This window comes from Burkholderia sp. MSMB1072, assembly GCF_001524725.1.
Taxonomy (GTDB): domain Bacteria; phylum Pseudomonadota; class Gammaproteobacteria; order Burkholderiales; family Burkholderiaceae; genus Burkholderia.
The window spans coordinates 1-56663 of record NZ_LOYC01000022.1; the positions used below are offsets into that span (position 1 = coordinate 1).

At 68.0% G+C, this 56663-nt stretch carries 54 protein-coding genes (1 of these 54 running past the window's edge); 18 read left to right on the forward strand and 36 right to left on the reverse strand.

The genetic code is table 11. The features are described 5' to 3' along the window. The 8 genes from WS89_RS11145 to WS89_RS11180 form a co-directional block, all read left to right on the forward strand. Positions 1-411: aminotransferase class III-fold pyridoxal phosphate-dependent enzyme (locus WS89_RS11145; RefSeq protein ID WP_155634563.1), on the forward strand; the 411-nt coding region annotated here is incomplete at its 5' end. 61 nt (positions 412-472) lie between these two features. Further along, positions 473-1588 carry a polyamine ABC transporter substrate-binding protein gene (locus WS89_RS11150; protein WP_059790974.1) on the forward strand — a complete coding sequence of 372 codons (1116 nt, stop codon included), beginning with the start codon at positions 473-475 and terminating at the stop codon, positions 1586-1588. A gap of 186 nt (positions 1589-1774) precedes the next feature. Next, on the forward strand, positions 1775-2929 hold the full coding sequence (locus WS89_RS11155; protein ID WP_059790976.1) for an ABC transporter ATP-binding protein: 1155 nt from the start codon (positions 1775-1777) through the stop codon (positions 2927-2929). 10 nt (positions 2930-2939) lie between these two features. After that, positions 2940-3926: an ABC transporter permease subunit gene (locus WS89_RS11160; RefSeq protein ID WP_059790979.1), complete on the forward strand. Its 987-nt coding sequence runs from the start codon at positions 2940-2942 to the stop codon at positions 3924-3926. After that, complete coding sequence (locus WS89_RS11165; protein WP_034208583.1) at positions 3923-4762, forward strand: ABC transporter permease subunit; 840 nt, start codon at positions 3923-3925, stop codon at positions 4760-4762. Before WS89_RS11160 ends, WS89_RS11165 begins: the two co-directional genes overlap by 4 nt. A gap of 113 nt (positions 4763-4875) precedes the next feature. Further along, positions 4876-6459 carry a DUF3138 family protein gene (locus WS89_RS11170; protein ID WP_059790981.1) on the forward strand — a complete coding sequence of 528 codons (1584 nt, stop codon included), beginning with the start codon at positions 4876-4878 and terminating at the stop codon, positions 6457-6459. A gap of 97 nt (positions 6460-6556) precedes the next feature. Then, positions 6557-7861, forward strand: coding sequence for an NAD(P)/FAD-dependent oxidoreductase (locus WS89_RS11175; RefSeq protein ID WP_059790983.1), 1305 nt, complete (start codon positions 6557-6559; stop codon positions 7859-7861). A gap of 22 nt (positions 7862-7883) precedes the next feature. Next, positions 7884-9185 carry an NAD(P)/FAD-dependent oxidoreductase gene (locus WS89_RS11180; protein ID WP_059790985.1) on the forward strand — a complete coding sequence of 434 codons (1302 nt, stop codon included), beginning with the start codon at positions 7884-7886 and terminating at the stop codon, positions 9183-9185. 90 nt (positions 9186-9275) lie between these two features. Here WS89_RS11180 and WS89_RS11185 read toward each other — a convergent pair whose 3' ends face one another. From WS89_RS11185 to WS89_RS11215, 7 genes are all read right to left on the reverse strand, one after another. Further along, positions 9276-9950, reverse strand: coding sequence for a DUF799 domain-containing protein (locus WS89_RS11185; protein ID WP_059500654.1), 675 nt, complete (start codon positions 9948-9950; stop codon positions 9276-9278). A 10-nt stretch (positions 9951-9960) separates the two neighbouring features. Then, positions 9961-10392, reverse strand: a complete 432-nt coding sequence (locus WS89_RS11190) for a DUF4810 domain-containing protein (protein WP_059500653.1) — start codon at positions 10390-10392, stop codon at positions 9961-9963. Positions 10393-10449: 57 nt separating this feature from the next. Beyond that, entirely contained in the window at positions 10450-11121 is a 672-nt protein-coding gene (locus tag WS89_RS11195) for a CsgG/HfaB family protein (RefSeq protein WP_218921295.1), read from the reverse strand. 511 nt (positions 11122-11632) lie between these two features. Further along, the gene (gor, locus tag WS89_RS11200; RefSeq protein WP_059790988.1) at positions 11633-12988 is read right to left on the reverse strand and encodes a glutathione-disulfide reductase; all 1356 of its coding nucleotides are present in this window, start codon (positions 12986-12988) and stop codon (positions 11633-11635) included. Positions 12989-13229: 241 nt separating this feature from the next. After that, positions 13230-13457, reverse strand: a complete 228-nt coding sequence (locus tag WS89_RS11205; protein ID WP_034208778.1) for a hypothetical protein — start codon at positions 13455-13457, stop codon at positions 13230-13232. 374 nt (positions 13458-13831) lie between these two features. Continuing rightward, a complete protein-coding gene (locus WS89_RS11210; RefSeq protein WP_059790990.1) occupies positions 13832-14953 on the reverse strand; it encodes a porin in 1122 nt (373 codons plus the stop codon). 412 nt (positions 14954-15365) lie between these two features. Further along, on the reverse strand, positions 15366-16112 hold the full coding sequence (locus tag WS89_RS11215; protein ID WP_059500648.1) for a YoaK family protein: 747 nt from the start codon (positions 16110-16112) through the stop codon (positions 15366-15368). A 279-nt stretch (positions 16113-16391) separates the two neighbouring features. On the opposite strand from WS89_RS11215, the gene WS89_RS11220 reads away from it, so the two are divergent. Further along, positions 16392-16730, forward strand: coding sequence for a hypothetical protein (locus WS89_RS11220; RefSeq protein ID WP_059790991.1), 339 nt, complete (start codon positions 16392-16394; stop codon positions 16728-16730). Between the two features lie 106 nt (positions 16731-16836). Here the strand turns inward: WS89_RS11220 and WS89_RS11225 are convergent, their stop codons facing one another. Both WS89_RS11225 and WS89_RS11230 read right to left on the reverse strand, forming a co-directional pair. Continuing rightward, positions 16837-17364 carry a chromate transporter gene (locus tag WS89_RS11225; protein WP_053524657.1) on the reverse strand — a complete coding sequence of 176 codons (528 nt, stop codon included), beginning with the start codon at positions 17362-17364 and terminating at the stop codon, positions 16837-16839. Further along, on the reverse strand, positions 17361-18008 hold the full coding sequence (locus WS89_RS11230) for a chromate transporter (protein WP_373558386.1): 648 nt from the start codon (positions 18006-18008) through the stop codon (positions 17361-17363). The genes WS89_RS11225 and WS89_RS11230 overlap by 4 nt, the downstream gene beginning before the upstream one ends. 108 nt (positions 18009-18116) lie before the next feature. Here WS89_RS11230 and WS89_RS11235 point away from each other — a divergent pair, with 108 nt between their 5' ends. After that, entirely contained in the window at positions 18117-19001 is an 885-nt protein-coding gene (locus WS89_RS11235; RefSeq protein ID WP_059790997.1) for a transcriptional regulator GcvA, read from the forward strand. Between the two features lie 40 nt (positions 19002-19041). On the opposite strand, the gene WS89_RS11240 is transcribed toward WS89_RS11235, so the two are convergent. The 13 genes from WS89_RS11240 to flgB all read right to left on the reverse strand — a co-directional run bounded on the left by WS89_RS11240 (position 19042) and on the right by flgB (position 32499). Continuing rightward, the gene (locus WS89_RS11240; RefSeq protein WP_059500644.1) at positions 19042-20349 is read right to left on the reverse strand and encodes a solute carrier family 23 protein; all 1308 of its coding nucleotides are present in this window, start codon (positions 20347-20349) and stop codon (positions 19042-19044) included. A gap of 279 nt (positions 20350-20628) precedes the next feature. After that, positions 20629-21864, reverse strand: coding sequence for a flagellar hook-associated protein FlgL (gene flgL / locus WS89_RS11245; protein WP_059500643.1), 1236 nt, complete (start codon positions 21862-21864; stop codon positions 20629-20631). Between the two features lie 16 nt (positions 21865-21880). Next, positions 21881-23812 (reverse strand): flagellar hook-associated protein FlgK, encoded by a 1932-nt coding sequence (gene flgK / locus WS89_RS11250; protein WP_059790999.1) that lies wholly within the window; start codon positions 23810-23812, stop codon positions 21881-21883. 193 nt (positions 23813-24005) lie between these two features. After that, positions 24006-24761 (reverse strand): flagellar brake protein, encoded by a 756-nt coding sequence (locus WS89_RS11255; RefSeq protein ID WP_034208598.1) that lies wholly within the window; start codon positions 24759-24761, stop codon positions 24006-24008. A 217-nt stretch (positions 24762-24978) separates the two neighbouring features. Continuing rightward, entirely contained in the window at positions 24979-25962 is a 984-nt protein-coding gene (gene flgJ, locus WS89_RS11260) for a flagellar assembly peptidoglycan hydrolase FlgJ (protein ID WP_059791001.1), read from the reverse strand. Further along, positions 25963-27144, reverse strand: coding sequence for a flagellar basal body P-ring protein FlgI (locus WS89_RS11265; RefSeq protein ID WP_059500665.1), 1182 nt, complete (start codon positions 27142-27144; stop codon positions 25963-25965). Positions 27145-27149: 5 nt separating this feature from the next. Next, positions 27150-27839 carry a flagellar basal body L-ring protein FlgH gene (gene flgH / locus WS89_RS11270; protein ID WP_034208600.1) on the reverse strand — a complete coding sequence of 230 codons (690 nt, stop codon included), beginning with the start codon at positions 27837-27839 and terminating at the stop codon, positions 27150-27152. 21 nt (positions 27840-27860) lie between these two features. Then, positions 27861-28649, reverse strand: a complete 789-nt coding sequence (flgG, locus tag WS89_RS11275) for a flagellar basal-body rod protein FlgG (RefSeq protein ID WP_034208601.1) — start codon at positions 28647-28649, stop codon at positions 27861-27863. A gap of 35 nt (positions 28650-28684) precedes the next feature. Beyond that, positions 28685-29443: a flagellar basal-body rod protein FlgF gene (gene flgF / locus WS89_RS11280; protein WP_059500639.1), complete on the reverse strand. Its 759-nt coding sequence runs from the start codon at positions 29441-29443 to the stop codon at positions 28685-28687. Between the two features lie 19 nt (positions 29444-29462). Beyond that, complete coding sequence (gene flgE / locus WS89_RS11285) at positions 29463-30704, reverse strand: flagellar hook protein FlgE (RefSeq protein ID WP_059500638.1); 1242 nt, start codon at positions 30702-30704, stop codon at positions 29463-29465. A 27-nt stretch (positions 30705-30731) separates the two neighbouring features. Then, the gene (locus tag WS89_RS11290) at positions 30732-31478 is read right to left on the reverse strand and encodes a flagellar hook assembly protein FlgD (RefSeq protein ID WP_059500637.1); all 747 of its coding nucleotides are present in this window, start codon (positions 31476-31478) and stop codon (positions 30732-30734) included. A gap of 66 nt (positions 31479-31544) precedes the next feature. Then, entirely contained in the window at positions 31545-31970 is a 426-nt protein-coding gene (flgC, locus tag WS89_RS11295; RefSeq protein WP_006477560.1) for a flagellar basal body rod protein FlgC, read from the reverse strand. Between the two features lie 40 nt (positions 31971-32010). Continuing rightward, positions 32011-32499: a flagellar basal body rod protein FlgB gene (flgB, locus tag WS89_RS11300; protein WP_059791002.1), complete on the reverse strand. Its 489-nt coding sequence runs from the start codon at positions 32497-32499 to the stop codon at positions 32011-32013. Between the two features lie 205 nt (positions 32500-32704). Here flgB and flgA point away from each other — a divergent pair, with 205 nt between their 5' ends. From flgA to WS89_RS11315, 3 genes are all read left to right on the forward strand, one after another. Next, positions 32705-33985 carry a flagellar basal body P-ring formation chaperone FlgA gene (gene flgA, locus WS89_RS11305; protein WP_059791004.1) on the forward strand — a complete coding sequence of 427 codons (1281 nt, stop codon included), beginning with the start codon at positions 32705-32707 and terminating at the stop codon, positions 33983-33985. Positions 33986-34102: 117 nt separating this feature from the next. Beyond that, positions 34103-34432, forward strand: coding sequence for a flagellar biosynthesis anti-sigma factor FlgM (gene flgM, locus WS89_RS11310; protein WP_059791006.1), 330 nt, complete (start codon positions 34103-34105; stop codon positions 34430-34432). A 77-nt stretch (positions 34433-34509) separates the two neighbouring features. Continuing rightward, positions 34510-34950: a flagella synthesis protein FlgN gene (locus WS89_RS11315; RefSeq protein WP_006477557.1), complete on the forward strand. Its 441-nt coding sequence runs from the start codon at positions 34510-34512 to the stop codon at positions 34948-34950. 49 nt (positions 34951-34999) lie between these two features. Here the strand turns inward: WS89_RS11315 and WS89_RS11320 are convergent, their stop codons facing one another. Then, positions 35000-36850: a M24 family metallopeptidase gene (locus WS89_RS11320; protein WP_059791008.1), complete on the reverse strand. Its 1851-nt coding sequence runs from the start codon at positions 36848-36850 to the stop codon at positions 35000-35002. Positions 36851-37218: 368 nt separating this feature from the next. On the opposite strand from WS89_RS11320, the gene WS89_RS11325 reads away from it, so the two are divergent. Further along, positions 37219-37998: a helix-turn-helix domain-containing protein gene (locus WS89_RS11325; protein WP_059791010.1), complete on the forward strand. Its 780-nt coding sequence runs from the start codon at positions 37219-37221 to the stop codon at positions 37996-37998. A gap of 38 nt (positions 37999-38036) precedes the next feature. Here WS89_RS11325 and WS89_RS11330 read toward each other — a convergent pair whose 3' ends face one another. From WS89_RS11330 to WS89_RS11345, 4 genes are all read right to left on the reverse strand, one after another. Continuing rightward, positions 38037-39281, reverse strand: a complete 1245-nt coding sequence (locus tag WS89_RS11330; protein ID WP_059500630.1) for a multifunctional CCA addition/repair protein — start codon at positions 39279-39281, stop codon at positions 38037-38039. Next, the gene (locus tag WS89_RS11335) at positions 39278-39925 is read right to left on the reverse strand and encodes a glutathione S-transferase family protein (RefSeq protein ID WP_059791012.1); all 648 of its coding nucleotides are present in this window, start codon (positions 39923-39925) and stop codon (positions 39278-39280) included. Before WS89_RS11335 ends, WS89_RS11330 begins: the two co-directional genes overlap by 4 nt. A 61-nt stretch (positions 39926-39986) precedes the next feature. After that, positions 39987-40946: a complex I NDUFA9 subunit family protein gene (locus WS89_RS11340; RefSeq protein WP_059791014.1), complete on the reverse strand. Its 960-nt coding sequence runs from the start codon at positions 40944-40946 to the stop codon at positions 39987-39989. Positions 40947-41284: 338 nt separating this feature from the next. Next, complete coding sequence (locus WS89_RS11345) at positions 41285-43237, reverse strand: lytic transglycosylase domain-containing protein (RefSeq protein WP_059791016.1); 1953 nt, start codon at positions 43235-43237, stop codon at positions 41285-41287. 8 nt (positions 43238-43245) lie between these two features. On the opposite strand from WS89_RS11345, the gene WS89_RS11350 reads away from it, so the two are divergent. Continuing rightward, entirely contained in the window at positions 43246-43854 is a 609-nt protein-coding gene (locus WS89_RS11350) for a 5-formyltetrahydrofolate cyclo-ligase (RefSeq protein ID WP_059500626.1), read from the forward strand. Between the two features lie 74 nt (positions 43855-43928). On the opposite strand, the gene WS89_RS11355 is transcribed toward WS89_RS11350, so the two are convergent. Continuing rightward, the gene (locus tag WS89_RS11355; protein WP_011546427.1) at positions 43929-44441 is read right to left on the reverse strand and encodes a winged helix DNA-binding protein; all 513 of its coding nucleotides are present in this window, start codon (positions 44439-44441) and stop codon (positions 43929-43931) included. Between the two features lie 149 nt (positions 44442-44590). Here WS89_RS11355 and pxpB point away from each other — a divergent pair, with 149 nt between their 5' ends. Genes pxpB through pxpA form a run of 3 tightly spaced genes read left to right on the forward strand, consistent with a single transcriptional unit; the run spans position 44591 to position 47131 of the window. Beyond that, on the forward strand, positions 44591-45247 hold the full coding sequence (gene pxpB / locus WS89_RS11360; protein ID WP_059791018.1) for a 5-oxoprolinase subunit PxpB: 657 nt from the start codon (positions 44591-44593) through the stop codon (positions 45245-45247). Beyond that, positions 45244-46311, forward strand: coding sequence for a biotin-dependent carboxyltransferase family protein (locus tag WS89_RS11365; RefSeq protein WP_059500624.1), 1068 nt, complete (start codon positions 45244-45246; stop codon positions 46309-46311). The genes pxpB and WS89_RS11365 overlap by 4 nt, the downstream gene beginning before the upstream one ends. A gap of 55 nt (positions 46312-46366) precedes the next feature. Further along, entirely contained in the window at positions 46367-47131 is a 765-nt protein-coding gene (pxpA, locus tag WS89_RS11370; protein WP_059791022.1) for a 5-oxoprolinase subunit PxpA, read from the forward strand. A 557-nt stretch (positions 47132-47688) separates the two neighbouring features. On the opposite strand, the gene WS89_RS11375 is transcribed toward pxpA, so the two are convergent. From WS89_RS11375 to WS89_RS11410, 8 genes are all read right to left on the reverse strand, one after another. Next, positions 47689-48834, reverse strand: a complete 1146-nt coding sequence (locus WS89_RS11375; protein WP_059500622.1) for a TraB/GumN family protein — start codon at positions 48832-48834, stop codon at positions 47689-47691. Then, the gene (locus WS89_RS11380; RefSeq protein ID WP_059500621.1) at positions 48827-49840 is read right to left on the reverse strand and encodes a peptide ABC transporter ATP-binding protein; all 1014 of its coding nucleotides are present in this window, start codon (positions 49838-49840) and stop codon (positions 48827-48829) included. The genes WS89_RS11375 and WS89_RS11380 overlap by 8 nt, the downstream gene beginning before the upstream one ends. Next, positions 49837-50835, reverse strand: coding sequence for an ABC transporter ATP-binding protein (locus WS89_RS11385; RefSeq protein WP_059500620.1), 999 nt, complete (start codon positions 50833-50835; stop codon positions 49837-49839). The genes WS89_RS11380 and WS89_RS11385 overlap by 4 nt, the downstream gene beginning before the upstream one ends. 84 nt (positions 50836-50919) lie before the next feature. Continuing rightward, on the reverse strand, positions 50920-51837 hold the full coding sequence (locus WS89_RS11390; RefSeq protein WP_059500619.1) for an ABC transporter permease subunit: 918 nt from the start codon (positions 51835-51837) through the stop codon (positions 50920-50922). 4 nt (positions 51838-51841) lie between these two features. Continuing rightward, complete coding sequence (locus tag WS89_RS11395) at positions 51842-52852, reverse strand: ABC transporter permease subunit (RefSeq protein ID WP_059500618.1); 1011 nt, start codon at positions 52850-52852, stop codon at positions 51842-51844. A gap of 110 nt (positions 52853-52962) precedes the next feature. Next, a complete protein-coding gene (locus tag WS89_RS11400) occupies positions 52963-54591 on the reverse strand; it encodes an ABC transporter substrate-binding protein (protein ID WP_059500617.1) in 1629 nt (542 codons plus the stop codon). A 322-nt stretch (positions 54592-54913) separates the two neighbouring features. After that, entirely contained in the window at positions 54914-56221 is a 1308-nt protein-coding gene (locus tag WS89_RS11405; RefSeq protein WP_059791024.1) for an MFS transporter, read from the reverse strand. A 190-nt stretch (positions 56222-56411) separates the two neighbouring features. Beyond that, positions 56412-56663, reverse strand: partial view of a high-potential iron-sulfur protein gene (locus WS89_RS11410; RefSeq protein WP_059500616.1) — the 3' portion only. Its footprint extends 60 nt past the window's final position; 252 of the gene's 312 nt are visible here — the last part of the coding sequence; its start codon lies off the right edge, out of view — the gene reads right to left on this strand; its stop codon occupies positions 56412-56414.

The following is a 56663-nucleotide window of genomic DNA, read 5'->3' on the forward strand; positions in this document are numbered from 1 at the left end:
ACGTACTCGGGCCATCCGGTGGCGGCGGCCGTCGCGGTCGCGAACCTGAAGCTGCTGCGCGACGAAGGCATCGTCGAGCGCGTGAAGACCGACACCGGCCCGTACTTCCAGGCGCTGATGCGCGAAACCTTCGCGCGTCATCCGATCGTCGGCGAAGTGCACGGCCACGGGATGGTCGCGAGCCTGCAACTGGCCGAAGCGCCGGCCGAACGCCGCCGCTTCGCGAACGGCGGCGACGTCGGCACGATCTGCCGCGACTTCTGCTTCAACGGCAACCTGATCATGCGCGCGACCGGCGACCGGATGCTGCTGTCGCCGCCGCTCGTGATCTCGCGCCAGGAAATCGATGAACTCGTGTCGAAGGCGAAGAAGGCCGTCGATGCAACCGCCCAGCAACTGGGTATTTCGTAACGGCCTTGCCTACGGGCGTGCGGCGGGCGCCGCACGCCGCCACAACCAGGGGAACTCCACCATGCGTGCCTGTATTCTTCGCCAAGCCTGCTCCGTCGCCGCCCTCGCCGCCGCGGCCGCGCTCACGTCGGTCGCCAGCCCGTCGGCGCGTGCCGACGAGCTGAACGTCTACAACTGGTCCGACTACATCGCGCCGGACACGATCCCGAACTTCCAGAAGCAGACGGGCATTCACGTCAAGTACGACAACTACGACAGCGACGACACGCTTCAGGCGAAGCTGCTGGCCGGCAGCTCCGGCTACGACATCGTCGTGCCGACGTCGAACTACATGGCCAAGCAGATCCAGGCCGGCGTGTACCAGAAGCTCGACAAGTCGAAGATTCCGAACCTCGCGAACCTCGACCCGCTGCTGATGAAGATGATCGCCGACGCCGATCCGGGCAACCAGTACGGCGTACCCTGGGCGTACGGCACGGACGGCATCGGCTACAACGCCCAGGCGGTGAAGAAGGTGCTCGGCGACAAGGCGCCCGTCGACAGCTGGGCGCTGGTGTTCGATCCGGCCAACATGGAGAAGCTGAAGAGCTGCGGCGTGTCGTTCCTCGACCAGGCCGTCGACGTGTTCGCCGCCACGCTGCAATACATGGGCAAGGATCCGAACAGCAAGAACCCGGGCGATTACCAGGCTGCATTCGAAGTCCTGAAGAAAGTCCGCCCGTACATCACGCAGTTCAACTCGTCCGGCTACATCAACGACCTCGCGAACAACGACGTGTGCGTCGTGCTCGGCTGGTCCGGCGACGTCGGCATCGCACACCGTCGTTCGGCCGAAGCGAAGCGCTCGTACGACATCAAGTTCGCGAACCCGAAGGAAGGCGGGCTGCTGTGGTTCGATGTGATGGTGATCCCGAAGGATGCGCCGCACCCGGAAGCCGCGATGAAGTGGATCAACTACGTGTCCGATCCGAAGGTCAACGCGGCGATCACCAACACGGTGTTCTACCCGACCGCGAACAAGGCCGCGCATCAATTCGTCACGCCGGCCGTCGCGCAGGACCCGACCGTCTACCCGCCCGAAGACGTGCTGAAGAAGATGGTGCTGATGAAGCCGATGCCGGCCGACATCCTGCGCCTCGAGAACCGTCTGTGGGCTCAGTTGAAGACGGGCCACTGATCGCCGTGCATCGCGGCGGCGCAGGCATCGCGGTACGCCTGCCCGCCTGACATTCGCGGACCTCCGTCCGCCCGCGCGCCGCGCGCGCTGTTCCATCCGGCACGAGCCGTCGTCCGCGAGTCGCGTTGCGCGTCTCGCGTGGGGACGCTCACGCCTGCAATCCGTGAAGAACGAATGGTGACTCCCATGCAATCGATACCCTCTTCCGCTGCCGCACGACAGATCCAACCGGCCACGGCGCCCCGTACGCAAAACGACGCGTTCGTGCGCATCGAAAACGTCGTGAAGAAATTCGGCGACAGCACGGCCGTCGACAACGTGAACCTGACGATCGCGAAGAACGAGCTGTTCGCGCTGCTCGGCAGCTCGGGCTGCGGCAAGTCCACGCTGCTGCGCATGCTTGCCGGGCTGGAAACGGCCACCTCCGGCAAGATCTTCGTCGACGGCGAGGATCTCGCGTCGCTGCCGCCGTACCGCCGCCCCGTCAACATGATGTTCCAGTCGTACGCGCTGTTCCCGCACATGACGGTCGAATCGAACGTCGCATTCGGGCTGAAGCAGGAAGGCACGCCGAAGCACGAGATCAGGGAGCGCGTGGCCGACGCGCTCGCGCTCGTGCAGATGAGCAAGTACGCGAAGCGCAAGCCGCATCAGCTCTCGGGCGGCCAGCAGCAGCGCGTCGCGCTGGCCCGCTCGCTCGTGAAGCGCCCGAAGCTACTGCTGCTCGACGAGCCGATGTCCGCGCTCGACAAGAAGATTCGCCAGAGGACCCAGCTCGAACTCGTGAACATCATCGAGAAGGTCGACGTGACCTGCGTGATGGTCACGCACGACCAGGAAGAGGCGATGACGATGGCGAGCCGCCTCGCGGTGATGAGCGAAGGCAAGATCGTGCAGATCGGCTCGCCCAGCGAAGTCTACGAATACCCAAACAGCCGCTTCTCGGCCGAATTCATCGGCTCGACCAACCTGTTCGAGGGCCGCGTCGTCGAGGACGAGCCCGATCACATCTTCGTCGAAAGCGACGACCTCGAAGCCCGCATGTACGTGAGCCACGGCGTGACCGGCCCGCTCGGGATGCCGGTCGGCATCTCGGTGCGCCCGGAGCGCGTGCACGTGTCGCGCGAGAAGCCGGGCTCGAAGCACAACTGGGCGCGCGGCGTCGTCACCGACATCGCGTACATGGGCAGCTATTCGCTGTACCACGTGCGTCTGCCGAGCGGCAAGACGGTGGTGTCGAACCTGTCGAGCTCGCACCTGATGAACGACGGCGCGCCGGCATGGAACGACGACGTGTTCGTGTCGTGGTCGCCGGCCAGCGGCGTCGTGCTGACGCAGTGAGGACGCCGCGATGAGAACCTCCGCTTCCACGCCTTCCGCGCCGGTGTCGACCGGCGCGCCCGCCGCCACGCCGGCCACCCGGCGCGGCAACCGCTTCGCCGCGCTGTCGCGCTTCCTGCCGTCGGGCCGCAGCGTCGCGATCGGCGTGCCGTTCCTGTGGCTCGCCGTATTCTTCGCGCTGCCGTTCGTGCTGGTGCTGAAGATCAGCTTCGCCGACCAGGTGATGGGCATCCCGCCGTACACGTCGCTCGTCGAGATCAAGGACGGCGTCGTGCACTTCGCGCTGCAACTGTCGCACTACGCGTTCCTGCTGCAGGACGACCTGTACATCGCGACCTATCTCAGCTCGCTGAAGATGGCCGCCGTGTCGACGGTGCTGTGCCTGCTGATCGGCTATCCGATGGCGTACTACATCGCGCGTTCGGAGCCGAACCGCCGCAACGTGCTGATGATGGCCGTGATGCTGCCGTTCTGGACGTCGTTCCTGATCCGCGTGTACGCATGGATCGGCATCCTGAAGGACGACGGCCTCCTGAATCACACGCTGATCGCGCTCGGCATCATCCACACGCCGCTGCGGCTCTATCACAGCGATGCGGGCGTCTACATCGGGATGGTCTATTCGTACCTGCCGTTCATGGTGATGCCGCTCTATGCGCATCTCGTGAAGATGGACCTGACGCTGCTCGAAGCCGCGTACGACCTCGGCGCGAAACCGTGGGCCGTGTTCACTCGCATCACGCTGCCGCTGTCGAAGAACGGGATCATCGCCGGCAGCCTGCTGGTGTTCATCCCGGCGGTGGGCGAGTACGTGATCCCGGAACTGCTCGGCGGCGCCGACACGCTGATGATCGGCCGCGTGATGTGGGATGAATTCTTCAACAACATGGACTGGCCGATGGCGTCCGCGGTGACGGTCGCAATGGTGCTGTTGCTGCTGGTGCCGATGGCGCTGTTCCAGTACTACCAGGTCAAGGAACTGGAGGACGCGAAATGATCAAGCCGAGCAAACCGCTGTCGACGGGCGTTCTCGCCTTCGGCTTCCTGTTTCTGTACATCCCGATCGTCAGCCTCGTCGTGTACTCGTTCAACGAGTCGAAGCTGGTGACTGTGTGGTCGGGCTTCTCGCTGAAGTGGTACGCGGCGCTGCTGGACGACGACGAGCTGCTGACCGCCGCCTGGCTGTCGCTGAAGATCGGCCTGTTGACGGCCACCGCGTCGGTCGTGATCGGCACGTGGGCGGGCTTCGTGCTCGCACGCTTCGGCCGCTTCAAGGGCTTCACGCTGTACACGGGGATGATCAACGCGCCACTGGTGATTCCGGAGGTGATCCAGGGGATCTCGCTGCTCTTGCTGTTCGTCGCGCTGGAACAGATGTTCGGCTGGCCGAAGGGGCGCGGGATGGCGACGATCTGGATCGGCCACGTGATGCTGTGCGTGTCGTACGTGGCGATCATCGTGCAGTCGCGCGTGAAGGAGATGAACAAGTCGCTCGAGGAGGCCGCGCTCGACCTGGGCGCGACGCCGCTGAAGGTGTTCTTCGTGGTGACGCTGCCGCTGATCTCGCAGGCGCTGCTGTCGGGGTGGCTGCTGTCGTTCACGCTGTCGATCGACGATCTGGTGCTGTCGGCGTTCCTGTCCGGGCCGGGGTCGACGACGCTGCCGCTAGTGGTGTTCTCGCGCGTGCGGCTGGGGCTGAACCCGGAGATGAATGCGCTGGCGACGCTGTTCATCACCGCCGTGACGATCGGCGTGATCGTCGTGAACCGGACGATGATCGCGCGCGAGCGGCGCCGGATGGCCGACTTGAAGGCGGCGTTTGCGGCGGCGTGACGGGCCGCCTCCGCTTCGAAGACAACAAGCACTGCAGACAAGCATGACGCGCGGCCTCAGGGGGCGCGCGATTCGATCCCGATTTGACAGGCGCACGACTAGGAGAATCCGCAATGAAGAAGAAACTGATCTGCCTGCTGGTGGCCGGCGCGTTGCCGGGCATCGCGCTGGCCGGTTCCACCTCCGCCGAAATCAAGGCGCTGCAGGCGCAGGTCGCGGCACTGCAGAAACAGATGAAGGCCATGCAGGCGCAACTCGCCGCGAAGCCGGGCGGCACGGCGGTCGCGACGCCCGGCGCGAGCGGCGGCATGGCCGGCGGCGGCGCCGTCGCGGTCGCCGCCGACCCGGGTTCGCCGGATTACGGCAAGGCACGCGCGACGCTGACCAACGACGAGGTCAGCGAAATGAAGCAGCAGATCGCGAACCAGCAACTGAAGGTCGACTCACTGACCGACGCGGCCACCACGGGCCCGCTCGCCGGCCTGTCGGTCACCGGCTACATCGATCCGACCTACATCTACAACCGCGCGGCCGGCACGTCGTCGTTCCTGTTCGCGAACCACGAGAACGCGTACAACTATTTCAACAGCACGTTCGGCGATCTCTACCTCGACATCAAGAAGACGTTCGGCGTCGGCCCGATGGCGCCGTCGGCCGAAATCACGTTGATGCCGAACCGCGGCAACGGCATCACGCTGCTACAGAACTCGCGCGGCTCGATCACCGACAACCTGCTGAACACGGCGGTCGTCAACGTGCCGATCACCGCGGAAACGACGCTGGTCGCCGGCCTGATCCCGAGCTTCGGCGGCTACGAAGTGCAGCAGTCGAACCAGATGCTCACGCTCACGCACAACCTGCTGTACGATTTCTCCGATCCGGGCAGCTACGTCGGTGTCGGCGCGAACTACACGAAGGGCAACTGGGCGTGGAAGTTCTTCCTCGGCAACGAGCAGTACCGCACGTACGGTTCGGTCACGCAGACGGGCACCAATGCGCTCGGCGACCCGATCACCACCAGCAACAAGGTGCCGACCTTCACCGCGCGTGCGGACTACACGTGGTCGAGCGCGCTCGATCTCGGCGGCTCGTTCAACATCGGCCGCCAGACGCTGTCGAGCGCGATCGACGAGAACGGCGTCGTCCACTACGGCCCGGGCGGCGCGGCGCCGAGCGGCTACGGCTCGTTCTTCTTCGGCGAACTCGATGCGACCTACACGCTCGCCGACGTGCAGTACAACGCCGAAGTCGACTACGGCCGGCAGCAGCATGCGGCGTTCAACGGCGGGCTCGCGCAGTGGTACGGGCTGTCGCTGCTCGCGCACCGCAAGTTCAACGCGCCGGTGGTCGGCCGCATGGGCGTGACGCTGCGCTACGACCTGCTCGCGAACTCGAAGAACGGCGGCGGCGGCGGCGGCATCGCGCTGAACGGCAACGGGATGGACCCGAGCAACGGCTTCGGCGTCGATGCGGACTGCCTCGCGATGTCGAAGGCCGGCGGCGGCCTGGGCTTCGAGTGCAAGGGCGCGGTGCGCCAGGACGTCGCGCTCGACCTGCTGTTCTATCCGACCCAGCAGATCACCGTGAAGGTCGAATACCGGCACGACTGGGCGAACAACAAGGTGTTCCTGCGCAACGACGGCTCGTACGGCAAGTCCAACGATCTGCTCGCGACGCAGTTCATCTATTCGTTCTGATGCAGGACGCGCGGGGCGCCGTGCCGCACGCACGGCGTCCCGCGCCGTATTGCGAATGGCTGCGCGCCGTTGCAGCCTTGTCGAGGGAGTCGGTTTCATGACGCAGTCTTTCACCCGCCGCGCCGATGCGCTCGCGCGCGACTCGTACTACGAAGCCACGGCCACGCGGCCCGTCGCCGACGATCCGATGCTCGACGCGGCGATCGACGTCGACGTCTGCGTGATCGGCGCCGGCTTCGCGGGCCTGTCGACGGCGCTCGACTGTCGCGCGCACGGGCTGTCCGTCGCCGTGCTCGATGCACACCGGCCCGGCTGGGGCGCATCGGGCCGCAACGGCGGCCAGGCGATCACCGGCTTCGCGAAAGACGAGGTGATCGAGAAACAGCTCGGCGCCGACGGCGCGCGCGCCGCGTGGTCGCTGTCGCTCGACGGCGTCGCGCTGATCGCCGAGCGCATCGCGCGCTACGGGATCGATTGCGACTTCACGCGCGGCTACCTGACGGTGGCGACGAAGCCGCGCCGCATCGACGATCTGCGCGCATGGATGAACGCCGCGACGTCGCGCTGGGGCCATCCGTCGCTCGCGTGGCTCGATACCGGCGAGATCCAGGCGCGCATTGCATCGACGCGGTACCTGGCCGGCGTGCACGATCCGCTGTCGAGCCATCTGCATCCGCTCAAGTACTGCCTCGGCCTCGCGGATGCCGCGCGCCGCGAAGGCGTCGCGCTGTACGCGCACACGCCGGCACTCGACGTCGTGCGCGGCGCGCGGCCCGTCGTGCGCACGCCGTCGGGCGAAGTGCGCTGCCGTTTCGTCGTGTCGTGCTGCAACGCCGGGCCCGGCGGCGTGCTGCCCGCCGCGACCGCCGCACGCATCGCGCCGATCGCGTCGTACATCATCGCAACCGAGCCGCTCGGCCGCGCGCGCGCCGACGCGCTGATCGCGCGGCGCGAGGCCGTGTGCGACAACAACTTCTTTCTCGACTACTTCCGGCTGTCGGCCGACCACCGGATGCTGTTCGGCGGCCGCGCGAATTCGGCCGGCGCGTCGCCCGCCGCGCTCGCCGAAGCGATCCGGCAGCGCATGGTCGGCGTGTTCCCGCAGCTCGGCGACGTGCGCGTCGAGCACGCGTGGGGCGGCTTCGTCGACGTCACACGCAACCGCGCGCCGGACTTCGGCGCGATCGATCCGAACTTCTTCTACGTCCAGGGTTTCAGCGGACACGGCGTCGCGCTCACGGGAATCGCCGGGCGCGCGGTCGCCGGCGCGATCGTGGGCGACACGCGCGCGTTCGACCTGTTCGCCCGCTTGCGCCATCGGCGCTTTCCCGGCAGCGACGCATGGCGGCAACCCGCGCTCGAACTCGGGATGCTGTACCACCGCGTGCGCGAGCTGTTCTGAACCCTCTTGATACGTGTTCCCCATGCAGACATTCGCCAACCAGCCGCACGTCGCGTCGTACTACGCGGCGACCGCCAACGACACGACCCGCCACGCACCGCTCGCCGGCACGACCGACGCCGACGTGTGTGTGATCGGTGCGGGCCTCACGGGCCTGTCCGCCGCGCTCAATCTCGCCGAGCGCGGCCATTCGGTGGTCGTGCTCGAAGCGTCGCGCGTCGGCTGGGCGGCGAGCGGCCGCAACGGCGGCCAGTTGATCGGCGGCTTCGCGTGCGACATCGACACGTTTGCGCAGTTCATGCCGGAAGCCGACGTGAAGCGGATCTGGGACATGGGGCTCGAAACGCTGTCGCTCGTGAAGTCGCGCATCGCGCAACACCACATCGACTGCGCGCTGGTGCCCGGCTACCTGACCGCGGCCAACACCGAACGCGACGCCGATGCGCTGAAACGGTGGCGCGACGAAGCCGCGAAGCGCTTCGGCTACGACCGCTTCCACTTCGTCGAAGCCGACGAACTCGGCGACTACGTGCAGTCGGCCCGCTATTGCGGCGGCCTGTACGACCCCGACAGCGGCCACCTCCATCCGCTCAACTACACGCTCGGCCTCGCGCGGGCGGCCACCGCTGCCGGCGTGCGCATCCACGAGGACAGTTGCGTGACGCGCGTGCGCGACGTGTCCGGCGGCCACGTCGTCGAGACGAGCGGCGGCAACGTGCGGGCGCGCTTCGTGGTGCTCGCCTGCAACACCTACGTCGGCACGCTCGCGCCCGCGCTGGCGAGGAAGATCATGCCGGTCGGCACCTACGTGATCGCCACCGAGCCGCTCGGCGAAGCGCGCGCCGCCGCGCTGATGCCCGCGCGCGCGGCGATCTGCGACAGCCGCTTCGTGCTCGACTATTTCCGGCCGGCGCCCGACACGCGGCTCGTCTGGGGCGGCAAGGTCAGCTATTCGACGCGCGAGCCGCGCGACCTCGCGGCGGCGATGCGCGCCGACATGCTGAAGACGTTCCCGCAACTCGCGGACGTGAAGGTCGACTATGCGTGGGGCGGCTTCGTCGACATCACGATGAACCGCGCGCCGCATTTCGGCCGCATCGCGCCGACGACGTACTTCGCGCAGGGGTTTTCGGGGCACGGCGTGAACACGACCGCGCTCGCGGGCAAGCTCATCGCCGAGGCGATCGACGGCCAGGCGAGCCGCTTCGACCTGTTCGACAAGATCCGGCATCGCGACTTCCCCGGCGGCGAGGCGCTGCGCACGCCGGCGCTGGTGCTCGCGATGAGCTGGTACCGGCTGCTGGACGCGTTCGGCGTGCATTGAGCGGCGCGCGGCATTGCCGCGCAGAAGCAAAACGGCCGCTCGTTTCGAGCGGCCGTCCGGACGACAGGCGTGGCGTGACGCCGCCGCGCGTCAGTCGGTACCGTACTTCGGCGAGCGCGGCCCGTACAGCAGCCCGTTCGGCGGCCCGGCCGACAGCAGCCGCGTGCTCGTCAGCCCGGCGACGTCATGCGCTTCGTCGGTCAGCGAATGCGCGACCTGCTTGACGGCCGCCTGCACGAGCGCCCCGACGATCCCGAACGTATTGACGCTCATGTTGTTGCCGACTTCCTTGCCGGTCGCCCGACCCTCGCCCTGCCACAGCACGTCGCCGCTCTTCAGGTCGACGAGCTTTGCCGACGCGGAAACGATCGTCGTGCTGTCGATCAGTTGATAGACGGAGCCGTACTGCGTGACCTTCGAATACAGCGCGGCGTCCGCGCCGAAGATCTCGCGCAGTTTCGCCGGCGACGTAGCCTGGATATCGGTCGCGTTCGTCAGGCCGTTCTGCTTGAACGTCTCGTCCATCACCGCAACGGGCACCACGTAGTAGCCGGACTCGGCGAGCGGCAGCGTCATCTGCGACAGCACGCCGTAGGTTGCGCCGACGTCGGTGGTTTCGTTGACCGGCGGCAGCACGAGGATAGAACGCGGCTGGCTCTTCTTGAACGCCGTGTAGTCGGGACGTTGTACCGGCTGTGCACACGCGCTCAGCAGCGCGGCGATCGACAGCACGGACAGCAGCTTGAATGAAAGTGTCTTGAACATGGCAGGCGTGTCACTGTTTGGCGGAATTCGAATCGGCATTCTTCTGACCGGCAACGGTCTGGCCGGCGGCGGCCGGATTCGCGGTTTTCGATGCACCGGCCTTCTTCTTCATCAGGAAATCCATAAACGCCGTGGATTCCGGGAACAGTTGCTTCTCGGCCTGCAGCTCCTGCTCGGCCTGCTGCTCGTTGCCGACGCTCGCATACAGCATCCCGAGATGCGCATGGAAACCCGGCGGCGGCGTATGGCCCTTCGCGCGGATCTCCTGCAGCGCTTTTTCGAGCGCATCGATCTGCTGCTGCGGCGCTTGCTGCCCCTTGAAGTATTCGTACACCTGCGGCTGATAGCCGGTCCACTGATACAGCGGCGGCGTGGTCGGCGCCGCGCAGCCCGCGAGCAGCAATGCAGCCGCCGTCGCCGGCAGCCAGATTCCCCGTTTCATGGTCTTGTCTCTTCTGGTGAGTGAAATGATTCGTGCGTGTCGTATCGCGCGCGGCATTTACTGCGCCGCCTTCAGCGCGCCGGCGTCGACCTGGTCGACGAGATGGTTCACGGCCTCCTGGATCGCGAGGTCCAGCACCTTGCCGTTGAGCGTCGAGTCGTAGCCGGCCGTGCCGCCGAAGCCGATCACCTCGCGGTTCGACAGGCTGAACTCGCCTGCGCCCTGGCTCGATGCGACGACTTCCGACGTGGTCGTGTCGACGATGTTCAGGTTGACCTTCGCGTACGCGACCTGTGTCTTGCCGCGGCCGAGAATGCCGAACAATTGATGATCGCCGACGTCCTTGCGACCGAACTCGGTCACGTCGCCCGTCACCACGTAGTTCGCGCCCTTCACGGCCTGCGCCTTCTTCATGAAGCCGGCTTCCTGCTTGATCTCGTCGAGGTTCTCGCGATCGAGCACGTTGAAGCGGCGGCTCTGCTGCAGGCGCGTGACGAGGATCGTCTTCGCCTGTCCGCCGAGGCGGTCGATGCCGTCGGAGAAGATGCCGCGCATGTAGCTCGAACGGTTGTCGAACTTGCCGACGGCGATCGCGACGGGCTTGCCCGCGTACGGCTTCTGCGCGCTGCTGACGGCCGGCACGTCGAGCGTGCGCGACGATTCGGTCGCGCAGCCGGACAGCGCCGCGACGACCGCTGCCGCCACGAGGACGGTGCGTCGTGTCTGAATGTTCACTGCTGGTCTCCTTGCTGGAAAAGATGCCGCTGCGCGAGGCTCATGCACGCGCTCATCGCCGGTTCGGCGATCGCGGCAAGTCAGGGAAGGGGGCGCGCAACGGGTGCGTTACGGCAAAAGACGGTGGGGAATGCGATGCGCGCCTGGATCGCGCACACGAATGATTTCGTTATTCTGGTTACTGCACTGTTGATCGCGCATGGTCGGCCCCGTATATGATTTTTCGCGATCATATCAAGCCTGTTTATCAAGACGGAGTATCTTGATAATAATTGACGATTTTCGCACTTATATTAAATACGCCGCTTATTCGTGCGCGAAGCGTTGCACGCGTGGGCTCGCGCGGCACGCGACCGGTCTGCGCCGGTCTTCCGTGTCGATATCGCCGGATTGACGATCGATCCGGCGATATCGACACACGTCATTCGCGCCGTCGATCCGAACGGCCGATATCCCGACAATAAGCCGTCCGGCATTCCAGCCGCACACGCGCATACGGTTTCCGCTAATCGGCCACTTTCTGTCGCATCGTCACGAATTCCTCGGCCGCGGTCGGATGAATGCCGATCGTGTCGTCGAACTGCGCCTTCGTCGCGCCCGCGCGGATCGCGATCGCGATGCCCTGGATGATCTCGCCCGCATCGCGGCCGACCATGTGCGCACCGACCACGCGCTGACTGTCGCGCGCGACGACGAGCTTCATCAGCGTGCGCTCGTCGCGGCCCGACAGCGTGTGGCGCAGCGCCTTGAACGACGTGCGGTAGATATCGACGTCGCCGTGCGCGTGCCGCGCATCGGCTTCGCTCAGGCCGACCGTCGCGACCTCCGGCTGGCTGAACACGGCCGACGGCACGTACGCGTGATCGACCGCGACGCGCGACCCGCCGAACAGCGTGCGCGCGAGCAGCCCGGCGTCGCGCGTCGCGACCGGCGTGAGCTGCGGCCGCGACGTGACGTCGCCGATCGCGTGGATCGACGGCACCGACGTCGCCGAATACGCATCGACGGCAATCGCGCCGCGCGCATCGAGCAGGATGCCCGCCTGCTCGAGCCCGAGCCCGTCGACGTTCGGCACGCGGCCCGTCGCATAGAGCACCTGATCGTACGGCCCGTGCCGCACGTCGCCGACGTGCACGAAAAGCGCGCCGTCGCTCGCGCGCTCGATCGATCCGATCACCGCGCGCGCATGAATCGCGACGCCCTGCTTGGTCATCTCGTCGGTCAGGAACCGGCGCACGTCGTCGTCGAAACCGCGCAGGATTTGGTCGCCGCGATAGAACACGTCGACGTGGCTGCCGAAGCCGTTGAAGATGCCCGCGAACTCGACCGCGATATAGCCGCCGCCGACCACCGCGATACGCCTGGGCAGCGCCGCGAGCGACAACGCCTCGCGCGACGTGATCGCATGCTCGATGCCGGGCCGCGGCGGCAGCGACGGCCGCGAGCCGGTCGCGATCGCGATGTGGCGCGCGCGGAACGTGCGTGCGCCGATCGCGACCGTGTGCGCATCGACGAGCGTCGCGCGGCCGGCGTGCATCTCAACGCCCGATTGCAGCAGCAGGTTGATGTAGATGTCGCTCAGCCGGTTGATCTCGCGATCCTTCGCGGCGATCAGCGCCGGCCAGTCGAGCGTGCCGGCGCCGAAGGTCCAGCCGAAGCCCTTCGCGTCGTCGACTTCGTGCGGGTAGTGCGATGCGTAGACCAGCAGTTTCTTCGGGATGCAGCCGCGCAGCACGCAGGTGCCGCCGATCTGCTCTTCTTCCGCGATGCCGACGCGTGCGCCGTACGACGCGGACATGCGCGCGAGCCTCACGCCGCCCGAGCCGGCGCCGATGACGAACAGGTCGTAGTCGAAATCCATCGCATCCCCTCATCGCAGTTCGAATGGAGGCACGATAGCAAGATTCGGGAATTCGTGCGGCGCATGGCGCGTGTCGCGCGCCCAATAAAAAACGGCGAGAGACGACGCCTCTCGCCGGTCAAACCGGCCGGCGGTTGTGCCATGCGTCACCGATCGACCGCATGCCCGACCTGCCGATCGCGCGGCACCGGTCGACCCGAGCGCGCGAAGGGCGCACCCGCGGCCGGACCGGCCGCCATGCTCATGCCTGCGACGTGTCGCTGCCGTCCGTCGCCTGCGTATCGTCCGCCGCCTGTTCGGGCTTCTCTTCCTTCTTCTCGAGCATGCCTTCGATCGCCTCGGCGCCCTTGAAACCCGCGACGGCCGCGGCCGCCTTGGTCAGCAGGCCCGCGTCCGGATCCAGCTTTTCCGCGCCTTCGACGGCGGCGATCGCGCCGGCGATTTCACCCACGGTGTTCAGGATACCCATCGTCATCCCCTTTCAAGAAAATCGTGAGCGCATCGTCCCACGAAAGAAACCGGCGGACCGCGTTTGTCATCGCCGGATACACAAGTTACGCACCAGGCCGGCAGCGCGCGCCGAGCGCCATCGGAACGACGCACGCGCACGCCAGACGGCATGCCACGAGCGATGCACGCAGCGTAGCGGAAAGCATGCGCGCGCACTGTAAAAGTATGTTCTGGATTGCCGACGGATCGCTTACGGTGCGGGACTTCCGCAATGGAGCGCCTGCCGAATAGTCGGGTGCGCGTATGAAGGTCGCGCGACGAAAAAAAAGAGGCTCCTCGCGGAGCCTCTTCGATGCGCGCCGGACGAAGCCGGCGCATGCGTTCCGGCGTTCGTCAGAAGATATTGCGCAGGCCGATCGCGATGCCCGTCTGGTTGCTGCGGCCGGGCAGCTCCACGTTCGCCGCGCCGTTCGTCTTGTTGAAGTCGACGGTGCCGTAGATCTCGGTGCGCTTGCTCAGCGCGTACTCGGCGATGCCGACGATCGCATAGCGGTTGCCGCTCGCGAGCGTGCCGTTCGTGGTCATCGCGTTGCGCATGTGGTCGTAGTAGAACGCGCCCGTCAGCGTCAGCGGCGCGCTGACCTGCCAGCTCACGCCCGCGAACGGGCCGTCGTCGATGCGGCCCGTGCCCTTCGCGACCGGAATCGTCTGCTGCGCGAGCAGGCTGTCGACGAAGCCCGTATCGTCCTTCGAGCGCAGGTAGCCCGCGTAGATCTTCGCCTTGCTGAACGCGTACACGACGTTCGCGTGGTAGATCGTCTGCTTGCGCGCCGAGTTGTCGCTGTTCTGCTGCGCGCCGGCCGCGATGCTGAGCGGGCCCATCACGTACGACAGCGACACGCCCCACGCATTGCCCTTGCCGAGCGAGCCCGGGATCTGGCCCGAGAAGCCGCCCGCGCCGGTCGATTCGTAGTTGGTGCCGGTCGAGTACATCGCCTTCGCCGTCAGGCCCTCGAACTTGCCCGTGTACTTGATCTGGTTGTCCGCATACAGGCCGGCGCCGAGTGCGACCGGCAGCCACGCGTTTTCGAGGTAGTTGCCGACGGTGAGCGGATCGTAGGTATCCGACAGCAGGTCGAACAGCGGCGTCTTCTGGCGGCCGAGGGTCACCGTGCCGTACGGGCTCTGCAGGCCGACGTACGCCGCGCGGTTGAACAGGCGGCCGCTGTCGGCGAATGCGCCGTTCTGCAGGTTCACGCCGCTCTCGAGGTTGAACACGGCCTTCAGGCCGCCGCCGAGGTCTTCCGTGCCGTAGATGCCGAAGCGGCTGTTCGTGATCGCGCCGTTGGTCATCGACAGCAGGCCGTCGTTCTTAGCGTTGGCGTTGGTCAGGTAACGGATGCTGGCGTCGGCGACGCCCCAGAGCGTGACCGAGCTTTGTGCCGATGCGTACTGGCTGGCGAAGGCCAGCGCCGCGCCCCCTGCGATGACTGCGAGTCGGGTGGTCTGCTTCATGAGCTTTCCTTTTTTAGGTGTCTCCATTCATGACCGGCCGCGTGCGCAGCCGGGTGGCGATCGCGAACGTTCATGGCGGGCGCGATGTGGGCTGAATCATAAGACGAGTGCGAACGCTGAAAGAAATTGAAATACGCGGCAATCGCACGATTGTCGTCCGGGAACAACGTTTCCCGCGCCAGGTCTCGTTCGCCCGGCGGCGGGACGGGGCGCGGCGGCGCCGGCGGGCACGCGCGGCGCTGTAAGGTTCGATGGTGCGGCGCGCTCACGCGGATCGTGGCGAAATGGTCGGTGTGGTCGGTGTGGTCGGTGTCGTCGGTGCGCTCGGTGCGCTCGGTGCGCTCGGTGCGCTCGGTGCGCTCGGTGCGGCGGCCTGCGGCCAGCCGCTTGCCACGCCTGCCCTGCCCTGCCGTCAGACCGTTTGCGTCGCCCCGTCGCTGCCGTTGCCCGCGCCGCCGTTGCCGCCCGCGTCGCCTGCACCGCCGTTCCCCGCGCGACGCCATGCACGTCGCACGATCTCCGCGAATGCACCGACGAGCAGCAGCACGGCGCCCCACAGCGCGATGTCCGGCGCGAGCCGCGTCACGAGCCCGCCGACCACGGCGCCGGCCAGGAAACAGAAGCTGATCGTCGCGAGCAGCGCCGAATCGTGCAGCGCCCCCGCGTCGTAACGCGGAATCAGCCCGACGAACAGCTTCTGCGCGGCACGCCGCAGGTTGCCGGTCGTCATCACCGACGTGTACGACAGTTCCTCGAGATGGGTAAACGACAGCGTCTGCAGCGTCGCGACGAACGAGATGCCCGGAATCAGCCATGCGCTCGACACGCCGACGAGGCCGCTCGCGGCGACCCCGAGAAACGCGATTTCGACGATCAGGCTCGCGAACGCCGTATGCCGCATCCAGCCGCGCTGCGCGGCGAGGCCGAGCAGGTGCGCGACAAACACCGCGATCACGAAGCCGACGAGCGGCGGCACGTGATGCAGCGCGGCGGCCCATTCGCCGGCCGACAGGTTGATGCCGAGCAGCGCGACGTTGCCGGTCATCGTGTTCGCGAACACGTGGCCGTGGCCGACGTACGTATACGCGTCGAGATAGCCGCCGGACAGCGTCAGCAATGCGGCGACAGTGAGATTGCGGCTGGCGCCGTCGAGATCCATCGATCCTCCGTGGTGGGCGCCGCCCGGCCGCGCGCGGCGGGCGGTGCGAATGTCGGCCGTGCCGGCAGGTGCGCCACCGGCACTGCGCGGCCCGGCTTCGCCGCATGCCGCGCGTCAATATAATGTTTGCCGTCGGGGGACGGGCGAGCGCCGCGCATCGCAGCCGGCCGAAGCGTGCCGACCGCGCGATTTCCGCCGCCGCAAGACCGGCCGAGTATACCGGGCCGACCGGCGCCGGCTGCGCCACGCGCGCCGCGCCGCCTTTCTTCGGGCCTTCGAATGACACCCGCGAAGTTCTTCCTGCGCTACACGGTCATCCCGTTCGCCGCGATCGTGCTGGTGGCCGTCTGGACGTTCAACCGCGAATCGGGCGAGATCGATGCGCGCCAGTATGCGGCGCTGGTGGCCGCGTATCCGTCGTTCACGCCGAAGCTGAAGCACGAGGTGGCCGACGCGTTGCGCGGCGGCAGGCTTGCGAAGGCCGATTACGGCACGATCATGCGCGACGCGCTCGACGCGGGGTTCGTGGTCGACTGGCCGGCCCCGACGGACGACGTCGGCAGCGAACGCGGCCGACTGCTCGGCCTCGTGAATCGTGACCTGCCCGCATCGCGGTAGCCTGCGGCCACAGCGGGTTGCGGGTTGCGGGCTGCGGGTTGCGGGCTGCGGGCTGCGGGCTGCGGGCTACGGGCTACGGGCTACGGGCTGCGACACGATAAGCCGCTCACTGCCCGATGCCCGTGAGCCCGATCAGCGCGCCGCCCGCGAGCAGCCACAGCGGATGGATGCGCGTGCGCCATGCCAGCACCGCGCACGCGGCCGTGATGCCCCACTGGATCGCGGTGCGGTTCGACGCCTCGGAAATCAGCACCGCGCTCGCCGCGACGAGCCCGGCCGTCACCGGCATCATCCCCTGCTGCACGTAGCGGCGCCACGGCCGGTCGCGAAAGCGCTCCCACGCATGCAGCACGAGCACGGTGACGATCGACGACGGCCCGAACTTCGCGAGCGACGCGACGAGCAGCCCGGCCCAGCCGGCCACGTGCCAGCCGACCAGCGACACAATCATCATGTTCGGCCCCGGCGCCGCCTGGGCCAGCGCGAACAGCGCGGTGAACTCGTGCGCGCTCATCCAGTGATGCACGTCGACGACCTGCCGCTGCATCTCCGGCAGGATCGTGTTGCCGCCGCCGAACGCGAGCAGCGACAACTGGCTGAAGATCGTCGCGATGGCGATCAGCGTGTCGCTCATGGCCGGCCCTTCCGTTGCGAGTCGGGCGAGTCGGACGTGCCGGGCGCGGCGGCCGGCGCCGGCCGCGGCGTGCCCGCGTCGCGGCGGCGCGACGCGAGCCAGATGCTGACGGGCGTCAACACGAGCATCGTGGTCAGCAGCGGCATGCGCAGCACCGCGATCGCGACGAACGCAACGACCGCAATCGCAGCGGCCGTGCGCGGCTCCCGGAGCAGCGGCTTCGCCACCTTCACGGCCATCGCGACGAGCAGGCCGGCCGCCGCGGCGGCGAGCCCCGCGAACAGGTGCTGCACGCGCGGATCGCTCTGGGTCTTCGCGTACAGCACGCCGAGCGCGACGACGACGAGCGTCGGGCCCGCGATCAGCCCGAGAATGCCGGCGAACGCGCCGGCGACGCCGCGAAAGCGCATGCCGACGGCGACCGACAGATTGATCACGTTGCCGCCGGGGAGGAACTGGCACAGGCCGAGCAGATCGGTGAATTCGTCGGCGGAGAGCCACTTGCGCTCGTCGACGATCGTGCGCCGCGCGAACGGCAACGCGCCGCCGAACGACATTAGGCCGAGCGACAGGAAACCTGTGAACAGCTCGGCGAGGCCGACGCCGCGCGAAGATGCGGCAGGCGGCGGGGAGGCAGGCGGCAAAGCGGATTGCATGGGGCTCCTCATCAAACGATGAATCGAGGTTACCGCCGTTCGGGATTCCGGCAAAACGATTTTATCGGCGCGCCCTTGTGATCTAGAATCACAAGCATGGCACGCGATCTCCCGCCCTTTTCCGCGCTTCGGGCCTTTGAAGCCGCGGCACGACATGAAAGCTTCAGCGCCGCCGGCGACGAGCTGCATGTGACTCACGGTGCCATCAGCCGGCAGATTGCCGGGTTCGAGGCGTGGCTCGGCAAGCCGGTGTTCCACCGCTACGGCAAGCGCGTGAAGCTCACCGACGAAGGCCGCCGCTACCTGGACACCGTGCGCGCGGCGTTCGACAGCATCGCGCACGCGACCGAGCAATTGCGCAACACCGGCGCGGCGCGCGTGCTGCGCATCAACGCGCTGCCGACCTTCGCGATGAAATGGCTGCTGCCGCGGCTGTCGCGGTTCCAGCGCGACGTGCCGAACGTCGAGCTGAAGCTGTCGACGTCGAACGCGCCGCTCGACACGCTGAACGGCTTCGACGTCGCGATCCGCCGCGGCCCCGGCCACTGGCCGAACTGCACGAGCGGCCACTTCCTCGACGAAAGCGTGATTCCGGTGTGCAGCCCGGCACTGCTCAAGCGCGCGCCGATCAGCCGCGCGGACGATCTCGCGCGGCACGTGCTGCTGCATTCGGATACGCGGCCGGAAGGCTGGCGCGACTGGTTCGCGGCGGCCGGCGTCGCGATGAAGGGGCGCAAGCGGCAGTCGTTCGACCACTTCTACCTGGCGCTGCAGGCGGCCGTCGACGGGCTCGGCGTCGCGCTCGGCCCGTTGCCGCTGATCGACGACGAGCTCGCGAGCGGGCGCCTGGTGATGCCGCTCGACGGGCCACGCATCGCGACGCGCAGCTACTGGTGGATCACGCCGGGCGCGCCGGCCGACGATCCGCTCGTCGCGCAATTCTGTGCGTGGCTGCAGGGGCAGTCGAATACCGGCGCATGAAGGCGCGCGGGCGGGCGGCATTGCACCGCCCGCTGTCGAATCACACCACCGGCCCCGGTTCCTTTTCCTTGCGCAGGATCGCGTACAGGATGATCGCGCCGAAGGTCGCGGTGCCGATCCCGCCGAGCCCGAAGCCGCCGATCTTCAGCGAGAAGTCGCCGGCGCCGAGCACCAGCGTGACGGCCGCGACGATCAGGTTGCGGTTGTCGGAGAAGTCGACCTTGTTGACGACCCAGATCCGCGCGCCCGTCACCGCGATCAGCCCGAACACGACGATCGACACGCCGCCGAGCACGGGGCCGGGAATCGTCTGGATCACCGCGCCGAACTTCGGCGAGAAGCCGAGCCCGATCGCGATCAGCGCGGCGAGCGCGAACACCAGCGTCGAATAGATCCGCGTGACGGCCATCACGCCGATGTTCTCCGCGTACGTGGTCACGCCCGTGCCGCCGACGCTGCCCGACACGATCGTCGCGAGCCCGTCGCCGATGAACGCGCGGCCGACGTAGCGGTCGAGGTTGGTGCCCGTCATCGCGCTGACGGCCTTGATGTGGCCGAGGTTCTCCGCGACCAGGATCACCGCGATCGGCGCGAGCATCAGCATCGCGTGCGGATCGAACACCGGCGCGCGGAAGCTCGGCACGCCGAACCACGCGGCCTGCGCGACGATCGCGAAATCGATCGGCTTGCCGAGGCCCATCCCGTTGGTCGCGATCGCGTAGATCACGTAGGCGATCGCGAGCCCGACCAGGATCAGCAGGCGTTGCATCATCCCGCGCGCGAACACCGCGACGCCGCCGACGCACAGCACCGTGACGAGCGCCATCACCGATTCGAAGGTCGAGCCCGACACGCCCTTGACCGCGATCGGCGCGAGGTTCAGCCCGATCACCGCAACCACCGCGCCGGTCACGACGGGCGGCATCAGCGTCTCGATCCAGCGCGTGCCGATCGCCTGCACCAGCGCGCCGAGCGCGACGTACACGACGCCGCACGCGACGATCCCGCCGAGCGCGACCGGAATGTTCGGGTTCGGCCCGCTGCCGCCGTAGCCCGTCACCGCGATCACGAGGCCGATGAACGCGAAGCTCGAGCCGAGATAGCTCGGCACGCGGCCGCCCACCAGCACGAAGAACAGCAGCGTGCCGATGCCCGACATGAAGATGCACAGGTTCGGGTCGAAGCCCATCAGCAGCGGCGCGAGCACGGTCGAGCCGAACATCGCGACGACGTGCTGCACGCCCATCGCGACCATCTGCGGCCACGCGAGGCGCTCGTCGGGGCCGACCACGCGCGAGGCCGCGCCGGTCGGTCGGACCCGCCAGCGCGGGAAATAGGAATCGGACATGGGGAAAGCGCTCCTGTCGGTCGTCGGTCGCCGGCTGCCAGGGATGCGCCGGTCTGGAATCTGGCGCGAGTTTACGGAGCGGAAATGGGGCTGGCAAGCGAACCGGTACGCGGAATCGGCAAGCGGTGCAGCAAGGTGCGCAAACGTCCGGCCGCGCGAGAGAACCGGCGCGCGACCGCGCGGCCCGGCGAAGTGCCCGCCCGGGCGCGATGCGCGCGGGGCGGCCAGCGCCGGCTGCGAGGTAAGCGTGCGCTCACATCGCGGCCGGCGTATCGTGCATCAGGGGTTGATGTACTGGAACAGCGACAGGTTCTGCAACTGCGCGTACGCCTTCTGCGAGCCCGTCAGCGCGTTCTGCATCTGCAGGAACTGGCTGATCGTCGCAACCATGTTGGTGCTCGTGAGGTCGGCCAGGTTGCTGCTGACCTGCAGCGTATTGGTCTGGTTTACGGCCTGCATCGCCTTGATTTCCTGCTCGCGGCCGCCCACCGACGCCTGCACGGTGAGGACGTTCGTCATCATGTTGTTCAGCTTCGTCGTGCCGGTGGTCATCGCGTTCGCGAGCGCGGTCGCGGCGGCCGTGTTGCTGCTGATCGGCACCTTCAGCGCGGCGATCATCGTGTCGAGCGCCGCGAACACGTCGGTGCCGGCCTGCGGCGCGGGCGTGACCGTGAACGTGTCGCCCGGCGCCGGCTTGCCCGACACGGGCACCGACAGGCCGTTGCCGAGCGCGATCCCGGCGCCGTCCGAATACGGCTGCGCGGGGGTCGTGGTCGGCGGCACGACGGTGTTGTCGGTCACCGTGTACGTGGGCGCCGCGGCCGTGCCGCCGAACGCGATCGTGAACTGGTGCGCGTTGGTCGCGGCCGACGGGCTCGTGATCGTCACGCCGCCGATCGTGCCCGTGCCCGTGTTGCCCGCGCCGGCAAGCGGCACCGGCTGGCTGCCGAGCATCGGCACCGACAGGAACACGTTCGCGCCGTTGTCGCCCTGTGCGATCGAACGCGTGTCGGCGATCTGCACCTCGCGCGAGCCGGTGTCGCCGCTGTAGGTCACGCCGCCGCCCGGCGCGTTCGAGAACGGCGCAGTGGCCGTCTTGAAGCCGGCGAACAGGTAATTGCCCGCGCCGTCGGTCGAGTTCGCGAGCGTCAGCAACTGGTCGCGATAGCCCTGCAGTTGCGTCGACAGCGCGGAACGATCGCTGTCCGACAGCGAGCCGTCGCCGGCCTGGATCACGACCGTGTGAATGCTGTTCAGCAGGTTGTTGACGCTGATGAGCGTCTGGTCTTCCTTCTGCAGCGACGACAGCGCGGCGTTCTGGTTCGACGCGTACTGCGACAGCGTCGCCGACGTCATCGACAGCTGCACGGCCTGCGCCGCGCCGAGCGGGTTGTCGGCCGGCGTCGCGAGGCTCACGCCGCTGGAGATCTGCTGGTACAGCTGCGAGAGCTGCGCCTGCTGGTCGCTCATTTGAGCGACGTTCATCTGGTAGAACTGCGCAGTGGAAATCCGCATCGCTTCGGTTCCGAAATTAGTTGAACAGGCCGAGCACGGTCTGGAACAGCGTCGACGCGGTCTGGATCACCTTCGCGTTCGCCTGGTAGAGCTGCTGGTACTGCATCAGGTTGGCCGCTTCCTCGTTCTGGTTCACGCCCGACACCGACTGCTGCGCCTGCGTGATCTGGCCGACCAGCGCGGTCTGCGCGGCGCTCGACGACTTCAGCTGGCTCGCCGTGTTGCCGATGCCGTTCACGTAGTTCGCGTACGCGCCCGTCAACGTGGTCGAGCCGTTGCCGAACGCCTTCGAGTTGACGAGCTTCGACAGCGCGAGCGCGTTGCTTCCGTCGTTCGTGCCGCCCGTGTTCGGCGCGACCTTGAACGTGTCGCCCACCGCCGGCGTGCCCGATACCGTGACCGTGACACCCGCCGTCAGCGTGATCGGCGAGCCGGACTGGTACGGCTGCGCGGCGCTGGTCGTCGGCGGCACGGCCGTGTTGTCGGTGACCGTATAGGTCGGCGCGGCCGCGGTGCCGCCCATCGTGATCGTGTAGTTGTGCGCGTTGGCCGCGGCCGTCGCGCTCGTGACCGACAGCCCGCCGATCGTGCCGTTGCCGGTGTTGGTCGTCGTGGCCGACGGCACGTACGGCGCGGCCGCCGCGATCGCGGAGCCGTTCGACGTCGCGAGGCCGAAGCCGTTCAGCGCGCCGCGTGTCGGCTGCACGGTGAACTTGTCGCCGGCGCTCATCGAGCCGGACGAGAACGATAAGTTCAGGCCGCCGATCGATGCCGGCATCGACGTCGACGTGCCGACCACCGTGCCGCTCGCGCGGTCGGTCAGCGTGTAGTTCGTGCCGTCGTACGCGAGTGTGTAGTCGCTGGTGGTCGGCTGCGCGGCGTTCGCGAACGACACGGACAGCGCCGCGTTGCCGGTATTGCCCTGGTTCGCGTACGTGATCGGCGCGCCGGTCGAAAACAGGTTGCCGCCCACCTTGCCCGACAGGTCGATGCCGAGCGCGTTCTGCGCGTTGACCTGCGCGGCGAAGCTGGTCGCGATCGCGCCGAGCTGGGCCTCGGCCGGGTCGAGCGTCTGGCTGCGGAACGCGAGCAGGCCGCCGAGCGTGCCGCCCGACAGCGACGCGTCGGACAGGAACTGGTTCGGCCCCGGCGGATTCGCGCCGGCGATGCCCTGCGACACGACGGTCAGCTCGCTCGGATCGGACGGCGACGTGACGGTCGCGAGCTGGTAGCTCTTGTCCGCGACGACGAGCGGCGTGCCGCCCGACATGAACACGCTGTAGCCGTCGCTGTTGCGCACCACCTGCACGCCCGCGAGATTCGACAGGTTCGACACCGCGAGGTCGCGCTGGTCCATCAGTTGGTTCGGCGGCTGGCCCTGGCTGCTCGCCGCGGCGATCTGCTGGTTCAGTTGCGCGATCTGCGCGGTGTACGCGTTGATCTGCGTGACGGTGCTCGTGAGCTGCGTGTTCACGCTCTGGCGCAGCGCGTCGTACTGCTGGCCGGCCGCCGTGATCTGGTTCGCGAGCGTCTGCGCATTGCTCATCGCGGTCTGCCGCACCGACGAGTCGGACGCGCTGTTCGCGACGTTCTGCATGCCGGTGAAGTAGCTCGTGATCGCGGTCGAGATGCCAGCCGTCGGGCTGCCGATGTAGTTGTTCAGCTGCGTGACGAGCGAGTACCACGTCGACAGCGCGCCGCCCTGCGTCTGCGCGCCGTTCAGCTGGTCGCTCAGGTACTGGCTGTACTGCCGCTGCACGGTGACGGTGTTCACGCCCTGCGGCATGTAGCCGCTGCTGGTGTACTGCCCGCTTGCCTCGGCATAGACGGGGCGTTCGACCGAATAGCCCGGCGTCGCGGCGTTGCTGATGTTCTGGCCGGTCGTCGTGAGGCCCCAGAGCGCGGCATTCAGGCCGCTGACGCCGAGGTTCATGAGTGTGTTGGACATGCGCGATCCTGATGAGCCGGCCGCGCTGCGGCCGCCGGGTTGCGTGACTCCCGGTATAACGGCCGCGGATCGAGAAAATTGAGGAAAAAATGCACGCGCGACGCACGGGCGTGCGGCGCCGGTCGAGGCGGCCGGCGAGCCCGCCGGCCGCGCCGTGCGAGCGGCCCGTACGGGGCCGCCCGCCAACCGCGCGTCAGGCCCGCGCGAGCGAGCGGCGCTTCATTTCGAGCTGCGTGATCAGCCGCTGCAGCGTGTTCTCCGCGCTGCCCGGCAGCGACATGTAGCGAAAGCCGAGCTGGTAGCGCCGCGACCCGTTCGGCATCTGCGTCGAACGCTGCGACACCAGTTGCAGGTCGAGCGACAGCTTGCCGTGGCCGGTCAGCTCGAGCTCGACGTCCGGCAGCAGCGTGCCGACCTCGAGCGCCTCGACACGCTCGTCGGCCGTGCGCAGCCCCACGCCGCCGAGCGACAGGTTGTGCACCTCGAACAGGAAGCTTTCGCCGTCCGGCAGCTTGCCGCGGCACAGGAACGGATCGACGATCGGCGCGTCGACGCGGAAATACTCGCGGCGCTGGATGCAGACCAGCACGTCGGGGAAATCGGCGACGAACGCGGGCAGCCCCTCGTAGCGCGTCTCGCGCGGCGTGCCCGTGGCGAATTCGACGCGCACGCCTTCCGGCGCGGCCGCGAACGTGCAGTGCGACGCGCCGAGGATGCCGGCGTTCTGCTCGGACAGCGCGCCCCAGTCGAACGTGAACGTCCGCGCGCCGACGTCGACCTCGAGCAGGCGCGTGACGAGCTGGCCGCCCGGGTACTGGACGGTCAGGAAATCGCCGCGATTCACGAGGTTGCGCAGCTGCACGCCGATTTCCAGCGGATTGCGGCGGGCATAGTCGGGCCCGGAGTGGCCTGCATCCAGGCTGGGGTCCGTCGACGTTTCGATATTCATGGCTAGCCGGTCTTTCTTGTCATGGGCGCCCGGGGCAACCGGTGCGCGATAAAACCGGGCCAGAACGGGGGCCCGGTCGCAGGTCTCTCACACTTAGCGGCAGTGCTGACCGAAAGTTTAGATCGAAACGGCGATTTATTTCGCGCAAACGTTGAAACCGCGCGCGGCGGGGTGCCGGGCGCGGTCCGAAAGGGCGAACCGGTGGCGGGCGAGCCCGTCAGCCGATCTGCTGCATGATCGAGATCAGCTTCTTCGCGTAATTGGGGTCGGTTGCGTAGCCGGCCTTCTGCATGCCGTGCGCGAAGCCTTCGACGCTGCGGCTCGCGCTCAGCACGCCCGCGTAGCGCGGATTGTTCTTCAGCAGGTTCGCGTAATCGGTCATCGCGTGCTCGTACGAGTCGTACGCGCGGAATTTCGCGACCACGCGGCGCGGCGTGCCGTTCACGTACTCGGTGGTCAGCGCCGACACGGTGCGGCCGGTCCAGCCCTTGTTCGCCTTGATGCCGAACACGTTGTAGCTGGTCGAGCCGTCCGCCGCGCGGATCTCGCGCTTGCCCCAGCCCGATTCGAGCGCGGCCTGCCCGACGATGAAACGCGCCGGGATGCCGGTCGTCGCACTGGCCGCCTGCGCGGGGGCCGCGAGCCGGTCGACGAACGCATCCGCGTCCTGCACGCCGCTCGCGCCCTTCAGCGGCGGCGTCAGCGCGCTGCCGGCCGAATAGCCGCGCGCGCCGGCGAGCCCGCCGTTGTTCGCCGCGTTCGCATACGCCTTCGCCATCGCGTTCATCGCGGCGAGACTGCCTTCGTTGCCGGCCGTGCCGAGGCCGCGGGCGCCCAGGCCGCCCGCGCCGACGTCGGCCGCCGTGTCGCTGCCCGCGCCGGCGCCCGCATTGCGCAGCAGCTGCTTCATCAGCGCGTCGGCGACGCCGATTCCGCGCGTCGACATCTGCTGCGCGAGCTGCTGGTCGAGCATCGACGTGTACATCTTCGACGTATGCGAATCGAACAGCCCGCCGTCGGGCGACGCGTCGCGCATGCTCTTGAGCATCATCTGCGTGAACATCGCGTCGAACTGGCCGGCCACCGCCTTCGCGCCGGCCTGCGGCGACTGCTTCGCCTGCGCGCGCAGCGCATCGAAACCCTGCACGTCGAGCGCGAAGCGCTGCGTGAGGTCGTTTGCGTTGGGGAGCGTAGCTGCCATTTAGATGATCTCCAGATCGGCGCGCAGCGCGCCGGCCGCCTTCATCGCCTGCAGGATCGACATCAGGTCCGCGGGCGTCGCGCCGAGCGTGTTCAGCGCCTTCACGACGTCGGCGAGATTCGCGCCGGCCGTCACCATCTTCAGCGCGCCGTTGTCCTGCTTGAGCTGGATCTGCGACTGCTGCGCCACCACCGTCTGCCCGTTCGAGAACGGCCCGGGCTGCGACACCACCGGCTGCGTGTTGACGACCACCGACAGGTTGCCGTGCGCGACCGCGCAGCTTTGCAGCGTGACCATCTGGTTCATCACGATCGAGCCGGTGCGCGCGTTCAGGATCACCTTCGCGGCGGCCTTGTCCGGGCTCACGTCGAGGTTCTGCAGCCGCGCCATGAACGCGACCTGCTGCGCGGAGTCGGCCGGCGCCGCGAGCTGGATCGTGCGGCCGTCGAGCGCCGTCGCGGTGCCCGGGCCGAAGCTCGAATTGACCGCGGACACGATCCGCTGCGCGGTGCCGTAATCCATGTCGTTCAGTTGCAGTTGCAGCATGCCGTTCATCTGCGCGACCGCGTTCGGCACCGCGCGCTCGACGATCGCGCCGCCGACGATCCGGCCGGCCGCGAGCTGGTTCACCTGCACGCGGCTGCCGTTCGCGCTGGCCCCCGCGCCGCCGACCGCCATGTTGCCCTGCGCAAGCGCGTACACCTGGCCGTCCGCGCCCTTCAGCGGCGTGAGCAGCAGCGTGCCGCCGCGCAGGCTCTTCGCGTTGCCGAGCGACGACACGGTCACGTCGAGCGCCTCGCCCGGCCGCGCGAACGGCGGCAGCGTGGCCGTCACCATCACCGCCGCGACGTTCTTCAACTGCATGTTGTTCAGCGACGACGGGCCGCCGTTGGCCGAACCGTTGTTGATCGAGATGCCGAGGTTCGCGAGCATGTTCGCGAGCGTCTGCGTCGTAAACGGCGTCTGCATCGTCTGGTCGCCCGTGCCGTCGAGGCCGACGACGAGGCCATAGCCGATCAGCGGGTTGTCGCGCACGCCCTGGATCTGCGCGAGATCCTTCAGGCGTTCCGCCTGCGCGGGCGCGGCGCCGAGCATGCAGGCAGCCACGGCCGCGAACGCGACGGCGAGCCGCGCGGCCGTCTGCGCGCGGGCCGACAGGCGGCCGAACAGGGTCGTCTGCATCGTCGTCACCACGGCGCGATGTTGAGGAAGAACCGCTGCAGCCAGCCCATCGTCTCGGCTTCGTTGATGTAGCCCTTCGACGAGTATTCGATCTTCGCGTCGGCGACCTGCGTCGAATAGACGGAGTTCGCGCCCGAGATCGTGTTCGGGTTGACGACCCCCGAGAAGCGCACGAATTCGTTGCCCTGGTTGATCAGCATCTGCTTCTCGCCGCTCACCACGAGGTTGCCGTTCGGCAGCACGTTGGTGACGGTCACCGTGATCGTGCCGTTGAACGTGTTCGCCGCGCTCGCGCCGCCGGTGGCCGCGAACTTGTTCGCGCCGGTGGCCGACAGGTTCGCCTTCGCGAACAGCCCGCCGAGGAAGCCGGCCGTCGGCACGTTGAAGTCGGTGTTGCCCTGCCGGTTCGTGTTCGCGCCCGACGACTTGGTCGCGTTGATGTTCTCCGCGATCATGATCGTCAGGATGTCGCCGACGTTGCGCGGCCGCTGATCCTCGAACAGCGGCCGCCCAGCGTAGCCGGGGTTGTAGATCGAGCCGGGCGCCTGCATCGACATCGGCATCGGCGGCTGCGCCGTCATCGGCTGCTGGATGATCGGATCGCGCGGGATCTGCGCGCAACCGGCGAGCGCCGCCACCGCGACCGCGCAGGCGGCGCGGACGGTGGCTGACGAGGGGAGGCGAACCTGCTTCATGGCGACGACGGGACGTTCCGGTTAGCTCTTCATCTGCGTGACGGTCTGCAGCATCTGGTCGGACGTCGTCACGGCCTTGCTGTTGATCTCGTAGGCACGCTGGGTCTGGATCATGTTGACGAGTTCCTGCACGACGTTCACGTTCGACGCCTCGACGTAGCCCTGGTTGAGCACGCCCGCGCCGTTCAGCCCCGGCTGCGACACGTTCGGCGCGCCCGACGACGTCGTTTCCGCGAACAGGTTCTCGCCCTTCGCCTCGAGGCCGGCCGGGTTGATGAAGGTCGCGATCTGCAGCGAGCCGATCTGGACCGCGTTGTTCGAGCCCGGCTGCGTGACCGACACGACGCCGTCCTTGCCGATCGTCAGCGACTGCGCGTTCTGCGGCACGGTGATCGCCGGCAGCACCTGGTAGCCGCTCGACGTGACGAGCTGGCCCTGCGCGTTGGTCTGGAACGAGCCGTCGCGCGTGTACGCGTTGGTGCCGTCCGGCATCAGCACCTGGAAGAAGCCCGCGCCGTTGATCGCGACGTCCTTCGAGTTGCCGGTCTGCGTGAGGCCGCCCTGCGTGTACAGGCGCTCGGTCGCGACCTGCTGCACGCCGGTGCCGAGCTGCAGGCCCGACGGCAGCTCGGTCTGCTGCGTCGAATTCGCGCCGGGCTGGCGGATGGTCTGGTACAGCAGATCCTCGAACACCGCGCGCGACGCCTTGAAGCCGTTCGTGCTGGTGTTCGCGAGGTTGTTCGAAATCACGTCCATCTGCGCCTGCTGCGCATTCATGCCGGTGGCGGCGATGTAGAGCGAACGGTTCATGTTGAATCTTCTCCTGGTAGCTACGGCCTGGCCGCTCAGCTGAAGTTGAGCAGTTGGTTCGCCGTCTGCTCGTTCTGGTCGGCCGTCTGGATCAGCTTCGACTGAAGCTGGAACGCGCGCGCGTTGTCGATCATCGCGACCATCGCGGTCACCGGATTCACGTTGCTGCCTTCGAGCGAATTCGGCGTGACGACCACGTTCGGGTCGACGTCGGCCGGATTGCCGTCGGCGGTGCGGAACAGCCCGTCGTTGCCGCGCGTGAGCGTGGCCGGATCGGGATTGACGAGCTTCAGCTGGTCGACGATCGCGACCGCCGTCGGCGGGTCGCCCGGCATCAGCGCGGACACCGTGCCGTCCTTGCCGATCGTCACTTCCGCGTTCGGCGGCACCGAGATCGGGCCGCCGTTGCCGACCACCGGCAGGTTGCTCGCGTTGACGAGCTGGCCGTTTTCGTCGACGTGCAGGTTGCCGGCACGCGTGTACGCCTCGCTGCCGTCGGCCGTCTGCACCGACAGCCAGCCGGGGCCCTGCACGGCGACGTCGAGCGGATTGCCGGTGCGCGTGATCGGGCCCGGCGCGTAATCGGCGCCGGGCGTGGACGACAGCACGTAGGTGCGCGTCGTCGCCGGGTCGATGTTGCTGCCGTCGCCGAAATTCATCGGCACCGCGCGATACGTCGCGAGCTGCGCGCGAAAACCCGTCGTCGACGCGTTCGCGAGATTGTTCGCGACGATCGCCTGCTGGTCGAGCGACTGCGACGCGCCCGTCATCGCCGTATAGATCAGTCGGTCCATGGCTGCCGGTTATCCGCGCTTACAGGTTGATGAGCGTCTGGTCGACGGTCTGCTGCGTCTTGATCGTCTGCGCGTTCGCCTGGTAGTTGCGCTGCGCGGTGATCAGGTTGACGAGCTGCGACGTGAGGTCGACGTTCGAGTTCTCGAGCGCGCTGCCCTGCAGCGTGCCGTGGTTCGTGCTGCCCGGCGCCGAGATCTGCGGCACGCCCGACGCGGCGGATTCCGCGTACTGGTTGCCGCCGAGGTTCACGAGCCCGTTCGGGTTGTTGAAGTTCGCGAGCGCGATCTGGCCGAGCACGGCGGTCTGGCCGTTCGAGTAGTTGCCGGTCAGCTTGCCGTCGGTGCCGATCGAGTAGGTCGTCAGCGTGCCGCTCGCGTAGCCGTCCTGCGCGAGGTTGTTCACGCCGTCCTTGCCGCCGTACTGCGTCGTGCCGGTCAGGTCGAGCGTGAGCTGTTGCGGCGTCGCCGAGCCGTCGGTGTTCGGCACGGTGAACTGGAACTGGCCGAGCGATGCGGTCGGCGCGGCCGGCGTGCCGGTCGTCGTGCTCGAGATCGCCCCCGCCGAATTGAACGTGATCGTGCCGAGATCGGTCGTCGTGCCGCCCTGCACGCCCGCGTACGCTTCCCACGTGCCGGCCGCCGACTTCACGAAATACATGTTGACCGCCTGCGAACCGCCGAGCGAGTCGTACACCTGGATCGACGTCGAGTAGTTGTACGTCGTGTTGTCGGTCGCGCTGAACGGCGTCTTGGCCGGCACCGTATCCTGCGAGTTCAGGTTGAACTGGCCGTTGATCCTGGTCGTGGCGGTGGGCGCGATGTTGGTGGTCGGCGCCTGCAGCGGCACGGTCTGCGCGGTGTTGATCACGCCGTTCTTGTCGGCCATGTACCCCATCAGGTTCATGCCCTGCGCGTTGACGATGTAGCCGTTCTTGTCGCGCTGGAACGTGCCGTCGCGCGAGTACGTCGTCACGCCGTTGTTCGACATCTGGAAGAAGCCGTTGCCGTTGATCGCGACGTCGAGCGACGAGTTCGTCGTATTGATCGTGCCCTGGCCGAACTGCTGCTGCACCGAGTTCAGCGTCGTGCCGATGCCGATCTGCGTGTTGACCGACGTCGCGACCGAGTTCGCGTACATGTCGGCGAACTGCGCGGTGCTCGACTTGAAGCCGACCGTGTTCGCGTTCGCGATGTTGTTGCCGATCACGTCGAGCGCGTTCGATGCGCCGGCGAGGCCGCTCAGACCCTGTTGATAACCCATTTCGGTCTCCGTTACGAGAAAGCTCGATCAGTTGGTGGTGGTGTCGCCGGACGAGGACGACCGGGTGTTCGGGAAGATCGACGCAACCTGGGTGAGCCCCACCGTCGTGCCGTTCGACAGCACGAGCCCCGCGGTGCCGTCCGCCTGCTTGATCACGCTCTGCACCTGCGACGCGGCCAGCACGGTCGGCGCGTAGGTCTTGCCGTCGGTGCCGGTGTACTGCGCGCTGACCGTGTAGTTGCCGTCCGGCAGCGCGTTGCCGGCCGCGTCGGTCGGCGTCCAGTTGAACGGCACGGTGCCGGCCGACTGCGCGCCCGCGTTGATCGTGTTCACGACGGCGCCCGCCGAGTTCTTCACGGTGATCGTCAGGTTCGACACGCTGCTCGTGAGCGACACGCCGAACGGCGACGCCGCGCCGCTCTTCACCGTGACGCCGTTGCCCGGCGCGAGCACGTTCGTGCCGATCAGCAGCGCGGCCTGCGTCTGCTGGCCGGCCGCGAGTTGCGTCGACAGCGACGTGAGCGACGTGTTCAGTTGCGCGATGCCGCTCACCGTGTTGATCTGCGCGAGCTGCGACGTCATCTGCGAGCTGTCCACCGGGCTCGTCGGATCCTGGTTCTGCAGCTGCGTGACGAGCAGCTTCAGGAACGTCGCCTGCAGGTCGCTCGCCGACGTGCCGTTGGTCGACGACACGTTGTTGGTGTTCATCGTGTCGGTCGGCAGCGTCGACACGCTGGTGCCGTTGCCGCCGATCGTCGTGTTGGAGGAAGTCATCCTGGGTGGCCTTGTGTCGGAACTGTCGGTCCGGTTCTCGGTATGGAAAGTCGGGCGGCGCGCGGCTTACGAGCCGATCGTCAGCGTCTTGAGCATCAGCGTCTTCGCGGTGTTCAGCGTCTCGACGTTGGCCTGGTACGAGCGCGACGCCGAGATCATGTTCACCATCTCCTGCACCGGATCGACGTTCGGCATCTGCACGTAGCCGTTCGCGTCGGCGGCCGGGTTCGCCGGGTCGTACGTCGATTTCATCGGCGACGGGTCGTCCATCACCTTGGTCACGCGCACGCCGCCCACGCCCTGGCCGGACGCGGTGCGCGCGCCGCCGAGCGGATCGGTCGCGAACACGACCTGCTTGGCCTTGTACGGCTTGCCGTCGGGGCCGGTCGCGCTGTCGGCGTTCGCGAGGTTCGACGCGGTGACGTTCAGGCGCTGCGATTGCGCGGACAGCGCCGAACCGGCGACGCCGAAGATATTCATCAACGAAGGCATGGAGGCTCCTTGTGCTGGGGTCCGGATTCGGAAACGGCGCTTACGAGTTCGTCGTGATCGCGGCGATCATCGCCTTGATCTGCTGGGTCATCACGGTCATCCCGGTTTCGTAGTGCAGCGCGTTGTTCGCGAACTGCACGCGCTCGACGTCGAGATCGACCGTGTTGCCGTCGAGCGACGGCTGCAACGGCATCCGGTATTGCGCGCGGCCGTAGTCGTCCGACGGGCCGCCGGTCGGGATCAGCTTCGCGGTGCCGGCCATGTGGCCCGGCGCCGTCGACACCATCGACATGCCGCTCGTCACGCCGGCCGGCTGCGCCATCAGCAGTTGCGCGGCATTGCTCGGCGCCAGACCGCCGCTCGCCTGCTTCAGCGAGCGCGCGAGCGTCGACGCGAAATCGACGTCGCGGGCCTGGTAGCCGGGCGTGTCGGCGTTCGCGATGTTCGACGACAGCAGTTCCTGCCGGTAGGCGCGCACGTCGAGCGCCTGTCGGCCGAACGCGAATTCCGCATCGAGTTTGTCCAGCATGTGTGCGTCTCTCCGTATGAAGCGCTGCACGCCCCTCGCGCCGGATGGCGACACGAGAGGCTTTTTTCCATGACAGCGATGGTAGGCGCGGGACGCAACCGGCAATCGGACGAATAACGCGGCAAAGCCCCCCTCTATTCATCGTTTGCGCGCCGCCCCCGCTCCCTAGAATGCGAAGCGGATCAACGGCTTCGAGGACACGGCGATGGCACGCAGCGCATTTCGCGAATACGCCGGACGCGGCACACGCCTGCGCCGTGCGCTCGCGCTCGCCGCGGCGCTGTGGGCCGCGGTGCCGGCCGCGCACGCGGACGACGGGATGATCGTGATTCCCGGCCGCGGCGAGACGGCAGAGACCGCGCTCGCGCATGCGAATGCGGCGAGCGGCGGGCAGTTCGGCGGGAAAGCGGGTACGGGCGCGGATGCGGCCATGGGTGGTGCGGCGGGCGGTGCCGGCGGCATGGTCGGCATGGTCGGCATGGTCGGCATGGCCGGTGCAGCCGCTGGCGGCGCTTCGGGCATGCCCGGCGCCGTCGGCATGGCCGCCAACGGCTACACGGCGCAGCCGGCCGGATCGATGGGGGTGACGAGCGTTCCGGCACCTGCACCGGTACCGGTGCCAGCACCACGCCCCGTCTACGCAGCAGCCCGCGCGAATGCCGCAAACGCCGCTTACGGCGCGCCGCGCGCTGTCGATCCCGGCGGCGTCGCGACCGTCGTTGCCGGCACCGGTGCCGCCGAAGCCGCGTCGAATCCCCGGCAGGCGCTTGCCGCCCGTATCGCCGCGGCGCGCGCCGCTTCATCCGCGCCGGCACCGCGTGCGCCGGCGGCGGCCGAGCCCGCGGCACAGCCGACGCCGCCCGGCCGGCAAGACCCCGAAACGATCCGGCGCGCGGCGCTCGCGTTCCTGCAGCAGCAGATCGCCGGCCTGCCCGGCAAGACCACCGCGACCGTCACGACCGCCTTTCCGCGCGGGCTCGCCGCGTGCACGACGCTCGAACCGTTCCTGCCGACCGGCGCGCGCCTGTGGGGCCGCACGACGGTCGGCGTGCGCTGCGCCGGCGAGCGGCCGTGGACCGTCTACCTGCAGGCGAAGGTCGCCGTGCAGGCCACCTATTACGTCGCCGCGCGCCAGATCGCGCCCGGCGAGCCGCTGTCCGCGGCCGACCTGGTCGCGCGCGACGGCGACCTGACGGTGCTGCCGCTCGCGGTGATCACCGATCCGGCGCAGGCGATCGGCGCGACCGCGCTCGCACGCATCTCGGCCGGACTGCCGCTGCGGCAGGACATGCTGAAGAGCGCGGCATCGGTGTCGGCCGGCCAGACGGTGCGGGTCGTCGCGGCCGGCCCCGGCTTCACGATTTCGGCCGAGGGCAGCGCGCTCGCGAATGCGGCGCCGGGCCAGTCGGTGCGGGTGCGGATGGCGGCCGGGCAGATCGTCACGGCGATCGTCAAGGACGCCGGCACCGTCGAAATCCCGCTGTAGGGACGGATCGGCCGCAAGAATGTAAAGAATTGTTTATTCGGAGCATTTCGGGCTCGCGATGCTAAAGTTCGGGCCGACCCGGCCGTTATCTGGGTCAAACCGTACAGGAAACCCATCGTGAAGATCGATTCCACTCCGAAACCGAGCCCCCTCGCGCCGACCGGCACCGGCGCGGCCCGTGCGCAGTCCGGCACGGCCCAGTCGTCCGGGCAGGCAGCCGACGCAGGATCGACCGGCGGCGACACGACCGTGAACCTGTCGGGTCTGTCGGGCCAGCTGCGTTCGATATCCGCGTCGGGCGACGCCGATATCGACACGGGCCTGGTCCAGTCGATCAAGGACGCGCTGAACGACGGCACGCTGACGATCGACGCGAACAAGATTGCCGACGGCGTACTGAACACCGCCCGCGAACTGCTGCAGCAGCAGCGCCCGCAGGGCAGCTAATCCCGGCCTCGTGGCCGGTTCACCCGGTTTGCCGGCGCGCGCAGCACTGCACGCACCGGCGTGACGAGCATGACGCGATGAGAGAAGAGCTGCTGGCCACGGTCAACGACGAACACGCGACGGTCGAAGCGTTCGCGTCCCTGCTCGTCTACGAGGAAAAGGCGCTGACGACGGCCGAGCCGCTCGAGATGCTGCCCGGGATCGTCGAGAAGAAAAGCGCGCTGATCGACCGGCTCGCGCAGCTCGAACGCACGCGCGACACGCAACTTTCCGCGCTCGGCTTTCCGGCCGGCAAGAAAGGCATGGACCAGGCGGCCGAACGCGATGCGCGCCTCGCGAGCCGCTGGCAACTGCTGCAACAGGCCGCCGAACGCGCGCGCCAGGCCAATGCGAACAACGGGATGCTGATCCGGATCCGGATGGACTACAACGAGCGCGCGCTCGCGGTGCTGCGCTCGGCGCCCGCGCCGGCCGGCGTGTACGGCCCCGACGGACGCGTCTCGGCGCTGACGCGCTGACGTCGCGCCGCGCGGCCGCCCGGCGGCCGCGCCCCTGCCTTGCCCGTCGTTACAGCAGCGGACACGCGGTGACCTGCGTGCCGCGCTCCACGCACAGCCGCTCGTAGTCGCGCAGATACGCACGCTCGGCGTCGTCCAGCAGGTCGAGATCGATCAGATCCCAGTCGTAGCCGACCGTCACGATGTTCTCGAACGTCACGGTGCCCGGCTGCGCGTCGTCCGGCCGCACGATCACGATGTTCTCGATCCGCACGCCGCCCTTGCCCGGCAGGTAGATGCCCGGCTCGACCGAAATCACCGCATTCGGCACCAGCCCGTACCGGGCGCCCGGCGCGAATCGCACGCCGCCCTCGTGTACGTGAATCCCGACGCCGTGCCCGGTGCCGTGGCCGAAATCGTAGCCATGATCGCGACACACCTGCCGCACCAGCGCATCGACGTCGCCGCCCGTCGCGGCGGCCGGAAAGCGCGCGACGAGCCCCTTGATGCAGGCCTTCAGCGCGACCGTGTAAATCTCGCGCTGCCACGGCTGCGCGACCGTGTCCGGCCGCGTGCGGCGCAGCACCACGCGCGTGCAGTCCGTCGCGAAGCCGGCTTCGTAATACGCGCCGCTGTCGAGCAGCACGAGTTCGCCTTCGGTCAGCTCGACGTCGGCGCTCGCCGCCGTGTAATGCGCGAAGGCGCTGTTCGCGCCATTCGCCGCGATCGACGGAAACGACAGCGCGACCGCCGAGCGTGCGCCGTACGCGTCGTTGATCGTGCGTGCGAGATCGTACTCGGTGTGACGCACGCCCGGCTCGCCGGCCTTCGCCCAGCGCATCGTTTCGGCGATCGCCGCGGAGCTGCGCGCGAACGCGTCGCGAAAGCGCTCGAGCACCGCCGGCGTCTTGCTCGCGCGCATCGCCTCGACCGGGTTGAAATCGGCGTGCCGCGCGTGCGGCCACACCCGCTTCACCGCGTCGACGAGCGCGCAGTTCACCGATTCGAAGCCATAGCACACGTGCTCGACCGCGAACTGCGCGAGGAAGCGCTCGAGCGCCGCGACGTCGCGCCGGATCACGTGCAGCGCCGGATACGAAGCGAGCGCGACCTCGCAGCGGTCGCAGCCTTCCGGCAAAAACAGCGCCACCTGGTCGCCGATCGCGAACAGGAAGCCGAGGTGCGACGACGCATTCGGGATGTGATAGCCGCGGCTGTTCAGCAGATACGCGAGATCGTCCGATGCGCAGGTGAAGAACGCCGTCCTGCCGTCGGCCGCGCCGGTATGCGCGGCGAGCCGGCGGTTCAGCGCGTCGAGGTTTTGCGCGACGCTCAGGCCGGTCACCGTTGCCGGGATCTCGAAGATCGGCCGCTCGACGTTCCAGCCCGGCAGCGCGATCGCGCGATCGATCTCGCGATCGGCGAGGCTCGCCCAGTCGAGCGACGCGGCCTGCGTCTCATCGAACAGCCGGTTGCGCTGCGCGACGCTGATCCGTCGCGCGTCGTAGCCGACCCGCGCGAGCCGGCTCGCGTGCACGACCAGCCAGTCGGCCATCGCCTGCCAGATCGTCACGTCGATGCCGAGCTTCTCCACCCGCACGCGCGCCGGATCGCACTGCTCGTCGGCCTGGAAGTGATAGCGGCCGTCGACGAACAGCACGAACGGCGGCACGCCGAGCGCCTGCGCGGTCGCCGCGCTCAGGAAGATCCCGCAGCCGGCCGAGCCGTCGAAGCCGGACACCGCGTAGCGCGGGTTGTTGCTGCGCGGCAGGTACTCGGTCACGTATTCGTCCTGCGACGTGATCAGCACCGCGTCGAGTCGCGCGGCATCGAGCAGACGCGACAGGCCGGCCTGGGTCTCGGCGACGGACGCGTCGTACGGGGGAAGGCCGGAAAAGCTGTATTTCAGTCGATCGATCATCGGATGCCCGTTATTCATTGTTGTCGGCGGCCGGCGGCGCGGAGCGGCATCGCGCCTGCCCGCCCGCACACGTCGCCGCGGCCCGCGCATGGCGCGACGCGCGGCCGGGCCGCGCCGCGGTTCCAGCGGCCGCCCTCGGGAAATTTTCGTCTCACTTAACTTTGTTTGATGCGCGACAGAATCTAGAGCAGGCCGAAATCGAGGTCAAGCCAAAATTTTCGTAGGACTAAAATCGGCGCGTAGCCTGCGGATCCCGGCACAACGCCGATTCGCCCGGCGACACCGCGCGGTACAATGCGCCGGCCTCCGCCCCGGCGACCGCCCCGCCGCTGCGCCTGCGCCCCGACTCGTTGCCACGAAAGAGATTCATGGATTCAGACCTCATGCGTATCGGCCAGCGCATTCGCCGCCTGCGCCGGGAAGCGAAGAAGACGTTGCTGGAAGTCGCGACCGAGGCGAAACTGTCGGTCGGGTTCCTGTCGCAAGTCGAGCGCCATCTGACGGGCATCTCGCTGTCGTCGCTCGTCAACGTCGCGAAGGCGCTCGGCGTGCCGCTCGGCACGCTGATCGCGCAGCCGCGCCAGACGCAGCCCGATTCGCACGAGGGCAGTCGCAAGCCCTATGCGCTCGACGCCGCGTCGCAGTGGTACGAGCGGCTCTCCACCACGTTCGACGGCAGCCAGATCAACGCACTGAAGGTGCAGATGATGGAAGGCTACCGGTCGGAATGGGTCGCGCACGGCGGCGACGAATTCGTGTACGTGCTGGCCGGCCGCATCTGCTACACGGTCGGCAAGAAAAATTACCCGCTGGCGCCCGGCGACTCGCTGCACTTCGACGCGCGCAAGCGGCATCGCGTAGCCAATGTCGGCGACGGGCCGGCCGAGCTGATCACCGTCAGCACGCTGCCGCTGTTCGACGACAGTTCGGCGGAATCCGTGTCCGCGACGGCGGAAATCAGGCAGTCGAAGCCCGGCGAGCCGCGCGGGCGCCGCCGTGCGCCGGCGTCCGAACGGGATGAGCGCGACGCCGCCGCGACGCGGCCGTTCACGGTTGGCGCGGCCGAAAGGAAGGGGGCGGCGAAGCCGCGCGCCGCCGCCGGCAAGCGCCCGGCGGCCGCCACGTCGAAGCGCACGAAGAAACCGTAACCGCTGGCGGGCGCGCACGCCGTGCGCGCTGTTCCTCTCTACTCGTCGCCGATCGCGAGCGCCTGCGCGACGGCCTGGATCCGCGCGCGATGCACGGCTTCCTTGATCTTCTCCGTGTCGGCGCCGATGCCGCGCGCGATCGCGCCGGCGTCGACGCTACGCGCCGCCGCGAGCGCGACGCGCAGCCGCTCGGCCTGCGGATACGGCTGCGCATCGAGCCCGAGCCGGCCGCGCGCATCCGCTTCGCAGGCCTGCAGCAGCTCGGCGAAGCGCGCCGGCTTGCGCAGCGCGTCGCTGCGCTCGAAGAGCCGCACCAGCGCGGCCGCGCCCATCTCCATCACGCGATGCAGGTTGCCGTGCTCGCGCGCGACCACCAGCGCGAGATCGCGGCATTCGTTCGGCACACGCAGCCGCTCGCACAACGGCTTGAGCAGCTCGACGCTGCGGCTTTCGTGGCCGACGTGGCGCGGCAGCACGTCCGCGGGCGTCGTCCCCTTGCCGAGGTCGTGCGTGAGCGCCGCGAACCGCACCGCCAGCGAATAGCCCTGCTTCGCCGCGTAGTCGACGACCATCATCACGTGCACACCGGTATCGACTTCCGGGTGGTAATCGGCGCGCTGCGGCACGCCCCACAGCGCGTTCACCTCGGGCAGGATGCGCGCGAGCGCGCCGCAGTCGCGCAGCACCGCGAACATCCGCGACGGCTTCGCCTCCATCAGCCCGCGCGCGATTTCCTGCCACACGCGCTCGGGCACGAGCGCATCGACCTCGCCCGCGTCGACCATCCGCCGCATCAGCGCGAGCGTTTCGTTTGCGACCGTGAAATCCGCGAACCGCGCGGCGAAGCGCGCAATGCGCAGGATCCGCACCGGATCCTCGACGAACGCGTCGCTCACGTGCCGGAACACGCGCGCGCGCAGGTCGGCCTGCCCGTCGAACGGATCGATCACCGGGCCGACCAGCGCGCCCTCCGGGCTCACTTCGCGCGCCATCGCGTTGATCGTCAGATCGCGCCGCGCGAGATCCTCGTCGAGCGTCACGTCCGGCGCGTAATGGAACTGGAAGCCGTGATAGCCGGCCGCCGTCTTGCGCTCGGTACGCGCCAGCGCGTATTCCTCCTGCGTCTGCGGATGCAGGAACACCGGGAAATCCTTGCCGACCGGCCGGAAGCCCTGCGCGGTCATCTGCTCGGGCGTCGCGCCGACCACCACGTAGTCGCGGTCCTGCACCGGCACGCCGAGCAATTCGTCGCGGATCGCTCCGCCTACTGCGTAGATGTTCATGGCTGAGGTTCGTAGTCGGCGATCACGTTGGTTTCGCGGCGCGCGGCGTCGATCCAGCGCTGCACCGCCGGCAGCGCCGTCACGCGCGCCGCATAGCCGGCCGCTTCCGGCGACAGCGCCGGCGCATACGTGTTGAAGCGCATCACGACGGGCGCATACATCGCATCGGCGATCCCGAATTCGCCGAACAGGAACGGGCCGCCCGATGCCTCGATGCATTCGCTCCACAGCGCGTCGATGCGCGCGACGTCGGCGAGCGCCTCGGGCGTCGCGCCGCGCCCCGGCATCGACGCGCGGATGTTCATACCCATCTGCGTGCGCAGCGCCGCGAAACCCGAATGCATCTCGGCGGATACGCAGCGTGCATGCGCACGCGCGAGCGGGTCGGCCGGCCACATCGGGAATTGCGGATAGCGCTCGGCGAGCGTCTCGGCGATCGCGAGCGAATCCCAGATCGCCATGCCGTGATCGTCGACCAGACACGGCACCTTGCCGGTCGGCGAGTATTCGCGGATGCGCGCGGCCGAGTCGTCGCGGCGCAGTTCGACCACGATCTCGTCGAACGGGATGCCGAAATGCGCGAGCAGCAGCCACGGCCGCATCGACCACGACGAGTAGTTCTTGTCTCCGATGACGAGCTTCATGATGGGGTTCCGAAAAACGTAAAAAAAGAAAAGGGTCGACCCGCGACGCCCCGTGCGGATGCTAGCGACGCGAGCGGAACCAGTCGAACCGCGAGCGCCCGGTCGCTTCGCCGAGATACGCGGGCGCAATGCTTTCCAGACTCGCGGGCGAGATCCCGAGTTCCGGCGCGAGCGGCCCCGACAGCACATTGGGCACCGACATCGTCGCGAGATTGTCGCGCGTGAGCACCGGCTCGCCGGGCAGGCATTCGAACACGCTCGCCTGCAGCCGCGCAAGCGCGTCGGGCAGCCGCACGATGCGTGCCTGGCGGCCGACCAGTGTGCCGCAATAGCGCACCAGTTGCTCGAGCGTGTAGACGGTCGGGCCACCGAGTTCGTAAGTCTTGCCGCGCGCGGCCGCGAGATCGAGCGTGTTGACGAACGCGCGTACGACGTCGCCGACGAACACCGGCTGGAAGCGCGCGTCGGGCATCGCGAGCGGCAGCACGGGCGCCATGCGCTGCAGCTTCGCGAACGTGTTGAGGAATGCGTCGCCCGGGCCGAACACGACCGACGGACGGAAGATCGTCAGCGCGAGCGAATCGGTGGCCGCGACCGCATGCAACGCGGCTTCGCCGTCGCCCTTCGAGCGCTGGTACATGCTCGCGCCGTGCGAATCGGCGCCGAGCGCGCTCATGTGCAGCACGCGCCGCACGCCGACCTCGACGCATGCCGCGGCCAGCGCGGCCGGCAGCGCGACGTGCGCACGCTCGAAGCCCGGCCCGTACGGCGTGCCGCGGCCGCCGTGCAGCACGCCGATCAGGTTGATCGCCGCGTGCGCGCCGGCGACGAAGCGCGCGAGCGTGCGCGTATCGAGCGCGTCGAGTTCGACAATGTCGACCGGCAGCATCTGCAGGTGGCGCGCGTGGTCGCGCCGCCGCGTGCCGATCCGCACGTGCTTGCCGGCGTCGATCAGCGCATTGACGAGCCGGCTGCCGATGAAGCCGGTGCCACCCAGCAGCGCGACGGTCTGGCGATCCATGTTCGGGACCTCTAAGGGGCGGTTCACGCTAATAACGGGCTTGCGCTGGCCACCAGAAGGGCCGAGCGCAAGGATTGCGACGCAGCGAATACTCGACGTATTCGCAAGGAGCATGACGCAGCGATCGGCCCTTCTGACGGCCAGCCCCATTCATGATTTTTTCCGGTCAGGGGAACGAGGCTGGCCGGCCGCATTGCGGCGTCGCGCGTCGCTTGTTTGGCTCGGCCAAACGGCGCTCCTTGCTTCTTGCACTGCAGCCGGCCAGCCTCGTTCGCAAGCCCGTTATTAGCGTGAACAGCCCCTTAAACACTGCCGCGTCTCGCGCGGCAGTTCGTATATCAGGGCGAGATCATGCCTAGACGTTTCTTCAACGACTGCGGTTTGCCCTCGAAGAGCGCCGCGTAATAGACGGTGTTCGACAGCACGTTCTTCACGTAGTCGCGCGTCTCGTTGAACGGAATCGTCTCCGCGAAGATCGCGCCTTCGACCGGCTGCGTCAACACCTGGCGCCACTGGCGCGGCCGGCCGGGGCCCGCGTTGTAGCCGGCGGTGGCGAGCACCGGCGAGCTGTCGAAGTTGTTGTAGATGTCCGCCAGATACCAGGTGCCGAGCTGGATGTTGGTGTCGATGTCGTGCATCTGCGCACGCGAGATCGTGCCCATGCCGAGCTTCTTCGCGACCATCTGCGCCGTCGCCGGCATCAGCTGCATCAGGCCGCCCGCGCCCACCGACGAACGCGCACTGATGATGAAGCGCGATTCCTGGCGGATCAGCCCGTACGCCCACTCGACGTCGAGGCCCGTCGACTGCGCGTAGCGCTCGACGGTCGTGCGGTACGGCGACGGATAGCGCAGCGTGAAGTCGTGCTCGGCCTTCGTGCGGTCGGCCGTGTTGACCGTGCGGTCGAGCAGCTCGACGCGCTTGCCGTATTCGGCGGCCGCGAGCAGCTGGCGATCGGTCATCCCGCGCAGCGGCCAGTTCCATTCGCGATTGCCTTCGAGGCGCAGGTTCAGTGCGTAGAAACGCTGCGCGAGCGCGAAGCCCGGGATCTTGCCCATCGCATCGATCTCGGCGTCGCTCACCTTCGTGCGCGGCGGGATCGTCGTGCGCTGGCCGAGCTCTTCGCCGGCCAACTGCCCGTAGAAGTTGAACTGGCCGGCGACCTGCTCGAATTCCTGGTTCGCCTGCAGCGTGTCGCCGCTCTGCTTGAGCGCGCGCGCATGCCAGTAGATCCACGCCGGATCGTTGCGCAGCGACGGCGGCATCTGCTCGATCGACCAGCGCACCATCGGCCAGTTGCCGGCGAGCAGCGCGGCGCGCGTGCGCCATTCGTAGCCCGGGTTCGACAGCGGCGCGCTCGCCGATTTCGCATACCAGACCGACGCCATCGGCGAGCGCTTGATCGCGCCCTGGTAGCCGATCGCGCCCCACGCGATCGCCTGTTCCTGCTTGGTCAGCAAAGGCGCGACCGTCGTCAGCATCCCGGCGGCGGCGTCCGGATCGTTGCGCGCCATGCGGCCGAGCGCGATCAGCGCGAGCTGATGCGACGCGGCATCGGGGCCGACGCCGCGCGCGAGATACAGCGGCGGCGCGCTCGTCGCCTGGTCGAAACCGGCCGGGCGCGGGCCGAGCGCATCGACGATCTTGCCGCCGAGCGTCGTGTAGTTCTGCTCGTACGCGAGGCGCGCCTGCTGCCACACGTCGTCGCTCGTGAACTGCTGGTTGACGGCGAGCGCGGTGATCAGGTCGACGCACGCGTCGCCGTAGTTCTTCGGCTCGACGAGCAGCGCGCGCGCCGCGTCGGCGACGTTCTCGTTGCGCGCCGCGCGCGATTCGAGCGCATAGCACTTGACCTGCGTGTCGTCGTCGAGCACGAAGCGCTTGTACTGGTCGTCGAAATTGCGCCAGTCGTGGCGCGCGCCGAGCACGAGCAGGTAGTCGTTGCGCAGGCGATCGGCGATCGCCTGGCCATCGTAGCGCTGCAGGAACGACTGCACGGGCGCATCCGGCGCATCGACGCGCGCGCGGCCCGTCGAATCGAACAGCTGCGGCTTGATCTGGAAATACTCGACGTAGGACGGAACCGGATAGTTCGGGATCATCGACGCGAGCTGCGCGGCCTTCGCGGCGTCGTTGCGGCGTGCGGCTTCGCGAAGCTGCACGAAGATCTGGTCATCCCCGGGGAGCGTGTCGTCGTTCGGTGCGGCGCACGCGGCCGTGCCCGCGACGAGCGCGCCGGCCGAAAGCATCAGCGCGACCGCGCGATATACTCGAAAAAGGCTGTTCGACATCGTTATGAATGGAGCACGAAGTGAGCGAAAGCATAGCACGCAACCCTGTGCCGAACCCGAAGGTTGCGCTGCGCAAAACGCTGTCCGGCGCCCGTCGCGACGCCGCGTCGCAGCCCGCCGCGAACGCCGCGCTCGACGCGCGGCTGCGCACGCTGCTCGACCGTCTGGCGCCGCGCACGGTCGGGTTCTACTGGCCGCTGCCGGGCGAATTCGATGCGCGCGACGCGGTGCTCGCATGGTGCGCGGCGGGTGCCGGCCGGTGCGCCGCGTTGCCGGTGATCGGCGAGCGTCACACGCCGCTCGCGTTCCACGCGTGGGACACGCACACGCCGATGCGCGAAGGCCATCACCGGATTCCCGAACCGGCGTCGGGAATCGTCGTCGTGCCCGATCTTTTGCTGATTCCCTGCGTGGGATTCGATCCGCAGCGCTACCGGCTCGGCTACGGCGGCGGCTACTACGACCGCACGCTCGCCGCATGGCCGGGCGACACGCTGCCCGTGACGGTCGGCATCGCGTACGAAGCGTGCCGCGTCGATGCGCTGCCGGCCGAAGCGCACGATCTCGCGCTGCGCTGGATCGTCACCGACGGGGCGCTTTACCCGGCCGCCGGATAATGCCGCGCACGGCGCCGCGATCGTCGCCGCCGGCCCGAGGGCGCGTCGTCGCGCCCGAGCGTTTCCGCCAGCGCTTACAGCGATGCCGCCGCGCGCGCGGCCGTGTCGTAGAGGCCCGATGCGTGGCGCAGCAACTGCGCCGCGTCGCCGATCTGCTCGTTGGTGAGGCCGCTGTCCTTCAGCGTCTCGATCAGGCAGTGCTCGCGAACCTCGCGGTACTTCAGGCACAGGTCGCGGCCCGCGTCGGTCGCGAAGAAGAACACTTCCTTGCCGCTTTTCTCGCTCTTCACGTAGCCGCGGGCGATCAGTTTTTTCAGCGCATAGGTCGCGACGTGCGTATCCTCGATATTGAGCACGAAGCAGATGTCGGCGAGCTTCTTCTTGCGTTCGCGATGGCTGACGTGATGCAGCAGCGAGACCTCGACCGCCGTCATGTCCTTCGCCCCCGCCGCCGACATGCAGCGCACCATCCAGCGGTTGAACGCGTTGCCGGCCATGATGAGCCCGTATTCGAGCTCCGACAGCTCCGCGCTCGAATCGGAAACGAGGTGTTCGGATGACACGATCTTGGTCGCAGGACGCTTCATGGAAAGGCGGCGCAAGCCGGATGACAGGATGTGCCCGAGTGTACGCCAGAAGCCCCGGCCTTCGGGCTAGGCAAAAACGCTTATTGATAAGTTGTCGATATTTTGTCGACAATGTGCGCTAACATTGCCGTCCGAACCGTGCCAGTCCGATGACGCAACCCCGCATTTATCCGCTCGGCGATGCCGCCCTCGTCTGCGAGGTGCCGCCGCCCGCCACGCTCGATTGCCAGCGCCGCGTCTGGGCCGTGGCCGAGGCCGCGCGCGCGTGGCCCGACGTGATCGACGTCGTCCCGGGCATGAACAACCTGACCATCGTGTTCGACGCGCTCGCCGCGACGGCCGACTCGCTCACGCCCGCGCTGCGCGACGCGTGGGAGACGGCCGACGTCGAGCACGCGGACGGCCAAGAGGTCGAGATCCCGGTCGAGTACGGCGGGGCCGCCGGCCCCGACCTGGCCGCCGTCGCCGCCCACACGGGCCTGTCGGCCGACGAGGTCGTCGCGCGCCACGCGGCCGGCACCTACGTCGTGTTCTTCGTCGGATTCCAGCCGGGCTTCGCGTATCTCGGCGGCCTCGACGCGTCGCTGCACACGCCGCGCCGCGCGGCGCCGCGCCTGGAGGTGCCGGCCGGCTCGGTCGGCATCGGCGGCGCGCAAACCGGCATCTACCCGGCCACGTCGCCCGGCGGCTGGCAACTGATCGGCCGCACGTCGCAGTCGCTGTTCGATCCGGCGCGGCCGCAGCCGACGCTGCTGCTGCCCGGCGACCGCGTACGCTTCACCGTTGCGGGAGTCGACCCACGATGACCCAGAGCCACGCACCGGGCACCATCGAGGTCGTGCGGGCCGGCCCGCTGTCGACCGTGCAGGATCTCGGGCGCCGCGGCACGCGCCATCTCGGCGTCGCGCAAGGCGGCGCGCTCGACGGCCTCGCGCTCGAGGTCGGCAACCGGCTCGTCGGCAACCGCCCCGACGCGGCGGCCGTCGAAATCACGATCGGCCCCGCCACGTTCCGCTTCACGCGCGCGACGCGCATCGCGATCGCCGGCACCGAATTCGGCGCGACGCTCGACGGCAAGCCCGTGTACTCATGGTGGAGCCTGCCGGTCCGCGCCGGGCAGACGCTCGTGCTGCCGGCCGCGAAACGCGGCATGCGCGGCTACCTGTGCATCGCGGGCGGCATCGACGTGCTGCCGATGCTCGGCTCGCGCAGCACCGATCTCGCGTCGCGCTTCGGCGGCCTCGGCGGCCGCGCGCTGCGCGACGGCGACCGGCTCCCGGTCGGCGTGCCGCCGGCCGGCGCGGGTTGCCTCGCGGCCGATGCGCCCGAATTCGGCGTGAAGGCGCCGGCGTGGTGCGCGTTCGTGCGCGTCGACGAGCCGCCGCGCCGTCACCGCCCCGCGCACGCGCCGTGGGCGATGCCCGTGCGCGTGCTGCCGGGCCCCGACTACGCGTCGTTCGCGGCCGATTCGCAGCAGGCGTTCTGGGACGAGGAATGGCTCGTCACCGCGAACAGCAACCGGATGGGCTATCGGCTCGCCGGCGCCGAGCTCGTGCGCGAGCGCCCGGTCGAGCTGCTGTCGCACGCGGTGCTGCCCGGCACGATCCAGGTGCCGCCGAACGGCCAGCCGATCGTGCTGATGCACGACGCCCAGACCACCGGCGGCTACCCGAAGATCGGCACGGTGATCCGCGCCGACCTGTGGAAGCTCGCGCAGGCGCGGCTCAACCTGCCGATCCGCTTCGTGCGCACGACGCTCGACGCCGCACGCGCCGCCCTCGTCGCGGAACGGGCGTACTTGCGGCAGATCGACGTCGCGATCGAGATGCGCGAGGAAGCGCGCCGCGCCGCCCAAACGCGCGCGGCGTGACAATGACGGAAGCGGCACGGAGGACGCGCCACGCAATCAGTGGACGAGGAACGTTATGGAAATCGATCTGAATGCCGATCTCGGCGAAGGATGCGGATCGGACGAGGCGCTGCTCGACCTCGTCACGTCGGCGAACATCGCATGCGGATGGCATGCGGGCGGCGCGAATGCGATGCGCGACTGCGTGCGCTGGGCCGTGCAGAAAGGCGTGTCGATCGGCGCGCATCCGAGCTTTCACGATCCGGAGAATTTCGGCCGCAAGGAAATGCAGTTGCCGGCCGGCGACATCTACGCGGGCGTGCTGTACCAGCTCGGCGCGCTGTCTGCGATCGCGCAGGCAGAGGGCGGGCGCATCGCGCACGTGAAACCGCACGGCGCGCTGTACAACCAGGCCGCACGCGATCCGATGATCGCCGACGCGGTGGTATCTGCGATCCACGACTTCGATCCGTCGCTCGCGGTGTTCGGGCTCGCGAACAGCGTGTTCATCGCGGCCGCGCGACATGCAGGGCTCGCGGCGGTGGAGGAAGTGTTCGCCGATCGCGGCTATCGCGCGGACGGCTCGCTGGTGCCGCGCAGCCTGCCCGGCGCGTTGATCGACGATGAAGATGCGGTGCTCGCGCGCACGCTCGACATGGTGCGCAACCGGCAGGTGCGCGCATTGAGCGGCGAATGGGTGCCGCTCAATGCGCAGACCGTCTGCCTGCATGGCGACGGGCCGCATGCGCTGGCGTTCGCGAAAAGGATTCGCGCGGCGCTCGAGGCGGCCGGCGTCGACGTCGTGGCGCCCGGCGCGCTGCAGGCCGACGAAGGCGCGTAACGAAGCATCCGGCGCATGGCCCGCGTGTCGCGCGTTTTCGTCGCACCAAAGAAAAAAGCGCCCTCGTGGCGCTTTTCCGTTGGCGCAATCGCTGCGGCTTCGCCGTCTGTCGATTCGCCCCCCGAAACCGTCTTTCGACGGTGACCGGAAAAATATTCCGGATTAAAAAACGTCCGCCGCCGCCCGATCACTGCCTTCCCCGGTCAGACGGCGGAACGTCGCTTATGTGCAAGTCGGCCTGCATGCATGTGTTTTCGACGACGATTGGCCCCGCCGTGCATGCAGACTCTCCGCGGCCGGCACATGCTTCATGTGCCGGCGACGCTCACCCCGCGCTTTATTTCTGCTACCCCGTAGAACTTATCTATTCTTTTCATTTTTTCAACTTGTGGGGTGAAGAATAGATATCGGCCGAACGGGATGTCAATCGTTTTAAACGCTATTTTCCGACGATTCAAGGGTTTTCCTTATCGAGCGACGCCACCGCGCAGGCGCTGCGCGCCGTGCGTGCGACGTCGATCAAACAGGGGAAGATCGATGCGGGCAGGCGGGCCCGATCAGTTCGCGTCGACCCGGTATCCTTGCTGGCGCAACAATTCGAGCACGCCCCGCGGGCCACCCAGATGCAGCGCGCCGATCGCGACGAACAGCGGCCGGTTCGGCGCGGCGATTGCCGTCATCCGTGCAACGAAGCGCCGGTTGCGTTCGTACACGATCTTGTTGTCGAGCGACGCCGACAACGCCTTCGAATGCGCGAGCCGCTCGCTCTTCGCGACGGCCCATGCGGAGATCGCATCGGCGTCGCCAATTCGCCACAGCCGGTGCAGCGCCTTGATGTCGTCGGCGTTCTGCGCGGGCGTCTGCACCATGTCCTGCGCGAGCATCTCGCGCTGCTCGGCGAGCGTCAGCCCGGTGAACGCGCGCATCTGTTCGGCGAGCGTCTCGAGTCCGATCACGCGGCCGCCCTTCTTCTTCAGGAACACGTTCTGCAGTTGCGCCTCGGTGCCGTATTCGGTCTGCAGGCCCGCCGACAGCGAATCGTAGGTCTCGACGACGAGCGCCGCGAGCCACGGCCGCATCTTGCGGATCTCGGCGAGCGCGGCCGGATTGCCGCGCAGGCGCGCCGCGAGCCGCTGCCACAGCGGCTCGGGCAGCAGGCGCTGCAGGCACGGGTAGCGACACACGCCGTATTTCGACACGTCGTCCTGCGATTCGAGCAGGTCGTCGGGCGACAGTTCGAGCGCGAGCGTCGGCGACGCGGCGAGCGCCGCGAGGATGCGCGGCCGGAACGGCTGCGCGCTCGGGTAATCGGACGGATCGCCCGTGTGCAGCGTGCCGAGCACGTAGAGCGTGACCTTGCCCTTGGTCGCGACGTAGAACGGCATGCGCGCCGGCTGCACGCGCACGGTGCCGCGCGACACCGTGCCGTCCGATCCGGCCGGCGCATGGAAGCCCGGCAGGCTCATGCCGGGCGGCGGAACCTGCGACGGATGAATCGGCGAAGTCGCCGGCGCACGCCCTTCGGCGCGCGCCGGCTCGACGGGCACCACGACGCTGGCCGCCACGCACGCGCCGGCCAGCGCCGCGCCCGTGACGGTGCGCACGCTCCAGCGCCGCGCGTAGCGGTATGCGCGCATTGCGCGCGCGCCGCCTGCCCCCGCACGGCGCACGCCGGACACGCGCGCCGCCAACGCTTCAGGCATTCTCCTCCCCGACCTCCTCGGCGCGATGGCAGGCCACGCGCCGGCCGTCCACTTCACGCAATTGCGGCTCCTCGACGCGGCACCGCTCGACCGCGTACGGGCAGCGCTGGTGAAACGAGCAGCCCGACGGCGGATTGAGCGGCGACGGCAGCTCGCCCTGCAGCTTGATCTGCACGCGGCGGTCTTCCTCGAAGATCGCCGGCGTCGCCGACATCAGCGCCTGCGTGTACGGATGGCGCGGCCGTGCGTAGATCGTCGCCTTGTCGCCGAGCTCGGCGACGCTGCCGAAGTACATCACCATCACGTCGTCCGCGACGTGCTCGACCACCGACAGGTTGTGCGAGATGAACACGTAGCTCGTCTTGAACTGCTCCTGCAGATCCATGAACAGGTTCAGGATCTGCGCCTGGATCGACACGTCGAGCGCGGACACCGGCTCGTCGGCGACGACGATGCGCGGATCGAGGATCATCGCGCGCGCGATCGCGACCCGCTGGCGCTGGCCGCCGGAGAACATGTGCGGATAGCGCTTCGCGTGCTCGGGCCGCAGGCCGACCGTGCGCATGATCTGCGCGATGCGCGCGGCGCGCTCGGCGGCCGTCAGGTTCGCGTTGATCTCGAGCGGCTCGGCGAGCGTCTGCTCGACGGTCTTGCGCGGGTTGAGCGACGCGAACGGGTTCTGGAACACCATCTGCACGCGGCGACGCAGGTCGGCGACCGTGTCGCGGCTCGCGCCGGCCACGTTCTTGCCGTCGATCGTCAGACTGCCCGACGTGGGCGTCTCGATCATCGTGAGCTGGCGCGCGAGCGTCGACTTCCCGCAGCCCGACTCGCCGACGACGGCGAGCGTCTTGCCGCGCTTCAGCGAGAACGACACGCCGTTCAGCGCCTTCACCGTGCCCTGCCCGAACATCCCGCGCTTCACGGAATAGTGCTTCGCGAGGCCGTCGGCCACCAGGACGTCCTCGTCGTGCGACACGTGGCGCGTATCCTGGACTGCATTCATCGTGCGCCTCCCGTCAGGTCGAGGTTGGAAACATTGAGCGGCTTGATGCAGCGCGCGCGCATCGCATCGTTGCCCGGCACCAGCGTGTCGAGCGCCGGCCGCGCCTTGCGGCAATCGTCGACGACGTACTTGCAGCGCGGCGCGAAGAGGCACCCGGACGGGCGATCATCGCGGCCCGGCACCATGCCCGGCAATGCGGCAAGGCGACGCGCCCCCCGATTGTGCTCGGGAATCGCCGCGAGCAGCGCTTCGGTGTACGGATGATGCGGCGCGCGGAAGATGTCGGGCACGCGGTTGGTCTCGATGACCTCGCCCGCGTACATCACCGCGACGCGATGCGCGACCTCGGATACCACCGCCAGATCGTGCGAGATCAGCACGAGCGCCATCCCGCGCTCCTTCTGCAGCTTCACGAGCAGATCCATGATCTGCGCCTGGATCGTCACGTCGAGCGCGGTGGTCGGCTCGTCGGCGATCAGGAGCTTCGGGTTGCACGCGACGGCCATCGCGATCATCACGCGCTGGTTCATCCCGCCCGACATCTGGTGCGGGAACGACGCGATGCGGTTCTTCGCATCGGGAATGCCGACCTGGTCGAGCAGTTCGAGCGCGCGCCGGTGCAGCGCGTCGCCGCGCAGGCCTTCGTGCAGCTTCAGCACTTCCTTGATCTGGTAGCCGACCGTGTAGCTCGGATTCAGGCTTGTCAGCGCGTCCTGGAACACCATCGCGATGTCCTTGCCGACGATCTTGCGGCGCGCCTTCGGCGACGCCTTCAGCAGGTCGACGCCGTCGAACGTGACCTCGTCGGCCGTCACCTTGCCGGGCGCGTCGATCAGGCCCATCAGCGCCATCATCGTCACGCTCTTGCCCGAGCCCGATTCGCCGACGACGCCCACCACCTCGCCCGGCGCGACCGACAGGTTGATCCGGTCGACCGCGGGCAGGCCGTTGAAGTTCACCGCGAGATTGCGGATAGTCAGTAGATTTTGGGTCATGTCGTCCTCCGCCGGGCCGCCCCAAGGAGGATGACCGCCCCCTTGGGGGGCAACGAACGAAGAGAGTGTGGGGGTCGTTTCATATCACGCCATCCGCTTCAGTTTGGGATCGAGCGCGTCGCGCAGCCCGTCGCCGAGCAGGTTGATCGCGAGCACCGAAATCAGGATCGACAGCCCGGGCATCGTCACGATCCACCACGCGTTGTCGATGTAGTCGCGCGCGGACGCGAGCATCGCGCCCCACTCGGCGGTCGGCGGCTGCACGCCGAGGCCGAGGAAGCCGAGCGCGGCCGCGTCGAGGATCGCCGACGAGAAGCCGAGCGTCGCCTGCACGATCAGCGGCGCCGTGCAGTTCGGCAGCACCTGCGAGAACATCAGGCGCAGCGTGCCGGCGCCGGCCACGCGCGACGCGGTCACGTATTCCTTCTGCAGCTCGCCGAGCGCCGACGCGCGCGTGAGGCGCACGTAGGCCGGCAGCGCGACGATCGCGATCGCGAACATCGTGTTGGTGAGGCCCGGGCCGATGATCGCGACGACCGCGACCGCGAGCAGCAGCGACGGCAGCGCGAGCAGCACGTCCATGATGCGCATCACCGGCGTGTCGGCCCACTTCTGGAAGAACGCGGCGATCAGGCCGAGCACGATGCCGGGGATCAGCGCGAGCACGACCGACACGAAGCCGATCCAGAACGACATCCGCGCGCCGAACATCAGCCGCGAAAGAATGTCGCGGCCCGCTTCGTCGGTGCCGAGGATGAATTGCCAGTTGCCGCCGGCGAGCCACGCGGGCGGAATCTTCACGTAGTCGCGGTATTGCTCGACCGGGCTGTGCGGCGCGATCAGCGGCGCGAACAGTGCGACGACGATCAGCACGATCACGACGATGCCCGCGCCGACGGCGCCGCGGTTGCGCGAGAAGTTGGCCCAGAACTCGCGCAGCGCGAGCGCACGGCCGCCGGCCGGCGCGGATTCGCTCGGCAGGGTGTTTTGCAGATTGCTCATGGAATTACCTCGTGTGGCGGATGCGCGGATTCAGCACGCCGTACAGCAGGTCGACGACCAGGTTCACGACGATCACGAGCGTCGCGATCAGCAGGATGCCGCCCTGGACGACCGGATAGTCGCGGCGGCCGATCGCGTCGATCAGCCACTTGCCGATGCCGGGCCACGAAAAGAGCGTCTCGGTCAGCACGGCGCCCGCAAGCAGCGTGCCGATCTGCAGGCCGATCACGGTGACGACCGGGATCAGCGCATTGCGCAGTGCATGCACGACGACCACGCGCACGGGCGACAGCCCTTTCGCGCGGGCAGTGCGGATGTAGTCCTCGCGCAGCACTTCGAGCATCGACGAGCGCGTCATCCGCGCGATCACCGCGAGCGGGATCGTGCCGAGCACGATCGCGGGCAGGATCAGGTGGCTCACCGCCGACTTGAACGAGCCTTCGTCGGGCGCGAGCAGCGCGTCGATCAGCATGAAGCCCGTCGGATGCGGAAAGTCGTATTCGACGGCGATGCGGCCCGACACGGGCGTCCAGCCGAGGTACGACGAAAACACCATGATGAGGATCAGCCCCCACCAGAAGATCGGCATCGAGTAGCCGGTGAGCGCGGTGCCCATCACGCCGTGGTCGATGACCGAGCCGCGCCGCAGCGCGGCGATCACGCCGGCCGGCAGGCCGACGACGAGCGCGAACACGAGCGCGCACAGCGACAGTTCGACGGTCGCCGGGAAGCGCGCGAAGAATTCGCCCGCGACGCTCGTGTTGGTGATGATCGACGTGCCGAGGTCGCCGTGCAGCGCCCGGCCGACGTAGTGGAGGTACTGCAGCGGCAGCGGCTCGTCGAGCCCGAGGCGTTTCATCGCCTCTGCGTGCATCGCGGGATCGACGCCGCGCTCGCCCATCATCACTTCGATGGGGTCGCCCGGTATCAGGTGAATCAGCGCAAACGCCAGGATGGTGATGCCGATGAAGGTCGGGATCACCATCCCCACGCGGCGCAACACGAATCTGAACATGATGCGTCTCGTATTTTCTTGTGGGAAATGTGCGACCGGCGACGGGAAGCTTTTGGCCTCCCGCCGCCGGATGAGTTAGCCGGTCTTCGCGACAGCTTACGACAGGCGTGTTACTTCACGCTAACCCCGTCGAAGCGGGCATAGCCGAGCGGTTCGATACGCATGTCGACCACGTTCTTGCGCACCGGCTGATAGACCGTCGAGTTCGCGATCGGCGAGAACGGCAGTTGTTGCGCGAAGATCTGCTGCGCCTGCGTGTAGAGCTTCGTGCGCGCGTCCTGGCCCGTCGTCGTGCGGCCCTTCTGGACCAGGTCGTCGAACGGCTTGTAGCACCAGTGCGAGAAGTTGTTGCCCTTGATCGCCTCGCAGCCGAGCAGCGTGCCGAGCCAGTTGTCCGGATCGCCGTTGTCGCCGGTCCAGCCGATCAGCATCGTGTCCTGCTCGCCGCCGTGCGCGCGCTTGATGTACTCGCCCCACTCGTACGTGACGATCTTCGCCTTCACGCCGATCTTCGCCCAGTCGGCCTGGATCATCTCGGCCATCAGGCGGGCGTTCGGGTTGTACGCGCGCTGCACCGGCATCGCCCACAGCGTGATCTCGAAACCGTTCGGATAGCCTGCCTTCGCGAGCAGCGCCTTCGCCTTCGCGGTGTCGTAGGCAGCCATCTTCAGGTTCTTGTCGTACGACCATTGGGTCGGCGGCATCGGCGCGGTCGCGGCCTGGCCGGCGCCCTGGTAGACGGATTCGAGGATCGCCTTCTTGTTGATCGCCATGTCGAGCGCCTGACGCACTTCGAGCTTGTCGACCGGCTTGTGCTCGACGTTGTACGCGAGGTAGCCGAGGTTGAAGCCGGCCTGCGACGGCATGTCGACGTTCGGATCGGCCTTCAGCGTCGCGATGTCGGCCGGGCGCGGATAGCTCATCACCTGGCATTCGTTGCGCTTGATCTTCTGCACGCGCACGCCCGGATCCGGCGTGATCGAGAAGATCAGCTTCGACAGCTTCACCGCGCCCTTCTTCCAGTAATCAGGATTGCCATCGAAGCGGATCGTCGCGTCCTTCGTGTAGCTGCGGAAGATGAACGGGCCCGTGCCGATCGGCTTCTGGTTGATGTCGGCGGCCTTGCCGGCCTTCATCAACTGGTCGCCGTATTCGGCCGACAGGATCGACGCGAATTCCATCGCCATGTTCTGGATGAACGGCGCGTTCGGCTCGGCCAGCGTGAACTTCACGGTATACGGGTCGACCTTCTCGATCTTCGTGATCAGCTTGTCGAGGCCCATGTCGGTGAAGTACGGGAACGACACCGGGTACGCCTTGCGGAACGCGTTGTTCGGATCGAGCATGCGCTCGAACGAGAACACGACGTCGTCCGCGTTGAACTCGCGCGTCGGCTTGAAGAAGTCGGTCGTGTGGAACTTCACGCCATGGCGCAGGTGGAACGTGTATACCTTGCCGTCGGACGACACGTCCCACTTCTCTGCGAGGCCGGGCTCGACCTTCGTGCCGCCGCGCTCGAATTCGACGAGGCGGTTGTAGACGGTGAACGTGGCGGCGGTGAAATCGACGCCGGTCGTGAATTGCGCGGAATCGAAACCCGCCGGGCTGCCTTCTGAGCAGTAGACGAGCGTTTTGTTCGGGATCTGTGCGAATGCAGAGCCCGCGACGCCGAGCGATGCCGCTGCCACGCCTGCCATGGCGGTAACACGCAGGGTGTGCAACAGACGGTTGTATTCCATGTTTCCTCCAGGTCTCCAGATCGGAACCGGTCCCGCCAGGGTCCGGCGTACGCGGATATTACTTGAGCTAACGATGTGGCAACAAGCTGGAGAAAAAACTCTTCTAGATGCCCGCCGGGTTTTTGCCGATTTTTAGTGTGGGTAAAAAATGCGACAACGCGCGCGAGCGACGATTCCGTTCATTTCGCGGCATGTTTCGTTCGACGACTAAACAATTCGGGTGCGAACACGAAGGGGGCGACGCACCGTTTCCCCCGCGTTCCGCAGCACATCATTGCGTTTTGCGAAACGATTCGATGACCGTCTTCGAATCGTCATGTCGTCACGCCGGCGCATCGAGATCGGCGCTGCGCGCGGGCACGAACGCGACCGCGACGATCGACAGCGCGAGCCCCGCCATCACGTAGTAGGTCGGCGCGAGCGGCGTGCCCGTGACCTTGATCAGCCACGTGACGATGAACTGGCCGAAGCCGCCGAACAGCATCACCGCGACGTTGTACGCGATCGACAGCCCGGTCGAGCGCACGTTGGCCGGAAAGAGTTCGGCGATCATCGCGCCGAACGGCCCGTAGTAGCCCGCGAGCGTCACCGACAGCACGGCCTGTACCGCGATCAGCCGCCCGATGCTCGGCGCCGCGTCGAGCCACGCGAACAGCGGATACATCAGCGCGAGCGTCAGCACGAGCGACCACAGCGACAGCTCTTTTCGGCCGATGCGGTCCGACCACGCGCCCGCGACCGGCGACAGCACCATCAGCAGCAGGTTGCCGACGATCACCGCGTAGAACGATTCCGCATAAGGCAGCTTCAGTTGCTTCACCGCGAAGGTCGGCAGATAGCTGATCAGCACGTAGATCGTCACCGTGAGCGCGATCACCGAGCCGAGCCCGCACAGCACCTCGCGCGGGTGGCGCGTGAACACTTCGCCGAGCGTCGCGCGGCGCGCGCTTTGCTGCGCATGCAGGAATGCTTCGGAATCCGCGAGATGGCGGCGGATGTAGAAGCCGATCGGGCCGATCACGAGCCCGAGGATGAACGGCACGCGCCAGCCCCAGCTGCGCAGCGCGTCGTGCGACAGCCCGCGCGTGACGGCCGCGCCGACGAGCGCGCCGATCAGCAGCGCGGCCGCCTGGCTCGCCATCTGCCAGCTGCCGTAGAAACCGCGTTTCGAGAACGGCGCGGCTTCGATCAGCAGCGCCGTCGCGCTGCCGAACTCGCCGCCCGCGGAAAAGCCCTGCAGCAGGCGGCCGAGCACGATCAGGAGCGGCCCGCCGATGCCGATCGCCGCATAGGGCGGCGCGATCGCGAGCAGGAAGATGCCGGCCGTCATCAACAGGATCACGAGCGACAGCGCGGCCTTGCGGCCCGCGCGGTCCGCGTACAGCCCGAACACGATGCCGCCGATCGGGCGCATGAAGAACGCGACGCCGAACGTCGCGGTGGTGAGCAGCAGCGACGAGTATTCGCTGGTGGTCGGGAAGAACAGCTCGGCGATCACGACCGTCATGAAGCCGAACACCGTGAAGTCGTACCACTCGAGCGCATTGCCGATCACGGCGGCCACCACCGCGCGCCGGTTCAGCGCACGCTCGGGCCGGGTCGCTTTCGTTGAATTCGCAATCGTCGCCATGCGTGCCTCGTCCTCGTGGATACGCCGTGTCGGGCGGTTCGGCGCGCGCGGTGCCGCGGCGCGCTGGTGTGCAGCGAGTGTAGAAAGCGGCGGAACCGTTTTCAAGCAATAAAAAACGCCCGCCATCGAACGACAGCGAGCGTGTTGCGGTTTTCGCCACAATGCGGCATCGCACGACGCCGCACGGGCCTCAACCCATCTTCGAGAAAGCGCTGCACCAGCCCTTCGCCGACACCTGCTTGCCGGGGAACGCGCCGCACGGGCCCGCAGCCGAGCCCTTCTTGCCCTGGTACAGCATGCAGGCCGCGCAATCCTGGCCCGCTGCGTATTTCGGGTACTTCGTCTTGTCGACCTTCGTGGCATCGGCCTTGTAGCCGAGCGCCGTCGCGGTCGGATCGGTTTCCGACAGCATCGGCGCATCGGCCAGCGCTTCGCGCGACAG

What these genes read in the sequence shown, in the direction of transcription:
- WS89_RS11150 (WP_059790974.1), top strand. Translation starts at nt 473, where the DNA reads ATGCGTGCCTGTATTCTTCGCCAAGCCTGCTCCGTCGCCGCCCTCGCC.
- WS89_RS11155 (WP_059790976.1), top strand. Translation starts at nt 1,775, where the DNA reads ATGCAATCGATACCCTCTTCCGCTGCCGCACGACAGATCCAACCGGCC.
- WS89_RS11160 (WP_059790979.1), top strand. Translation starts at nt 2,940, where the DNA reads ATGAGAACCTCCGCTTCCACGCCTTCCGCGCCGGTGTCGACCGGCGCG.
- WS89_RS11165 (WP_034208583.1), top strand. Translation starts at nt 3,923, where the DNA reads ATGATCAAGCCGAGCAAACCGCTGTCGACGGGCGTTCTCGCCTTCGGC.
- WS89_RS11170 (WP_059790981.1), top strand. Translation starts at nt 4,876, where the DNA reads ATGAAGAAGAAACTGATCTGCCTGCTGGTGGCCGGCGCGTTGCCGGGC.
- WS89_RS11175 (WP_059790983.1), top strand. Translation starts at nt 6,557, where the DNA reads ATGACGCAGTCTTTCACCCGCCGCGCCGATGCGCTCGCGCGCGACTCG.
- WS89_RS11180 (WP_059790985.1), top strand. Translation starts at nt 7,884, where the DNA reads ATGCAGACATTCGCCAACCAGCCGCACGTCGCGTCGTACTACGCGGCG.
- WS89_RS11185 (WP_059500654.1), bottom strand. Translation starts at nt 9,950, where the DNA reads ATGTTCAAGACACTTTCATTCAAGCTGCTGTCCGTGCTGTCGATCGCC.
- WS89_RS11190 (WP_059500653.1), bottom strand. Translation starts at nt 10,392, where the DNA reads ATGAAACGGGGAATCTGGCTGCCGGCGACGGCGGCTGCATTGCTGCTC.
- gor (WP_059790988.1), bottom strand. Translation starts at nt 12,988, where the DNA reads ATGGATTTCGACTACGACCTGTTCGTCATCGGCGCCGGCTCGGGCGGC.
- WS89_RS11205 (WP_034208778.1), bottom strand. Translation starts at nt 13,457, where the DNA reads ATGGGTATCCTGAACACCGTGGGTGAAATCGCCGGCGCGATCGCCGCC.
- WS89_RS11210 (WP_059790990.1), bottom strand. Translation starts at nt 14,953, where the DNA reads ATGAAGCAGACCACCCGACTCGCAGTCATCGCAGGGGGCGCGGCGCTG.
- WS89_RS11215 (WP_059500648.1), bottom strand. Translation starts at nt 16,112, where the DNA reads ATGGATCTCGACGGCGCCAGCCGCAATCTCACTGTCGCCGCATTGCTG.
- WS89_RS11220 (WP_059790991.1), top strand. Translation starts at nt 16,392, where the DNA reads ATGACACCCGCGAAGTTCTTCCTGCGCTACACGGTCATCCCGTTCGCC.
- WS89_RS11225 (WP_053524657.1), bottom strand. Translation starts at nt 17,364, where the DNA reads ATGAGCGACACGCTGATCGCCATCGCGACGATCTTCAGCCAGTTGTCG.
- WS89_RS11235 (WP_059790997.1), top strand. Translation starts at nt 18,117, where the DNA reads ATGGCACGCGATCTCCCGCCCTTTTCCGCGCTTCGGGCCTTTGAAGCC.
- WS89_RS11240 (WP_059500644.1), bottom strand. Translation starts at nt 20,349, where the DNA reads ATGTCCGATTCCTATTTCCCGCGCTGGCGGGTCCGACCGACCGGCGCG.
- flgL (WP_059500643.1), bottom strand. Translation starts at nt 21,864, where the DNA reads ATGCGGATTTCCACTGCGCAGTTCTACCAGATGAACGTCGCTCAAATG.
- flgK (WP_059790999.1), bottom strand. Translation starts at nt 23,812, where the DNA reads ATGTCCAACACACTCATGAACCTCGGCGTCAGCGGCCTGAATGCCGCG.
- WS89_RS11255 (WP_034208598.1), bottom strand. Translation starts at nt 24,761, where the DNA reads ATGAATATCGAAACGTCGACGGACCCCAGCCTGGATGCAGGCCACTCC.
- flgJ (WP_059791001.1), bottom strand. Translation starts at nt 25,962, where the DNA reads ATGGCAGCTACGCTCCCCAACGCAAACGACCTCACGCAGCGCTTCGCG.
- WS89_RS11265 (WP_059500665.1), bottom strand. Translation starts at nt 27,144, where the DNA reads ATGCAGACGACCCTGTTCGGCCGCCTGTCGGCCCGCGCGCAGACGGCC.
- flgH (WP_034208600.1), bottom strand. Translation starts at nt 27,839, where the DNA reads ATGAAGCAGGTTCGCCTCCCCTCGTCAGCCACCGTCCGCGCCGCCTGC.
- flgG (WP_034208601.1), bottom strand. Translation starts at nt 28,649, where the DNA reads ATGAACCGTTCGCTCTACATCGCCGCCACCGGCATGAATGCGCAGCAG.
- flgF (WP_059500639.1), bottom strand. Translation starts at nt 29,443, where the DNA reads ATGGACCGACTGATCTATACGGCGATGACGGGCGCGTCGCAGTCGCTC.
- flgE (WP_059500638.1), bottom strand. Translation starts at nt 30,704, where the DNA reads ATGGGTTATCAACAGGGTCTGAGCGGCCTCGCCGGCGCATCGAACGCG.
- WS89_RS11290 (WP_059500637.1), bottom strand. Translation starts at nt 31,478, where the DNA reads ATGACTTCCTCCAACACGACGATCGGCGGCAACGGCACCAGCGTGTCG.
- flgC (WP_006477560.1), bottom strand. Translation starts at nt 31,970, where the DNA reads ATGCCTTCGTTGATGAATATCTTCGGCGTCGCCGGTTCGGCGCTGTCC.
- flgB (WP_059791002.1), bottom strand. Translation starts at nt 32,499, where the DNA reads ATGCTGGACAAACTCGATGCGGAATTCGCGTTCGGCCGACAGGCGCTC.
- flgA (WP_059791004.1), top strand. Translation starts at nt 32,705, where the DNA reads ATGGCACGCAGCGCATTTCGCGAATACGCCGGACGCGGCACACGCCTG.
- WS89_RS11315 (WP_006477557.1), top strand. Translation starts at nt 34,510, where the DNA reads ATGAGAGAAGAGCTGCTGGCCACGGTCAACGACGAACACGCGACGGTC.
- WS89_RS11320 (WP_059791008.1), bottom strand. Translation starts at nt 36,850, where the DNA reads ATGATCGATCGACTGAAATACAGCTTTTCCGGCCTTCCCCCGTACGAC.
- WS89_RS11325 (WP_059791010.1), top strand. Translation starts at nt 37,219, where the DNA reads ATGGATTCAGACCTCATGCGTATCGGCCAGCGCATTCGCCGCCTGCGC.
- WS89_RS11330 (WP_059500630.1), bottom strand. Translation starts at nt 39,281, where the DNA reads ATGAACATCTACGCAGTAGGCGGAGCGATCCGCGACGAATTGCTCGGC.
- WS89_RS11335 (WP_059791012.1), bottom strand. Translation starts at nt 39,925, where the DNA reads ATGAAGCTCGTCATCGGAGACAAGAACTACTCGTCGTGGTCGATGCGG.
- WS89_RS11340 (WP_059791014.1), bottom strand. Translation starts at nt 40,946, where the DNA reads ATGGATCGCCAGACCGTCGCGCTGCTGGGTGGCACCGGCTTCATCGGC.
- WS89_RS11345 (WP_059791016.1), bottom strand. Translation starts at nt 43,237, where the DNA reads ATGTCGAACAGCCTTTTTCGAGTATATCGCGCGGTCGCGCTGATGCTT.
- WS89_RS11350 (WP_059500626.1), top strand. Translation starts at nt 43,246, where the DNA reads ATGGAGCACGAAGTGAGCGAAAGCATAGCACGCAACCCTGTGCCGAAC.
- WS89_RS11355 (WP_011546427.1), bottom strand. Translation starts at nt 44,441, where the DNA reads ATGAAGCGTCCTGCGACCAAGATCGTGTCATCCGAACACCTCGTTTCC.
- pxpB (WP_059791018.1), top strand. Translation starts at nt 44,591, where the DNA reads ATGACGCAACCCCGCATTTATCCGCTCGGCGATGCCGCCCTCGTCTGC.
- WS89_RS11365 (WP_059500624.1), top strand. Translation starts at nt 45,244, where the DNA reads ATGACCCAGAGCCACGCACCGGGCACCATCGAGGTCGTGCGGGCCGGC.
- pxpA (WP_059791022.1), top strand. Translation starts at nt 46,367, where the DNA reads ATGGAAATCGATCTGAATGCCGATCTCGGCGAAGGATGCGGATCGGAC.
- WS89_RS11375 (WP_059500622.1), bottom strand. Translation starts at nt 48,834, where the DNA reads ATGCCTGAAGCGTTGGCGGCGCGCGTGTCCGGCGTGCGCCGTGCGGGG.
- WS89_RS11380 (WP_059500621.1), bottom strand. Translation starts at nt 49,840, where the DNA reads ATGAATGCAGTCCAGGATACGCGCCACGTGTCGCACGACGAGGACGTC.
- WS89_RS11385 (WP_059500620.1), bottom strand. Translation starts at nt 50,835, where the DNA reads ATGACCCAAAATCTACTGACTATCCGCAATCTCGCGGTGAACTTCAAC.
- WS89_RS11390 (WP_059500619.1), bottom strand. Translation starts at nt 51,837, where the DNA reads ATGAGCAATCTGCAAAACACCCTGCCGAGCGAATCCGCGCCGGCCGGC.
- WS89_RS11395 (WP_059500618.1), bottom strand. Translation starts at nt 52,852, where the DNA reads ATGTTCAGATTCGTGTTGCGCCGCGTGGGGATGGTGATCCCGACCTTC.
- WS89_RS11400 (WP_059500617.1), bottom strand. Translation starts at nt 54,591, where the DNA reads ATGGAATACAACCGTCTGTTGCACACCCTGCGTGTTACCGCCATGGCA.
- WS89_RS11405 (WP_059791024.1), bottom strand. Translation starts at nt 56,221, where the DNA reads ATGGCGACGATTGCGAATTCAACGAAAGCGACCCGGCCCGAGCGTGCG.